Source organism: Streptomyces pimonensis (assembly GCF_041380215.1).
Lineage (GTDB): Bacteria > Actinomycetota > Actinomycetes > Streptomycetales > Streptomycetaceae > Streptomyces > Streptomyces pimonensis.
On record NZ_JAHWZY010000014.1, the window covers coordinates 57672 to 113303 of the forward strand.

The window sequence follows — 55632 nt, forward strand, 5'->3', positions numbered from 1 at the left end:
CGGCCTTCGCCCGCCGCCGCTGTTTGCGGACCAGCTTCTGGATCTGCTGTGCCGAGACCTGACCGCGCAGTGCGACCAGAGCGGCCGCACTACGGGCCGCGGCCTCGTCCTTCGCGGGACCGGCGACGGCCGCCATCTGCTCGATCCTCGGACGGGAGTACTCCGCCGCCTGCCGGGCGGCCTTGCGGGTGAGGTCGGCAGTCTGGTGAGCGGCCTGGTCGACCTTCGGCGGCACATGCGTCCGGGCCTGCTCCAGATAGGGCTGTACACGGGCGCCGTACCGGACGCGGGCATGGCCGGCGGCCTGCGTCACCATGGGCGCGAGCCGTACGCGGGCCTCCTGTGCGTAGTGTGCGGCCCTGACCTTGGCCGTGTCGGCGTAGGGCGCCACCACTTCCGCGGCGTGCAGCACGCTCTCCTTCGCCGAACCGGTCGCGGCGCGCACGCTGTCGATGCGGGTCACGGGTTCCTCCTCCTCGGTGGCGTACGGTATTTCGACTTTCCACCCTTTTACGGATCATGCCTGCCGGGTCACCGCGCGGCATGCGCGGACGGGCATCCGGGTGCCGATAAATGTGATCAATAGTGGTACAGGCTGCGATAATGGATGAAACCCGGACAACGGGAGCTTGTCGTCGACAATGACACGGATCGCTGCCCCGCGCCCCCGGCACGGGGCCGTTCACCCGCTTTTCCGCAAGCGGAACGGTCTGGCCGCCCCCCTGTGAACGGGCGCCGGGCGACTGCGCGCCCCGTCCGTGCGAGGATCGGGGGGTCACGGAAAGACGACGGAAGGCACATCGTGGCTGAGCAGCTCAACGCCACCCTGAAGACCAATCACGGCGACATCCAGGTCCGGCTCTTCCCGAACCAGGCGCCGATCACGGTCAAGAACTTCGTCGAGCTCGCCAAGGGCGAGCGGGAGTGGACCCACCCGCAGACCGGTGCGAAGTCCACGGACAAGCTCTACGACGGCACGGTTTTCCACCGGGTGATCAGCGGTTTCATGATCCAGGGCGGAGACCCGCTGGGCAACGGCACCGGTGGTCCCGGCTACCAGTTCGAGGACGAGTTCCACCCGGACCTGCGTTTCGACAAGCCCTACCTGCTGGCGATGGCCAATGCCGGCCCGGGCACCAACGGCTCGCAGTTCTTCATCACCGTCGCCCCGACGGCCTGGCTGAACCGCAAGCACACCATCTTCGGCGAGGTCACCGACGCCGCCAGCCAGAAGGTCATCGACGCCATCGCGTCCGCGCCGACCAACCCGCGCACCGACCGTCCGGTGAACGACGTGGTGATCGAGTCCGTCGAGATCCACGAGGGCTGAGCACCTCGTCCCGGAGCGCGAAGCCCTCGAAGGGAACCAATCGCCCCGCTCATCCGTAAGGATGAGCGGGGCGGGGTTTTTCCACACGACCTAGGGGATCCCATGGACGACCAGGCTGCCGGCAGCCCGCAGGACGCCCGGCGCGTCCCCGTCTGCTACCGCCACCCGGACCACGAGACAGGTGTCCGCTGCACCCGGTGCGAGCGCCCGATCTGCCCCGAGTGCATGGTCGACGCCGCGGTCGGGTTCCACTGCCCGGAGTGCGTGCGGGGGAACACCTCCCGCTCGAGTGGAGCCTGGGGCGGGGGAGGCTCGGGCACCGGACACGCGCCCACGGCATCCGTGCCCCGTACGCTCGCCGGCGGAGCCGTCGCCGCGGACCCCCGGCTGATCACCAAGATCCTGGTGGGGATCTGCCTCGCCGTCTTCCTGGTCCAGTTGTCGGTCGGCGATCGCTTCACCGACCACTTCCAGCTGATCGGGCGTGCGTACATGCCCCTCCTCGGCTCGGTCGAAGGCGTCGCGGAGGGGCAGTGGCACCGGCTGCTGACAGCGATGTTCCTGCATGGCAGCTACCTCCACATCACCTTCAACATGCTCGCTCTGTGGTGGATCGGCGGCCCTCTGGAGGAGGCGCTCGGCCGGGCCCGTTACCTCGCGCTCTACCTGGTGTCCGGGCTCGCGGGCAGCGCGCTCACGTATGTGATCGCCGCTCCGAACCAAGGCTCGCTGGGCGCGTCCGGTGCCGTCTTCGGGCTGTTCGGCGCGACCGCCGTGCTGATGCGTCGGCTCAACCACGACATGCGCCCGATCATCGCCCTGCTGGTGATCAATGTGATCATCACGTTCGGCTGGGGCAACATCGCCTGGCAGGCCCACATCGGCGGACTCGTCACCGGTGTCGTGATCGGGTACGCCATGGTGCACGCCCCGCGGGAGCGGCGGGCACCGGTGCAGTACGGCACGTGTGCGCTGGTGCTGGCCGTGGTCGTCCTGGTGACCCTGCTGAGGACGGCGCAGCTCACCTGAGCACCGAGTTTGTCCACAGTAAGTGGCGGATCTTGTGCACAGGGTGCGAGGAGAGTTTCGCGCCGGGCGATCGGGCGGTGTTTCCGCAGGTCAAGCGGAGAGTGAACGGGCTTTCGGATGTCGATACTTTTGTCACACCGGCGTCAACGATCCAAAAGTTATCCACAGAACAGGTCTGCTATCCACATGTGGACAAGGGGTGTGGATAACTTAGGTGACAGCCCTGCCCGGAGCCGCTCGACGGCTCCGGGCAGGGCTGTCACCGTGCGACGAGCGTTACTTCCACTGGGTGGAGACGCCGAACCCGGCGGCGATGAACCCGAAGCCCACCACGATGTTCCAGTTGCCCAGGGCGTCGATGGGCAGCGAGCCGTCGGTGACGTAGAAGACGACGATCCAGGCCAGCCCGACGAGGAACAGGGCCAGCATCACCGGCGCGACCCAGGCGCGGTTGGTCAGCTTGATCGCGGTCGTCTGCTTCGCCGGCGGCGGCGTGTAGTCGGCCTTCTTGCGGATACGTGACTTCGGCACGAGGGTCTCTCCTGTCGATGCGCTGCGTGGCCGCGCAGGGAACTGGGTCGGGCTCGGAGCAGCGTACAAGGGGACTCTGAGCGCTCCCCCGGGCGTCCGTTAGCGTAGTGCTTCCGCGGCGCCGAAGGAGATAAGGGTACGTTGAGCAATTCTGCCGACTTTCCCGGGAAGGAATCCAGTCCTGTCCGCCGACGCCGTCCCAGGCCCGTGCGGATCCTCACCGCGGGCGTCTTCGCCCTGGCGGGACTCATCTTCTTCACCAGCTTCGACACGGCCAAGGGCACCAACATCCGCACGGACGCCTCGCTGCTGAAGCTCTCCGACCTGATCCACGAGCGCAGCCGCAGGAACGGCGAGCTGGAGGATTCCAACGGCGCGTTGCGCGATGACGTGGAGTCCCTCGCCGAGCGTGACGACGGCAGTACCAAGGCGGAGGACGACAAGCTCGCCGACCTGGAGAAACGCGCCGGTACGCAGGAGCTCGAGGGCGAGGCGATCACGGTCACCCTCGACGACGCGCCGCCGGACGCCACCGCCAGGCTTCCCGGCTATCCCGAGCCGCAGCCCGACTACCTGGTCATCCACCAGCAGGACCTGCAGGCCGTGGTGAACGCGATGTGGGAGGGCGGCGCCGAGGGCATCAAGGTCATGGACCAGCGGCTGATCTCCACCAGCGCGGTGCGCTGTGTGGGCAACACCCTGATCCTGCAGGGCCGCGTCTACTCGCCGCCGTACAAGATCACGGCGGTCGGTGATCCGGAGAAGCTGAAGAAGGCGCTCAGCGCCTCGCCGGCGATCCAGAACTACATGGTGTACGTCAACGTCTACGGGCTCGGCTGGCAGGTCGAGGACAACGGGACCGTGACCCTGCCCGGTTACTCGGGCACGGTGGACCTGCGCTACGCGAAGCCCGTGGAGTAGCGGCCCGCCCCGGTTCCACGCGGAACGCGCCCGGACATCGGGGCGACCGGCCCCGGTCCACGTACCGGTGGGTGCACGCGGCCGGGTCCGCCCCGGTCCCCACAGCCCGCGAAGGCCGGGAAACCGGAGGGGCACGCCGTTAGTCTGTTGGCGTACGGCGTGGGTCTGGTGCCGTGGTACGACGGAAGGGACGGCATGTACAGCTGGATCTGGCGGCATCTGCCGGGCAACGGATGGGTGCGGGCACTCATTTCGCTGGTGCTGATCGTCGCCGTGGTCTACGTCCTCTTCCAGTACGTCTTCCCGTGGGCCGAGCCGCTGCTGCCCTTCAACGATGTGACGGTGGACAACCAGTGAGCGCGCGCATTCTCGTCGTCGACAACTACGACAGTTTCGTCTTCAACCTGGTCCAGTACCTGTACCAGCTGGGCGCCGAGTGCGAGGTCCTGCGCAACGACGAGGTGTCGACGGCGCACGCCCGGGACGGCTTCGACGGGGTGCTGCTGTCGCCGGGCCCCGGCACCCCCGAGGAGGCCGGCGTCTGTGTGGACATGGTGCGGCACTGCGCGTCCACCGGGGTACCGGTGTTCGGCGTCTGTCTCGGCATGCAGTCGATGCAGGTGGCGTACGGCGGTGCGGTGGTCCGGGCGCCCGAGCTGCTGCACGGCAAGACCTCGCCGGTGGAGCACGGGGGCAAGGGTGTCTTCGCGGGCCTGCCCTCCCCGTTCACGGCGACCCGCTACCACTCGCTGGCCGCCGAACCGGCCACGGTGCCGGCGGAGCTGGAGATCACGGCCAGGACGCCGGACGGCATGGTGATGGGGCTGAGGCACCGTGAGCTCCTGGTCGAGGGCGTGCAGTTCCATCCCGAGTCGGTGCTGACCGAGCACGGCCACCGGATGCTGGCCAACTGGCTGGTGGAGTGCGGTGACGACGGCGCGGTGGCGAGGTCGGCGGGGCTCGCCCCGGTGGTGGGCAGGTCCCCGGCGTGACCGCGCTGCGCCCCGAGCGCGAGCCCGGCACCGGCGGCGCCGGTGAGCAGGGCTTCCCGTACGGCGGGCAGCCCTACGGGGAGCCGGGTGCGTACGGGGGAGGCCGGTACGACGACACGGCGTCCGACCCCCATGGCGGTGCTTCCGGGAACACCGCGTATCTTCCGCCGGCCGACGAGGAGACGGTGGCGCTGCGGATCCCCGAGCCGCCGGAGCGGACGGAGCGGGAGGGGTCCGCGTCGGTTTTAGCGGCGTCGGGTGGGCGTGCGGCACGCAGGAAGGCCGCCAGAAAGCGTCACGGGCGCCGTGGAGGCTCTCGCAAGGCCGTGGCAGGCCCCCGTGCGGGCGTGGGCCGGGAAGGGACGTCAGAGGCGGCCGAGGGGACGCCGCGGGCGCCGTTGTCACGGGTGGAGGCGCGTCGGCGGGCGCGGGCGAGCAAGGCGAGCCCGGCGGTCGTCGCGAGCCGGGCGATCGGCGAGGTGTTCATCACCTGCGGGGTGCTGATGCTGCTCTTCGTGACCTACCAGCTGTGGTGGACCAACGTGCGGGCGCAGGCACAGGCCGGCCAGGAGGCCAGCGACCTCCAGGAGGACTGGGAGAGCGGCGAGCGCAAGCCGGGGGCGTTCGAGCCGGGACAGGGCTTCGCGCTGCTGCACATCCCCAAGCTGGACGTGGTGGTGCCGATCGCGGAGGGCATCAGCAGCAAGAAGGTGCTCGACCGCGGCATGGTGGGGCACTACTCGGAGGGCGCGCTGAAGACGGCGATGCCGGACGCGAGGACCGGCAACTTCGGACTGGCGGGCCACCGCAACACGCACGGGGAACCGTTCCGGTACATCAACCGGCTGGAGCCGGGCGACCCGATCGTCGTCGAGACGCAGGACGAGTACTTCGTCTACAAGATGGCGTCGATCCTCCCGGTGACGCCGCCGAGCAACGTGAGCGTCCTCGAGCCGGTACCGAAGGGCTCGGGCTTCACCGGGCCCGGCCGCTACATCACGCTGACCACGTGCACACCTGAGTTCACCAGCAAGTACCGCTTGATCGTCTGGGGCAAGATGGTCGAGGAACGGCCGCGCAGCAAGGGCAAGCCGGATGCGCTCGTCAGTTAAGGGCAGAGGGAACGTGGCACCGACCACCGACGACACCGAAGAACACGCCGACGCGCCCGCGTCCTCGCCCCCTCCGGGGCGCCGCCGCATGGGGCCGGCGGCGATGGTCGTCAGCTTCCTGGGGGAGCTCCTCATCACCGCGGGCCTGGTGCTCGGTCTGTTCGTCGCCTACTCGCTGTGGTGGACGAACGTCGTCGCCGACCGCGCGGCGGACAAGCAGGCGGACAAGGTCCGCGACGCCTGGTCCCGGGAGTCCGGCGGCGGTGGCAGCGGCGGTCCCGTCTCCTTCGACAGCAAGGACGGCATCGGCTTCCTGCACGTGCCCGCGATGAGCGGTGACGAGATCCTCGTCGAGAAGGGCACGTCGATGAAGGTCCTCAACGACGGCGTCGCCGGCTACTACACCGACCCCGTGAAGGCGACCCTGCCGACCTCCGGCAAGAAGGGCAACTTCTCCCTCGCCGCCCACCGGGACGGGCACGGCGCGAAGTTCCACGGCATCCACAGGATCGAGAAGGGCGACCCGATCGTCTTCGAGACGAAGGACACGTGGTACGTCTACAAGGTCTACGGCATCCTCCCCGAGACCTCGAAGTACAACGTCGACGTGATCGGGAGGATCCCCGAGGAGTCCGGCAGGGAGAAGGCCGGCCACTACATCACGCTGACGACCTGCACACCGGTGTACACCAGCAAGTACCGGTACGTCGTGTGGGGCGAGCTGGTCCGCACGGAGAAGGTGGACGAGGAGCGGACACCGCCGGAGGAACTGCGCTGACCGACCTCCCTCGCAGGGGGTCGGTCGCCCGGCATGGCGAAGGCCCGAAGCCGCAACTTGCTCTTGCGGCTTCGGGCCTTCTTCTCCCGTGCTCAGCTCTCGCACCGGACCGCGACGGTACGGCCGTCGGCCGTGCGGTGATGTCGATGCCCCGGTCGACGCAGGTCTGTCGTACGACGACGTCGCCGCAGCCGTCCCGGCGCAGCAGGCCGGCCACGTGACACTCGAACGCCTGCCAGGTCATGGCCGCGACGGAGTCCCTGATCCGGTCTGTCGGAATCTCTTCCTCCAGCGTGCTGATCCGGCGGTGGTGCCGGCACAGCGTGCGTTCGACGTTCTCGATGTCCTCGCGGAGCTCGATGAGTTCGCGTCGGTGTTCACCGGATGTGGCGATCAGGGCGTTGAACATCGGCACGACCGTCGTGCCGAGGATGCGCGGGTGATCCGCTGGTCGATGCGGTCGTCGAGCAGGACGGTGCCGGGCCGCGGAGGGTTTTCCACAGGCCGTGTGCGGGCCGGGTACTCCATGTCGAGCAGGTACGTGCGTACCTGGCGGGCGACGTGGCTGTCGCGGAGGAGCATGGCGATGTTGAGGACGGCTCGACGCGAGTAGAGAGTGAGGCTCGACCGGGGCTGTGGATAACTTCCGGGAAAGAGTGACAGGACGTCACGCTCAAATCGTGCGAGCTCAGGGCCATGAAGCGTCGTCATTCCGTTGCACGAGAGTTCCTCGCGGTGCCGTGCCTTGAGCTGGCGGACCGCCTCAGTGGTGACGCCGAAGTACGCCGCCGCCATCGCGGTCGTCACGTGCATTCCGTCCGGCAGCAGTGACAGGGCCTTGACCCTGTCGAGCACGTCCGTGCGGTCCAGCACGCTGTGGCGCAGTGTCTGTGACTCCAGCAGTACTGATTCCTCGATCATCGTCTGCTCCTCTGGTTCTCGTGTCCGGGGCAGAACCCAGATGCCCTACCCCACCCGATCAACGAGTGGTGACACGCGAAGGCACGAGCGAAGCGAGGACGCGTGTGCGGGGCGGGCTCTTGTCGTACGGGGTTCTACGGGTCAGTCGTCCTCGCGGTCGCCGGTAGGGCGCCGGTCATGTCGCTCGATCCAACCGGCAAGGGGCAGGTCCGCTGGACCATACGCTGAACGCCTTCGATATCACCTTCGACCGCCGACTCTCACTGGCGACAAACAGGCCAAAAAGCTTGCAGGACATAATCTACGGTTAGAGTGTAATATCGCCGATATCGGCGCTAGATCCTCGCTGAGGCTCATATGTGATTTATCCGAGGTATTTCGGTGCCGTTGACTTTGGATGTTGAAGTGGTTACCCTGGGCGAGTTCTTTCTTGCCTTAATTTGTTGGGGATTTTTGTGAGACTTTTCAAGAAGCGTCTTTCTGTTGTTGCTGCAGCTCTCTCCGTGGCAATGGGTGGCGCTCTTCTGGCTGCCTCGCCAGCGTCGGCTGCTGCTGCGTATAACGGTGCGTGCGGTTCTGGCTATAGCGTGGTGAACTCTGCGCGAATAAGTGGATCTGACCCTGCCACCGTCTTCCTGACCTACAACTCTTCCACTGGCTATAACTGCGGGGTGACCATCAGGGATAATCCCGGCAAGTCTGTCTTTATGCAGGTGAGTGTTTTCAACTCTAGCGACGCTGCGAAGTTCGGGCATGATAGTGATTATTACACCACCTATGCAGGTCCGGTGTACGCGGATGCTCGGGGTGCGTGTGTCGACTGGTACGGAGTCAGTGGAAGTGGCAGTATTGCTAAGCGCGGAACAAACTGCGGGTGAGTTGTTAATTGCGCCCCTTTGTGTCAACCGCTGGTACGTGCGCGCAGAATCGAATCGATAGGTAGTGCACCCGAAACTGGCTTGACATTAACCCTGTGGAGCAGAGGTCGGCGTTCTGCCGGGTTTGTGGGTCGCGGACGCTTTGTTTTCCCGTGTGGCTGCTGCGTCAGGCTTGGAACTCAGGAACATTGAGAGGGGCCACCTCCTCGAATACCTCGGGAAGGTGGCCCCTCGTGCTGTGTCTGAGTTGTCTCGGAACGCCTTCGCGAAGTCGTCCTGCTTGATGACCAGACGCTCTCGTACGTCCTTGGAGATCTCGGCCGCCTCCGCCTCCTCCACCGGGGTCAGCGGCCGACCAAGGGCCTGTCAGTGAGCCTTTTCAACCTGACTGTCGACGGTGCCGAACACGCCGGACGGGGCGCCCACGACGCTGCGACCAACCGAGGACTTGCTGCTCAGGAGCCCGACAAGGCGGAAGTGCTCGACCTTCAACGGGCCGCTGACCAGCACAGAAACCAGGTTGGAAAAGGCTCACTGTAGAACGGGCTGTCTGAAACACACTGCTGGCCCGGTGTGGAGCCGGCTACACAGCGCCAGATATCGACGCCTATGACCTGGGTGCTGTTGCCGTAGCCGCCTGCGGCTGTGCGGATGTTGACGACGAAGTTCTTGCCAGTGGAGGAGTGTAGTACATGTAAATGTTGCTGTAGGTAGTGCCGCCAGATGTTTTGACGGGCGTATGTATTGAGCCGGAACTGATGGGTTTCCTGCTCGTTGATTCGGTGTGATCGAGGGTGGGGACATGCGGTGGCTGCCGCCCGCTGCGCAGGAGGATCTGCGGCTGCGGGTGGTGAGCGCGCTGGAGTCGGGGCGGGTGTGGACGTACGGCCAGGCGGCGGAGATGTTCGGGGTCTCCGTGCGGTCGGTGGGTACGTGGTGGCGGGCCAGCCGCGCCGGCGAGAGGCAGGCGCTGCTTGCGGCGGCGCGTGAACCGCGTGCGGGCAGAGGTGAGTTGATCGACGAGTCCGCCCGTGGAGCGGGCCTGCGGGCGATGCGGGATTACACACCGGCCGACCTCGGGCAGAGCGGGGTGATGTGGACCCGCTCCTCGGTGCGGGCCCTGATCCGGTTGGTGTACGGGGTGTCGATGACCGAGCGGGGCGTGGGCAAGTGGCTGCGCCGGGACGGCTTCACCCCGCAGCAGCCCGCCCGCCGCTCCTACCGGCAGAAAGACGACGAGGTCGGCCGCTGGCTTCAGGAGGAGTATCCGGCGATCCGGGCCCGGGCGAGCGGGGAGAGGGCCGAGCTGGTCTGAGCTGATCAGTGCGGTCTGCGCTCGGACACCGCCCCGCCGGTCCGCTCGTGGGCCCCGGCCGGAGTGACCTCGCTGGTGCGGATGAACGGCCGCCGCTTCCGGGGCAACGTCATGTCGGCGGTCGCCTCCCGCGGGGCGCTGTGGTTCACCGTCTTCCCCAGCAGGTTTACCTCGCAGGTGTTCTGCGCGTTCCTCGCCCGGCATGCCGGCCGCAAGGTCCACGTGGTCGCCGGCCGGCACCCGGTCCACCGCAGCAAGGCCGTCCGGGCCTGACTCGCCCGAGAACGCCGAGCGCGTCGAACTGCACCTGATGCCCGGATGCAGCCCCGAAATGAATCCCGACGAGCTGCTGAACGCGGATCTGAAGCACCACGTCCACGCGGCCTGAGCCACCTCAACCGACGATCTCGCCCACGGGACCCGCCGCTTCCTGCGCCGACGCCAGAAGCAACCCCACATCGTCTGCGGCTACTTCGCCGCCCGCCACGTCCGCTACACGATCCAGTAGGAAAACCATCAGTTCCTGCTCAATACCTATCTGTGAGCCTGAACAACCGTAACCGGCCGCGCTAGCCGACGGGGCTGTGATGATACCGGCCAAAAGTGTGAAGAAAATAGTTGCAATAGTGGCGGTAACCCTGCGAATTTCTTCCCTTTCTGGTGAGTGTGAAGACCACGTAGAGTCTTCAGTCTCATTGATCAACGAGCAAAATCGCAGCTTGGGTTGAACTCCTCATATGGACCGGTAATATGTGTGATTTACGTCATGGCGTGATGGGTTTTGCGTTCCTTGAGAGGTCAAGGGGAGAGCCCCGGCCCCTCTACAGAGGGGCCGGGGCTCTTGTCGTGCGGAGGTTTTACGCGTCAGTCGTCCTCGCGGCCGCCGGTGAGGCCGCCGAAGATGCCGCCGTTGTCGCCCCCGTTGTTACCGCCCTGGTCCACGGTGACCAGGCTGACCGCCGTGCCCTTGTCGACCGGGGTGCCCTGGCCGGGATTGGACGCGACGACGCGGGATTTCTCGTCCTGGGAACCGGCGATGTCGCCGACCGTGAGACCTGCCCCCTCGATCATCTTCCGGGCGTCCTTGAGGGTCTGCTCATTGATGTTCGGGACCGCGACCTGCTGGTTCTCCTTGGCCTTGCCGATCTGGATGGTCACCGGCGAGTTCTTGGCGAGCTGGGTGCCCTGCACGGGATCGGTTCCGATGACCCTGCCGACCAGAGCCGGGTTGTCCGTCTCCACCTCGACGCAGTTGCCGACGAGCTCGTTGCCGGTCATCTGCGCCTTGGCCTCGTCGCAGGTCCTGTTGGTGACGTTGGGCACGGTGGCCTTGTCCGCCTCCTTGGCGACGGTGAGGGTGATCGTGCTGCCCTTCTCCTGCTCCGTGTCACCCTCGGGGTCCTGTCCGATGACCACACCGGGGGTCTGGTCGGACACCTCCGTCTCCTGCTCGACCGTGAAGCCCTTCTCCTCGAGCTGGGACTTCGCCTTCTCGTAGGTGAGGCCCTGCACGTCGGGAACCGTCACCTTCGGCGCGCCGGTGGAGACCGTCAGGGCGACGGTGGAGTCCTTGTCGACCTTGGTGCCCGCCGCGGGGTCCTGGGAGCAGATCCTGCCCTTGCTCTGGTCCTCGCAGGGCTCCTCCTTGAAGGTGAGCTGCAAGTCGCCGTTGACGGCCAGCTGCTCGGCGTCCGCTTTGGTCTCGCCGATGAAGTTCGGGGTCGCGACGGTGCCGCTGTCCGCGCCGCCGACGCCGCTGATGAGCAAGCGGCCGATCAGGATCGCGCCGATGAGGACCAGGACACCCGCCACGACCAGCAATATCGTCGAGGTGTTGTTCTTCTTCGGCTGGCGTCGGCGGCTCTGGCGGTCGTCGTAGCCGCCGTCGTCCGGGTTCATGGGCGGCAGCATCGAGGTGGCCGCTCCGGCGCCGGCGTCCTGGCGCAGGGCCGTCGTCGGCTGCTCGTCGGGGTAACCGCCGTAGCCGACCGCGCCCAGGGCGGCGGTCGCCGCGACGGGCTGGCCGTCGAGGCAGGCCTCGATGTCGGCGCGCATCTCGTCGGCCGACTGGTACCGGTAGTCGGGGTCCTTGACCAGCGCCTTCAGCACGATCGCGTCCATCTCGGGCGTGATCTCGGGGTCGAAGACGCTCGGCGGCTGCGGTTCCTCCCGTACGTGCTGGTAGGCGACCGCGACCGGGGAGTCGCCCACGAAGGGCGGCCGGACGGTCAGCAGCTCGTACAGCAGGCAGCCGGTGGAGTACAGGTCGGACCGCGCGTCGACCTGTTCGCCCTTGGCCTGCTCCGGCGAGAGGTACTGGGCGGTGCCGATGACGGCCGAGGTCTGGGTCATCGTCATGCCGGAGTCGCCCATCGCGCGGGCGATGCCGAAGTCCATGACCTTGACCTGGCCGTTGCGCGTCAGCATGACGTTGGCCGGCTTGATGTCGCGGTGGACGATGCCGGCCCGGTGGGAGTACTCCAGGGCCTGGAGGATGCCGATGGTCATCTCCAGCGTCCGCTCCGGCAGCAGCCTGCGGCCGCTGTGCAGGAGCTCGCGGAGCGTGGAGCCGTCGACGTACTCCATGACGATGTACGGGATCGACACGTTGTCGATGTAGTCCTCGCCCGTGTCGTAGACCGCGACGATCGCGGGGTGGTTGAGCGAGGCGGCCGACTGGGCCTCCCGGCGGAACCGGGCCTGGAAGGACGGGTCGCGTGCGAGGTCCGCGCGCAGCGTCTTCACCGCCACCTGGCGCCCGAGCCTGGTGTCATGCGCGTGATAGACCTCCGCCATGCCACCACGGCCGAGCACCGGGCCCAGCTCGTACCGGCCGCCGAGGCGACGCGGCTCTTCCATAGCTACTACCAGCCCTCTCCGTCGGTCCCGGGCGGCACACTCGTGCCGCCGGAGGCTGCCGTCCGGGCCTACCGTACCCGGCTCTTTTTGTGTGACCTGGCCAAGTGCGTCAGCCGATACGGGACCGGTACCGCAACGTGCACCGATGTGAAGCGGACGTGACCCGGGTCACTGCTTTCCCTTGAGGACCGCCTCCATGACGGCCTTGGCGATCGGTGCGGCCAGGCCACCGCCGGAGATGTCGGCGCCGGTCGCGTTGCTGTCCTCGACGACGACGGCGACGGCGACCGGGGAACCCTCGTCGGTCTTGGCGTACGAGATGAACCAGGCGTAGGGCGTGCCGCTGTTGTTGACGCCGCGCTCGGCGGTACCGGTCTTGCCGCCGACGGTGACGCCGTCGATCCTGGCGTTGCCTCCGGTGCCCTCCTCGACGACGGTCTCCATCATCTCCTGGATCTTCTGGGCGTTCTCCGAGGAGAGGGGCTGGGACAGCTCCTGCGGCTCGGTCGTCTCGATGGTGTCCAGGTTCGCGGCCTTGAGCTGGTCGACCATGTACGGCTTCATCAGCTTGCCGTCGTTGGCGATGGCCGCGGTGACCATGGCCATCTGGAGGGGGGTGGCGCGGTTGGACGCCTGGCCGATGCCGGCCATGGCGTTCTGCGGCCTGTTGTCCTCGGGGAAGACGCTCTCGGCGGCGCGGACGGGGGTGTCGAGCTCGGGGTTGTTGAAGCCGAACTTCTCCGCGTACTCGATCATCTTCTCGTTGCCGACCTGATGGCTGAGCTTGCCGAAGACGCTGTTGCAGGAGACCCGGAGGGCCTCTCGCAGGGAGGCGTTCTCACACTGGATGTTCCCGTGGTTGCGCAGGGGCGTGGTGGTGTCCGGCATGATCCACGGCTCAGGCGTGTCGGTCTTGGCGTCGATGTCGTCGACCAGGCCCTCCTCCAGCGCCGCCGCGGCGGTGACCACCTTGAAGGTGGAGCCCGGCGAGTAGGTCTCGCGCAGCGCCCGGTTCAGCATCGGGTCGTCGGGGTTGTTCTCCTTCTGGACCTCCTGCCAGGCCTTGGCGTCCTCGTTGGAGGTCCCGGCGAACTTCGACGGGTCGTACGACGGCGTGGAGGCCAGCGCCAGGATCTTGCCGGTCGTCGGGTCGATCGCGGCGACGGCGCCCTTCTTGTCGCCGAGGCCGTTGTACGCGGCCTTCTGCGCGGCGGAGCTGAGGGTGGTGACGACGCTGCCGCCCTCCTTCGGCTTGCCCGTGATCATGTCGAGGGTGTTGCGGAAGAAGAGCCGGTCGTCGTTGCCGGTGAGGATGCCGTCCTCCAGCTTCTCCAGCTGGCTGGAGTCGAAGGCCTGCGAGGAATATCCGGTGACCGGCGCCCACATGGCACCGTCGGTCCAGGTGCGCTTGAACTTGTAGTCGCCGCTCTTGGACTCGACGGACCCGGTGATGGGCTCGCCGTCGACGATGATGTTGCCGCGCGGGGTGGCGTAGCGCTCGATGTTGACGCGGCGGTTCTTGCTGTCGGAGGCCAGCTCGTCGGCCTGGACGTACTGCAGCCAGTTGCCCCGGACGAGCAGGGCGAGGATGAGCAGGCCGCAGAAGACCGCGACCCGGCGCAAGGGCTTGTTCACGGGCGGACCACCTGGGTCATTTCGGCGTCGGGATTGGTGGCGGGGGCGGGCGCCGGGCGGCGGGCGGTGTCGCTGATCCTGAGCAGGATGCCGATCAGCGCCCAGTTGGCGATGACGGAGGAACCGCCGTACGCCAGGAAGGGCATCGTCATACCGGTCAGCGGGATCAGGCCCATGACGCCGCCGGCGACGACGAAGACCTGGAGCGCGAAGGCGCCGGACAGTCCGATGGCGAGCAGCTTGCCGAACGGGTCGCGGGCGGCGAGGGAGGTGCGCACGCCGCGCTCCACGATCAGCGCGTAGAGCAGGAGCAGCGCCATGACGCCGGCCAGGCCGAGTTCCTCGCCGAAGGTGGCGAGGATGAAGTCGGAGTTGGCGGCGAAGCCGATGAGGTCGGAGTGGCCCTGGCCCCAGCCGCTGCCGAGGGTGCCGCCGGAGCCGAAGGCCCACAGGGCCTGCATGGCCTGCTCGGAGTGGACCATGCCGTCCTGGACCGCGGCGCGGCTGAGCTCGTACTCGCGCATCGGGTCGAGCCAGGCCTGCACACGCGTCTGGATGTGGGGCTCGAAGCTCGCCACGCCGACCGCGCCGACCGCGGACATCAGCAGGCCGAACACGATCCAGCTGGTCCGCTCGGTGGCGACGTACAGCATGATCACGAACATGCCGAAGAACAGCAGCGAGGTACCGAGGTCGGTCTCGAAGACCAGGATCAGGATGGAGATGATCCAGACGACGACGATCGGGCCGAGGTCGCGGCCGCGGGGCAGGTAGAGCCCCATGAAGCGGCGGCTGGCGAGGGCCAGGGCGTCGCGTTTGACCATGAGGTAGCCCGCGAAGAAGACCGCGAGGACGATCTTGGCGAACTCGCCGGGCTGGAGGGTGCCGAGACCGGGGATCTTGATCCAGATCTTGGCGCCGTAGACGTTGTGGCCGAGGCCCGGGACCAGCGGCAGCAGCAGCAGGATCAGCGCGCCGGCCATGGAGATGTAGGTGTAGCGCTGCAGGACGCGGTGGTCCTTGAGGAAGAACACCATGGCCACGAACAGGGCGACGCCGAGCGCGGAGTACATCAGCTGGCGCGGCGCCGCTTCGACGAACGTGCTGCTCGCCTGCAGTTTCTTCGACTGGTCCAGGCGCCAGATGGCGACCAGGCCGATGCCGTTGAGCAGGGTGGCCAGCGGCAGCATCAGCGGGTCCGCGTACGGGGCGAACTTCCGCACGGCGAGGTGACCGACGCCCGCCATCAGGCCGAGACCGATGCCGTAGCTCAGCAGTCCGGTGGGCATCTCACCGTCGAGGGCGAGCCCCACGTTGGCGTAGGCGAAGACCGGGATGACGACGGCGAACACCAGCAGCGCGAGCTCGGTGTTGCGGCGGCTGGGTGCGCCGATCGCGCCGATCGTGGACGTGTGCTGCGTCGACGGGTTGGTAGTACTGCTCATCGTGTGACAGGGCCTCTCACGGCTTGCCTACTGCTTACCGCACAGCGAGACGACCTTCTGCTCCTCCTCCGAGAGGCTGGGGCCGGGGCTGGGGGCGGGGGCGGCGGTCGTGGACGGGGGCGTGGACTGCTCCGGGGCCTTCGCCGAGCCCGAGGGGTCCGGCGTCGGCGAGGCCTTGGACGGGAAGGAGGCGGGTGTGGTTCCCGTGGTGCCTCCGGCCTCGCCCTCGCCGGTCTTCGCGTTCTTCTGGCTCTCGGCGGCGCGCCGCTCGGCCTGCTTCCTGCACGCGGAGGCCTGGACCGACAGTTCCTCGATCTTCGCGCGGGCACCGTAGAGGTCGCCTTCGGCGATGGTCGCCTCGACCAGCTTCCGCTGGTAGGGCGGCAGGTACTTGAGTTCGATCTCGGGGTGGTCCTTCTCGATCCTGGAGAGGGACACCCAGGCCAGGTCCTGGTTGATGCCCCGGTACAGCGCGACGTGCTCGCCCTGGGCGCCCACGTAGTACTGCGTCTGGGTCCAGCGCCAGCCGCCGTACAGGCCGCCGCCGAGGACGGCGAGCGCGAGCAGGCTGTAGACGGACCGCTTGAGCCAGCGGCGGTCCTTGCGGGGTTTGACGAAGTCGTCGTCGCCGTAGGCGAGGCCGTCGGTGGGGATGAAGCCGGTGATGTCGCCGCTGCCGGGCGGGCCGAACTCGCCCCCGCCGCCCTCCTTGCGCCGGCGGCCGAGGCCGGAGGCGCGGCCGGCGGGGGTCTGCATGATGCCGTTGTCGGAGAGCTGGTTCTGGTTCTCGGCCACGGCGCCGACCACGACCGGGGTGTCGGACAGCTGCCCGGCGAGGGTGTCGCCGGTGTCGAGGTCCAGGACGTCGGCGACGATCACGGTGATGTTGTCCGGGCCGCCGCCGCGCAAGGCCAGTTCGATCAGGTTCTGGACGGTCTCCTCGGGTCCCTGGTAACTGGCCAGGGCCTCCTCGAGGGTCTGGTGGGAGACCACGCCGGACAGGCCGTCGGAGCAGATCAGGTACCGGTCGCCGGCCCGGACCTCGCGGATGGACAGGTCGGGTTCGACGTGTTCGCCGCTGCCGAGGGCCCGCATGAGCAGGGAGCGCTGCGGGTGGGTGGTGGCCTCCTCCTCGGTGATGCGGCCCTCGTCGACCAGACGCTGCACCCAGGTGTGGTCCTGGGTGATCTGGGTGAGGACACCGTCGCGCAGGAGGTAGGCGCGGGAGTCGCCGACGTGCACCATGCCGAGGCGCTGACCGGTCCACAGCAGGGCGGTCAGGGTGGTGCCCATGCCCTCGAGCTGGGGGTCCTCCTCGACCATCATGCGCAGCTGGTCGTTGGCGCGCTGGACGGCGGTGCCGAGCGAGGTGAGCAGGTCGGAGCCGGGGACGTCGTCGTCGAGGGCGACGATGGTGGAGATCGCCTCGGAGGAGGCGACCTCGCCGGCGGCGGCGCCGCCCATGCCGTCGGCGATGGCGAGCAGCCGCGGACCGGCGTAACCGGAGTCCTCGTTGCCCTCCCGGATCATGCCTTTGTGTGATCCGGCGGCGAAGCGCAGGGAGAGACTCATGCGCACCTCGCCAGTCGGCTCCGGGTACAGCCGGTCGTGTCGAGCCACACTGCCCACCCTCCGGTCGGGAGCGCGCCGGGGCCCTGGGTGGGGACCCCCACTGCGTGCTCGCTCCGCTCGCGCTCATTCATTGGTGTAGCACTACTTCCGCAGCTCGATGACGGTCTTGCCGATGCGGATCGGTGCGCCCAGCGAAATCGGCGTGGGGGTCGTCAGCCGGGTCCGGTCCAGGTAGGTGCCGTTGGTGGAGCCCAGGTCCTCGACGATCCACTGGCCGTCGCGGTCCGGGTAGATCCTGGCATGGCGGCTGGAGGCGTAGTCGTCGTCCAGCACGATCGTGCTGTCGTGCGCCCGGCCCAGGGTGATGGTCTGGCCCTGGAGGGCGACGGTGGTGCCGGTGAGGGTGCCCTCGGTCACGACCAGTTTGGTGGGGGTGTTGCGGCCGCGGCGTCCGCCGCCGGACTGCTGGCGCTGCGGTGGTGGCGCCTGGCGGGCGGCGGCCTGCTGTGCCCGGCCGGTGTCCCGCCGTGATCCGCGCTGGGTGACGCGAGTGCCGAACAGGTCACTCCGGATGACCTGCACGGCCACGATCACGAACAGCCACAGTACGGCCAGGAAACCCAGCCGCATGACCGTGAGGGTCAGCTCTGACATTGCCCCCGCTTCACCCTTCGGCTTGCCTATAGATAACGGTGGTGCTGCCCACGACGATCCGCGAGCCGTCGCGGAGCGTAGCGCGGGTGGTGTGCTGCCCGTCCACCACGATGCCGTTGGTGGATCCGAGATCCTGGATCGTCGAGGGCGTTCCGGTCCGGATCTCGCAGTGCCGGCGGGAGACGCCGGGGTCGTCGATCCGCACGTCGGCTTCGGTGCTGCGGCCCATCACGAGGGTGGGGCGGGAGATCTGGTGGCGGGTGCCGTTGATCTCGATCCAGTAGCGGGTGCGTCCGCCGACCGCGGGGGCGGCGGGGGGCCGCTGGCCGCCCGCCGGCTGCGGGTAGCCGTAACCGCCGCCGGGCGGCGGCGCGGCCGGCATGGGCGGGGCGCCCGCGGAGCCTGCCGAAGGGTAGCCGTAGCCGCCGGGCCGGCCGGCCGGCGGTGCGCCGCCGGGAGTACCGGGGGTCTGGCCGGAGGAGGAGGCGAGCGTGCGGCTGCGGACCCGGTACAGGCCGGTGTCGAGGTCGTCCGCCTTCTCCAGGTGCACCTTGATGGGGCCCATGAAGGTGTAGCGCTGCTGCTTGGCGTAGTCGCGCACCATGCCGGCGAGCTCGTCGCCGAGCTGACCGGAGTACGGGCTGAGCCGCTCGTAGTCCGGGGTGCTCAGTTCGACGATGAAGTCGTTGGGTACGACGGTGCGGTCGCGGTTCCAGATGGTGGCGTTGTTGTCGCACTCCCGCTGGAGCGCTCCCGCGATCTCCACGGGCTGCACCTCGGACTTGAACACCTTGGCGAAGGTGCCGTTGACCAGACCTTCGAGACGCTGCTCGAACTTCTTCAGGACTCCCATGGGGCACCTCCTCCGTCGCTGCCGTCCTGTGCACTGCCAGGCGCACCGTTTCGTGCGCCGCCTACCTGGTACTGCTTACTGATCGTATCCACGCGCCGGTCGATCGGCTGGTTCCCCCTGTCGGCCCGGTCGACGGGTGTCGACGCCTGACGAAGTTCCCTCCGGAGCCCCTCCTCGAACTCCTTCGGCCGTGCTCGTGCGCGTCGTTCTGCCATGGATCGTAGAGGGGGCCGAAGACCAGTGTCCCGCACCCGGCTGTGGACTCCGTCCGGCTCCCGGACAGACGGGGACCACCGGTACGAGGTTGATACGTGAAGCGGTCGCCGTCGCGACACCGGAGGCCGCGGGGAGGCCGGACCGGGACATCCGGGCTCGTCGGGGCCGGTGGGGGGCGGTGAGGGCCGGTGGGACGGTCGCGGGGAAAGGGATGTGAATCCATCCCGACCAGCGTGCTAATGTTCTCGGTGTCGGAAGGCGCAGGGCCCCAAGGGGCAAGGCGCGGAAGACACACCCAATGCGCGGGTGGCGGAATAGGCAGACGCGCTGGATTCAGGTTCCAGTGCCCGCAAGGGCGTGGGGGTTCAACTCCCCCCTCGCGCACACCGTCGAACGGGCGGCATCCATCGGATGCCGCCCGTTTCGCGTGCTCGGGGCGGGTGCGGTGGCAGGATGCCGTGTGAGGAACATCTCATGATCCTTTTCGTTGTGGAGTGGTGCGTCGTCCGCCCGGGGGGCGTGGGGCGAGGGTCTCAGGGAGGCCCTCGGAAGGGCGCGGGGGAGGGCGCCGGCGGCCACCCGGAGCGGGCCTGGTGGCTTCACTCGCGGACGGCCGCCGGTTCCGGTGCGGTTCTCGCGGGCTCGTTCGCGGACGGCCGCCGGTTCCGGTGCGGGTCGGCGCAGGGCGAGAGCGGTGGGGACGGCCGCGGAGGCCGTGGCGAGCGCGGCGCAGGCGGCCGTGACGGCGGCCGGGGCGAACCAGGGAGGAGCGATCGTGACGGGGGCCGAGAGCAGGGACAGCGCCCCCACACGCCGGCCAGGTTGAGCACGGCCACGGTCAGGCCCGGGACCGCGCCGGCCGCGACCACCGTCAGCACTCCGTGCCCACCATGGGTGGCGCCCACCACCGCGTGGCCCCGGCCGGCTCGTCGTGGACGCGGCCGCCGACCAGGAAGACCACGCGGTCGGCGCGGGAGGCGGCCACCGGGTCGTGGGTCACCATGACGACCGTCTGCCCCCGCGGTCGGCCATGCCGCGCAGCAGCGTGAGCACCTCGCGGCCGGTGCGGGAGCCCAGCGCGCCGGTCGTTTCGTCGGCGAACAGCACATCGGGGCCGGTGACCAGGGCGCGGGCCGGCGCGGCCCGCTGCTGCTGCCCGCCGGACAGCTCGGCCGGGGCCGGGGCCGGTGCCGGGCGCGGTCGCCGAGGCCGACTTGCTCGAGCGCCTCACGGATCCGGGCCCGTGGTACGTGCCGGCCGGCCGCAGTGGAAGGGCGACGTTCTGCTCGGAGGTCAGCGCCGGCAGCAGGTTGAACGCCTGGAAGACGAAGCCGACGCGTTCGCGGCGCAGCAGGGCCGGCCGTCTCTCACCGAGCCCGGTCAGCTCGGTGCCGCCACGGCGACCGAGCCCGAGGTGGGCCGGTCGAGCACGGCGGCGCACCGCAGCAGCGTCGACTTGCCGGAGCCGGACGGGTCCATCACGGCGGTGAAGCTCCTGCGCGGGAAGGCGAGGGAGACCTCGTCCAGCGCGCTCACCGCGCCGTCGCCCGACCCGTAACGCCGGCTCACCCGACGCAAGGTGATCGCGTCGCCGTTCCTCTGGCCCATGTGCCCACTCCCTGTCCGGCCCGGCTGTTCCGGGCCGGCCGTCCGAGGGACACGAAACCGTCCGGGAGCCGGTCGGCGCAGTGCGGCAGGGGCGAGGAAAAGGGCAGGGCCGGGCATACCCCGAAACCTCCGGCCGGGCCGACGGCCCCGTACGGCACCGGCTTCTACGGTGATCCGCATGCGGCCTCGAAACCCCTGACAGGCCATGTCCCGTCCCGGCTGCGCGCTGTCGCCGTGGCGCTCGGCCGGACATCTGCTCACCGGCGCGGTGACCGGCGCGGTCGTGCTCGTGGGCATCGTGGTGTCGGTGGTGGCCGGCGGGGTGCTCGCACCGGCCCTGGTGGGGTTCTTGCTGCTGCTCGGCACCGTCCTCGCGGGCATACCGGTGGCCCGGCTGGAGCGGTGGTGGCTGGCCGACCGCGACCCGGTCCCCGACCCGCGCCTGCCGCTCGTCGCCCCCGGCCTGCGGGCCTGGCTGACCGCCCGGCTGAGGGGGCGGGCCACCTGGCGGAAGTCGGGGCACGCCCTGCTGTTCGCGGTCCTGCTGCGGCCGGTCGACGCCCTCGCGTTCACGGTCGTCCTGCTCCCCCGGCGGCCGTGATCGCCACCCCGTCGCTGATGGCCACGGTCGGGGACGGCGAGGAGGCGAAGGTCCTCGAACTGTGGACGGTCACCAGCTGGCCTGCGGCGGCACCGGCGTCGGCTGCCTGCTCAAGGACCGGGTAGGCCGGATCGGGGAGTTCGTGACCGCGCTGGGCCAGGTCGCGGACGGCGGCACGGTGGTCGACCCCGAGGTCGTACGGTAGTTGCTGCGCCACCGCCGCGACCCGCTGGAGCGGCTGTCCCCGCGGGAGCGGGAGGTACTGGCGCTGATGGCGCAGGGCGGGTCCAACGGTGCGATCGCCCGTGAGCCGGTGGTGTCGGAGGCCGCCGTCGGCAAGCACATCGGCGGCGTCTTCACGAAGCCGGACCTGCCGATGACGGACGAGACGCATCGGCGGGTCCTCGCCGTGCCGGCTCACCTGCGGGCGTGAACGAACAAACGGGCCGGACGGTTTTCCCGTTCCTCACCGGCCGGCCGTCAGATGCGACCGGTACCAGGGCGCCGACCGTGCGAACGTACGGGCGAAGCCCTCACCCGGTGAGCAGTCCAGGTCCTTCCAGAAGCCGTCGTCCGCGAACCAGTGGTCCACGGCGAGCATGTCCAGGTGATGCAGGGCGCGCGGGGACCCGGCGGCCCGGGCGCGGGCGGTGGCCACGTCCACCCGGGTGCCGTCGCCGGGCCGTTCCACCCGCTCGCACACGGCCGCGAGCAACTCCGAGGCGGGGACGGGCTCCGGATGGACCACGTAGTGGGCGCCGGGGCCGTGGTGGGGGGACAGCGCTGCGGCGACGACCGCCCGGCCCAGGGTGTCGACGTCGATCATCGACTGGAGCGCCTCGCAGCCGGACACGGTCGCGGACAACTCCCGCAGCAGCCCCACCAGCCCGGGGATCACCCAGCGGTCGCCCTCGCCGTGCACCAGGTGCGGGCGCAGCACCAGGCCGCCCGCCTCGAGGACGTGCCGTTCGGCCGCCGCGCGGGCGCGGCTGGTGGCGGAGACGGGCGCGATCGGGGCCTCGCCGGGCCGCACCCCCCGGAAGGGGCCCCGGCCGTGGACGGCGGCGGTGCTCACGTAGACGATCCGGCGCACCCCGCTGCGTACGGCCTCCTCCACCAGGGCCTTGGTGCCGAGGTCGTTGACCGCGGCGGCGGGCTCCGGGGCGCCGCCCACGTGGGAGGCGCAGTGGACGAGGACGTCGACGCCGGCGCAACCGCCGTGCAGAGTGCGCGGGTCGGCGAGATCACCGGGCACCGTCCCGGGGTCCGGCCGTCCGGCCGGCGTACGGCGGGACAGCACGCGGACGCGTACGTCGGGGCGCCCGCGGGCCACTTCCGCGACCCGGCTGCCGATGAAGCCCGTCGCACCGGTGATCAGGAGGTCGGCGGTCATGACAGGGACCGTATCGGGGGCGCGGGCGTGCAGGTGAGGGCGGCGGCGAAGACGGGCCGGCCGGCCTGTGTGCCCGACACCCGCACCGCCACCTCGTCCGCGCCCTTGTCGAGCACTTCGGTGTCGAGCCGGCAGGGGCTGTCCAGTTCGGCGTAGCGGCTGAAGGAGACGTTCAGTTCGGACGGCAGGAAGGGCAGCCGGCCCGAGGCCGCGGTCGCGGCCTGACGGGCCGCCTCGAACAGGACCATGCCGGGAACGTGGTCGTTGGGGCGCGGGAAGAGGACCGGGTGCCCGGTGTGCGCGCGCAGCAGCCAGGAGCCGGGCCGGTCCGCGGGGGCGAGGACGACGTCCTCCGCGCGGCGGCGGCCCACCAGGTCGGGCGGCACCGGTTCCGGCAGCGCCGTCCGGGCCCCCTGGGCGGCCAGTTGGCGTTCCCGCATGCGGCGGTAGGCGGCCGGGGAGGTGCAGCCGGTACTGCCCGTGCCCCGGGCGACGAGGCGTCCCGCGCGGCGGAACTCCATCGTCGTGCGCATGCCGCCCAGGCCCCGGCCCCGGCGGCGGACCTCTGAGCAGACGACGTCGACGGTGACCGGCTCGTCCGCGTCCGCGAGCAGCAGCCGGTCCGGGTCAATGGAAACGTCCAGGTCCCGCATGACGAAGTGGGTGTCGGCGGGGGCGCCGAACTCCGCGTGGGCGAGGGCCATCGAGGTCTGACGCAACGTTTCACCGACGATCATCGGATCCTGGCGGCGGTCGTCGACGGGGCCGAAGAAGGCGTGGTCGGCGGGCCAGCGGGCGGTGACACGGAAGCGGACGTCCGAGAGCCGGACCCACTCGACCGGGAAGACGTCCGCCGCACGGGGGCGGTGGGCGAGCTCCGTCGTGACACGGGTGCGGGCACCGGGTCCGCCGGCGGTGTTTGCGGGTGAGCCCCGCTGTCCGGTCTGATCCTCCATGAGTGCGCTCCAGGAATCCGGCTGCGGCGTGAGGAACCCCCGGGAACGACGATCGGACCCCGGTCGGTCCGCACTAAGGTACGGACGAGTTGGTTTTTTTCCAAGGGTGATCCACATCGCCGGAGACGAGCCCACGCGCCCGCACCAGACGGCAGGCCGCACGGCGGCTTCACGGCGGCTTCACGGCGACCGCCTGGCGCGAACCGAGAGATCCATGAGATCCACCCAGATCAGGAGGCATTCGATGGCGCGACAGGAGCGCGCGATCCGCACCCGGCGGACCATCCTGGAGGCGGCCGCGGCCGTCTTCGACGAACGTGGCTACACCTCGGCGACCATCGGGGAGATCCTGGAGCGGGCCGGGGTCACCAAGGGCGCGCTGTACTTCCACTTCGGCTCCAAGGAGGAGCTGGCGCTCGGCGTGTTCGAGGAGCAGCTGGCGATCTCCCTGCCGGCCCAGTCCAGCAAACTGCAGGAACTCGTCGACTCCGGCCTGGTGCTGGCGCTGCGGCTGCGGACCGAGCCGTTGGTGCGGGCCAGCGTCGGACTGGCCCTGGACCAGGGGGCGCTGGGACTGGACCGCACCCCGGCGTTCGGCATGTGGATCGACCAGACCACCCGGACCCTGGCCGAGGCGAAGGCGGGAGGCGAACTGCTGCCGCACGTCGACCCGACGGAGACGGCGGAACTGCTGGTCGCGAGCTTCTCCGGGGTGCAGCTGCTGTCGCAGTTGCGCTGTCAGCGGCAGGACCTGGAGCACCGGGCCGCCGCGCTGTTCCACCACATGCTGCCGGGGGTGGCCGTGTCGGCCGTACTGGCCCGGCTGGACATCTCCCACGACCGCGCCGGGCGGCTGCTCGCCGAGAAGCGGCTGCTGCCGACGGCGGGCGAGGTGGCGGAAGCAGGCTAGGACCTGGGCGTTTCCACGCCGGGTGAGTTGTCCACAGGGTCTGACGTTTTTCGGCCGCCGGCTGTACGGTCGGCACGATCGATGTCGACGCGTGTGTACGGCACGTAGGAGTACGGGGAGGCAGTCGCCGTGGCCGAAGTTGTTGCCGGGACGTCCGGGACTCATGAGCCTGCCGGTGTGGCCGGGACCGGCGGCGTGACGGGTGCGGGCGGTATGACCGGGAGCGGCGGCACGGCCCCGGTGCGGCGGCTGCCGCGGGTGCCGGGATTCGCCGAGTGGCCCGCCCGGGGAAGCTCCAGGGGCGAAGGCAAGGCCCTGCGCGGGCGGGTGCCCCGCGAGGCGCACGCCACCTTCGATCCGGACGCCTCCCGCCCCGACGCCGTGAGCGCCGTCGAGGAGTCCAGCCGGGGCCGGCTGCCCGAGCTCGCACCGCTCCGGGTGGGCAGGATGGCGGCGACACCGTTCGCCTTCCTGCGCGGATCGGCGGGCCTCATGGCGTACGACCTGGCCCGCACGCCGATCACCGGCATCGGCGCCCAGATCTGCGGCGACGCCCACGCGGCGAACTTCGGTCTCTACGGTGACGCGCGGGGCGGACTGGTCATCGACCTGAACGACTTCGACGAGACGGTGCACGGCCCCTGGGAATGGGACCTCAAGCGGCTCGCCACCTCCCTGGTGCTCGCCGGGCGCGAGGCCGGCGCGGACGAGGACACCTGCCGCGCCGCGGCCCACGACACCGTGGGCGCCTACCGCCGCACGATGCGGCTGCTGTCCAGGCTGCCGGCGCTGGACGCCTGGAACGCCATCGCGGACGAGGAGCTGGTCTCCCACACCGACGCCCACGACCTGCTGGGCACCCTGGAGCGGGTCTCCGAGAAGGCCCGCGCGAACACCAGCGGCCGGTTCGCGGCCAAGTCCACCGAGGCGGCCGAGGACGGCGGACGCCGCTTCGTCGACGCGCCGCCGGTGCTGCGCCGCATACCGGACGGTGAGGCTGCCGCGGTGGCCGCCTCGCTGGAGCAGTACCTCGGCACGCTCCCGCCGGACCGCCACCCGCTGCTGGCCCGGCACGCGGTGCACGACGTGGCGTTCCGCGTCGTCGGCACCGGCAGCGTGGGCACCCGCTCGTATGTGGTGCTGCTCCTCGACCACCGGGGCGAGCCCCTGGTCCTCCAGGTGAAGGAGGCCCGGCCCTCGGCGCTGGCGCCGCATCTGGCGGCGGTGGGGTTCGACGTCCCGGAGGCAGGCCACGAGGGCATGCGGGTGGTCCACGGCCAGAAGCGGATGCAGGTGGTGAGCGACAGCCTGCTGGGCTGGACGACGGTCGACGGCCGCCCTTACCAGGTGCGCCAGTTCCGCAACCGCAAGGGCAGCGTCGACCCGACCGCGCTGGCCGCCGACCAGGTCGACGACTACGCCCGGATGACCGGCGCTCTGCTGGCACGCGCCCACTCCCACAGCGCCGACCCCTGTCTGATCGCCGGCTACTGCGGCAAGAACGACGAACTGGACGAGGCGGTGGCGTCCTTCGCCGTCACCTACGCCGACCGCACCGAGGCGGACCACACGGACCTGGTGGCCGCGGTGCGGTCGGGACGGATCGCGGCGGAGACGGGGGTGTGAGCGGGCGTCCGGGACAGGCGCACGCCTTCGGCCGGGGAGTGCGCCGCCGTGGCGGGGTGCTCCGTCCGGCGGGTGGCCTACGCTGTCCGGGTGACGACCTCGGAAGGTGAGCAGAGTGGCGGCGCCGGCGTGGAGCAGACCCCCGGCGGTGGTGGTGGTGGTGCGGCGCGGCCCGAGGAGCGGCTGGAGCAGGCCGTGCGCGCGGCCGAGCAGGCGCTGATCGAGTTCGAGATCGCCGTGGAGACCTTCCGCGTCGAGGTCGAGAACTTCTCCCGGCTGCACGAACAGAAGCTCGGCCCGGTGTACGCCCGGCTCGAGGAACTGGAGGCCCGGATCCTGGAGGTCAGGGCCGCCCGCAGCGACGACCCCGAGGACCGGCGCCGGGCCGACGAGGCGCGTGCCCGGTTGATGCCCATCCCCGGCGTCGAGGAACTGCTGAACGGCTGGATGGACGGTGACGGCCTCTTCCCCGAGGCCACCGCGATGCTCACCGGCCAGCCGGTGCGGCCCCCGCAGCGGGTGCGGCCCAGCGAGGAGGCCCGCAAGCTCTACCGCGACCTCGCCCGCAAGGCCCATCCGGACCTGGCGCAGGAGGACAAGGAGCGCGCGCGCCGCGAGGAGTTCATCACCCGCGTCAACGCCGCCTACGCCCGAGGCAGCGAGGAGGAGCTGCGTGAACTCGCCGAGGAGTGGGCAGCGGGACCGGAGTTGAAGCGCGTCCCGAGCGCGGGCGAGGAGCTCTACGCCCGCCTCGAATGGCTCGCCCGGCGCAAGGAACTGCTCACGCTGGTCGCCAGGGAGCTGGAGGACGGCGCCATCGGATCGATGCTCCGCCTCGCCCCGGACGACCCCGACCGGCTGCTCGAGGAGATCGCCGAGCGGCTGTGGACCCAGGTGACCGAACGCGAGGCGGAGCTGGCGGCGCTGCTGGCCTGAGCCGGGGCCCGCCCGGTCGGGTAGCGTCGGGGGCATGAGTTTTGGAGCTGGTGTGCCCACGGTCCGGGTCGCGGACCTCAAGGACGGCGACTTCCTGCTGGACGTCCGCGAGGACGACGAGTGGAAGGCCGGTCACGCCGCGGGGGCGCTGCACATCCCCGTCAGCGAGTTCGTGGCCCGCTACGGCGAGCTGACCGAGGCCGCCCCGCAGGACGGCCGGGTGCACGTCATCTGCCGTTCCGGCGGACGGTCGGCGCAGGTCACCATGTACCTGGCCCAGCAGGGCGTCGACGCCGTGAACGTGGACGGCGGCATGCAGGTGTGGGAGGCCTCCGGACGTCCCGTCGTCACCGACGACGGGACGCCGGGGCACGTGCTGTAACGCCACCGGCGAACGTCCGCCGCCCGCCGTCCTGTCGGGCGAGAAGGCCCGGCAGGCCCCTGCGGTCCTGGCCGGCCGGACGCCGGCCGGGGCGGGCCGGGTGGCCGGTGCGCCTACCGGTCGAAGTCCAGCTCCACCCTCTCCGCCACCGGATGCGACTGGCAGGCCAGGACATAGCCCGCCTCCGTCTCCTCCGGCTCCAGCGCGAAGTTGCGGTCCATCCGCACTTCGCCCGAGACGAGGAAGGCACGGCAGGTGCCGCACACCCCTCCCTTGCAGGCATAGGGCGCGTCGGGCCGGTTTCGCAGCACCGTGTCCAGCAGGGACTCGCCGTCCTGGACGGGCCAGGTCCCGCCACGCCCGTCGAGCCGGGCGGTGACCGCGCTGTGCGCGGGCGCGGACGCCGGGGCGAAGGCCGCCGTACCGGCGGCCACGTGGAAGATCTCCTGGTGGATGCGGGAGCGCGCCACGCCCAGCCCGCGCAGCGCCCGCTCGGCTCCTTCGACCAGTCCGTACGGTCCGCACAGGAACCAGCCGTCCGCCTCTTCCACGGGCAGCAGGACCGGCAGCAGCCCGGTCAGCCGCTCCTGGTCCAGCCGGCCGGAGGGCAGTCCCGCCTGCTGCTCCTCCCGGGAGAGCACCGTCACCAGCTGGAGCCGTTCGGGGTAGCGGTCCTTCAGGTCGGCGACCTCCTCCAGGAACATCGTCGAGGCGGCCGTCCGGTCGCTGCGGATCAGGCAGAACCGGGCCCGCGGCTCGCGCGCGAGCAGGGTCGAGACGATCGACAGCACCGGCGTGATGCCGCTGCCGCCGACGATCGCCGCGTACCGGCCGGGCGCGGGGGGAAGGGTGAAGCGGCCGGCCGGGGTCATCACCTCCAGCTCGTCGCCGAGGCCGACCTCCTTGAGCGCGTACGTGGAGAAGGCGCCGCCCTCGACCAGCCGCACGCCGACCCGGAGGGTGCTCGGCGCCTCGCCGCCGGGCGCGGGGGAGCAGATGGAGTAGGTGCGCCGGATGTCCTCGCCGCCCGCGACGCGCCGCAGGGCCACGTGCTGGCCGGGGGTGTACCGGTACTCCTCGGCCAGGTGCGGGGGGACGGTGAGGGTGAGGGCGACGGAGTCGTCGGTGAGCCGGTCGACCGCGGCCACCCGGAGCCGGTGGAAGCGGGCCATCACAGCTCCTTGAAGTGGTCGAACGGTTCACGGCAGGCCAGGCAGCGGCGCAGCGCCTTGCACGCGGTGGACGAGAAACGGCTGAGCAGCTCGGTCTCGGCGGAGCCACAGTGCGGACAGTGGACGGGCAGCGGCTCGTCCCCCGGCCGGGTCGCGCGGGTGCGTGTCGGGCCCAGCTCCACCCCGACCGGCCCGGAGGCCGTGCGTGCGCGTGGTGGGGCGATGCCGAACTCCCGCAGTTTCCGGCGCCCTTCGTCCGTGATGTCGTCGGTCGACCAGGCGGGCGCGAGCACCCTGCGCACCGTGACCTCGCGCACCCCGTGTTCGCGCAGCACCCGCTCGATGTCCAGGCTCATAGCCTCGACGGCCGGGCAACCGGTGTACGTCGGGGTCAGCTCGACCTCGACGGTGTGCGTGCCATGTGCGTGCACGGCGCGCACGACGCCCAGCTCGCGCAGGGTCAGAACGGGCAGTTCGGGGTCGGGTACCGAACCGGCGAGCTCCAGGAGTTCGGCCTCCAGCGGGGTGGGGGTGTTCACCATGTCGCCCCCGGATGGCTGCGGTGCAGATGCTGCATCTCGGCGAGCATCCGGCCGAAGGGCTCGGTGTGCAGACCCTGACGGCCCGCGCCGGCCGCCCACGCTCCCGTGCGCGGGCCCTCGGGCACCGTGAGGGTGGCCCGGCGCAGCACTTCGCCGATCCGCTCCCGCCAGGCCGCCTCCAGGCCGGGCCAGTCGACGTCCAGGCCCTCGACGGGCTGGAACATCTCGCCGGTGTGGCGCCACAGCGCGTCCACGGCACACTGCATCCGCGTACGGCTCTCGTCCGTGCCGTCACCGAGCCGCAGCGTCCACTGTTCGGCGTGATCACGGTGGTAGGCGGTCTCCTTGACCGCCTTGCCGGCCAGCGGCGCGAACGGGCCGTCACCGGAGGCCAGTTCGCCGTAGAGGAGGTACTGGTGGGCGGAGAAGTACAGCTGGCGGGCGATGGTGTGGGCGAAGTCGCCGTTCGGCTGTTCCACCAGCTGGAGGTTGCGGAAGGCGCGTTCCTCGCGCAGATAAGCCAGCTCGTCCTCGTCGCCCACCATCGACAGCAGCACCCGGGCCTGGCCCAGCAGGTCCAGCGCGATGTTGGCGAGGGCGAGCTCCTCCTCCAGCACGGGGGCGTGGCCGGCCCACTCGCCCAATCGGTGGGAGAGCACCAGCGCGTCGTCGCCGAGGGCGAGCGCGGCGGTCGTGCGGGCGGCGGTGCCCTTGGCGGGGGGCGTCGTCACAGGTGCCGCACCCCCTCGGGGATCTCGTAGAACGTCGGGTGCCGGTAGGGCTTGTCGGCAGCCGGCTCGAAGAACGGGTCCTTCTCGTCGGGTGAGGAGGCGGTGACCGCGGACGACGGGACGACCCAGATCGAGACGCCCTCGCCGCGCCGGGTGTACAGGTCGCGGGCATTGCGCAGGGCGAGCTGCGCGTCCGGCGCGTGCAGGCTGCCGGCGTGGGTGTGGGACAGTCCGCGACGCGAGCGCACGAAGACCTCCCACAGGGGCCAGTCGGTGTGGGTCATGCTCCTACAGCTCCTGTCTCGCCGTTCGTGTGCTTGGCGGCGTGGGCCGCTGCGGCCTTTCTGACCCAGGCGCCCTCCTCGTGGGCCTGCCTGCGCCGGGTCAGCCGCTGTTCGTTGCACGGGCCGTTTCCCTTGAGGACGTCCCAGAACTCCGACCAGTCGATCGCGCCGAAGTCGTGGTGCCCGCGCTCCTCGTTCCACTTCAGGTCCGGGTCGGGAAGCGTCAGGCCGAGCGACTCGGCCTGGGGGACGCAGATGTCGACGAAGCGCTGGCGCAGTTCGTCGTTGGAGTGCCGCTTGATCTTCCAGGCCATCGACTGCGCGGAGTGCTGGGACTCGTCGTCGGGCGGGCCGAACATCATCAGGGACGGCCACCACCAGCGGTCCACCGCGTCCTGCGCCATCGCGTGCTGCTCCGGTGTGCCCTTGCTGAGGGCCAGCAGCAGCTCGTAGCCCTGGCGCTGGTGGAAGGACTCCTCCTTGCAGATGCGGACCATCGCGCGCGCGTACGGGCCGTAGGAGCAGCGGCACAGGGGCACCTGGTTGGTGATCGCCGCTCCGTCCACCAGCCAGCCGATGGCGCCGACGTCAGCCCAGGTCAACGTCGGGTAGTTGAAGATCGAGGAGTACTTCTGGCGACCGGAGTGGAGCTTGTCGAGCAGCTCGTCGCGGCTGGTGCCGAGGGTCTCGGCGGCGCTGTACAGGTACAGGCCGTGCCCGGCCTCGTCCTGCACCTTGGCCATCAGGATCGCCTTGCGGCGCAGCGAGGGCGCGCGGGCGATCCAGTTGGCCTCCGGCTGCATGCCGATGATCTCGGAGTGCGCGTGCTGGGCGATCTGCCGGACGAGCGTGGCCCGGTAGGCGTCCGGCATCCAGTCGCGCGGCTCGATCCGCTCGTCGGCGGCGACGGCCGCGTCGAAGGCGCGCGCGTGGTGGGCGGTGTCGCCGGCGCCGGCCGGTGCGTCGTACGCCTGGCTGCCGGCCGTATCGCGGGCGGCTGCTGTCGCCATGGGGTCCCCCTCGACTGGATGCGTCCGGGAGCACGCTCCCGACCGATCGTTCGGTTCGTGCGATTCCATCGTGAGACGGGCGCCGTGAGGTGTCAACCGTTGTGGATAACCTGCGGGGGCCGCCTGCGGACGACACGGGGCCCGGGCCGCGGTGCGGAGACGGGCGGGGGACGGGATCCCGGGGGGACTGTGCCCGGGAGCCGGTGCTGAGTACCGTTCCGTGCGACGCGGCGGCGCGGTGCCAGGCCCTCGCGTCGGGGGAGAGCAGTGATGACGGACCGGGATCGGTGGATCGGGGCGGGATGAACGCGTACGACGAGGGCTCGGACGCCCGGCACGGGCCGGGCGTGCCCGGCCCGTGCCCCGCCCTGCCCGGGCCCGGCGGGCCCGCCGGCCCGGCGGGCCCGCCGGGGCCCCGGACCGCTCCGCCCGGTCCCGGGCGACCCGAGGACGGCCCGCCCGTGCCGTGCTCCCTCGCCGACCCGTCTGCCGGTCCGCCCGCCGGGCCGCTCGCCGGTCCGCCCGCCGGGCCCCGCGCTGGGGTGGCCGCGCTCTCCCCGGGCTATCGGACCGGCGCCGCGGTGGCGCTCGCGGTCGTCGCGGTCGTGGTCTGTGTGCACCTCGGTATGACGTTCCTGCACGTCGCGCCGGCGAACACGGTCAGCAAGGAGCACGGCGAGACGGTCGCGGACTGGATCTACCCGGAGTTCGAGCAGAACTGGAAGCTGTTCGCGCCGAACCCGTTGCAGCAGGACATCGCCGTCCAGGTGCGTGCCGAGATCCGTACGGCGGACGGAGGGACACGGACCACCGGCTGGCACGACCTGTCCGCACAGGACGGCCGCGCCATCGACGGCAACCTCCTGCCCAGCCACACCCAGCAGAACGAGCTGCGCCGTGCCTGGGACTTCTTCGTCGCCACGCACGACGACGACAACCGGCCGGTGGGCCTGCGCGGGGCGCTGTCCGAGACGTACCTGCGCCGGATCGCGGTGCTGCGCCTCGACCGTGCGGACGCCGCCGGCCCGGGCGGCGCCGTCGAGCGCGTCCAGATCCGCTCACGGACCGCCCAGGTGCCGCCGCCCGAATGGAGCGGGGAGGAGATGTCCACCACACCCGTGTACCGCACGCTGTCCTGGTGGTCGCTGTCCGAGGACGAGACCCGGGGAGGCGTGGGGTGAACCGCTGTGCGCCGGCCCTGCTCCGCGCGGTCGCCCGCGTCACCGACGCCGCGCTCGGCCCCCATCAGACCGCCGTGATCCGCATCGGCTTCAGTCTGACCTGGCTGCTGTTCCTGTTGCGCGAATTCCCCCACCGCCAGGAGCTGTACGGCCCCGACGGACCCTGGAGCTGGGACCTCGCCGATCAGCTGGTCGCGGTGAACGACGCCTTCACGCCGCTGCTGTGGTCGGACAGCCAGGTCTGGTTCGAGGCCGTCTACGCGCTCGCCGTGCTGTGGAGTCTCCTGCTGCTGCTCGGCTGGCGCACCCGCACCATGTCGGTGCTGTTCATGGTGGGCGTGCTGGCGCTGCAGAACCGCAGCGTCTTCATGGGGGACGGCGGCGACAACGTCCTGCACCTGATGTCGATCTACCTGGTGTTCACGCGCTGCGGTCAGGTCTGGTCCCTGGACGCGCGGCGTGCGCGCCGCGCGGCCGGGGCGCGCGCACGTGGCGAGCGGCCGCGCGACCGGGTCGGCCCGCTGCTGTGGGGCGTGCTGGGCTTCCTGCTGCTCCTGGCGACGCTGGCGGGCCGGATGGACGGCGACCGGTTCATACCGGCGCTGCTGTGGGCCGTATGGCTCGCACAGGCGCTGTGGTGGCTGACCGCGCGCCGGGCGAGGACCGGGCAGCCGCGGATCCTGCTGGACGTCGTCGCGAACGTCGTGCACAACGGCGCGCTGCTGGTGATCATGGCCGAGGCGTGTCTGATCTACGCCACGGCCGGCTGGTACAAGGTCCAGGGCTCCCGCTGGCAGGACGGCACCGCCGTCTACTACCCGCTGCACCTGGAGTACTTCTCCCCCTGGCCGGCCCTCGCGGACCTGCTGTCGGCCAGCGGCACGATGGTGATGCTGGTGACCTACGGGACGGTCGCCGTGCAGGTCGCCTTCCCGTTCACGCTGTTCAACCGGCGGGTCAAGAACGTCCTGCTGGCCCTCATGATCACGGAGCACGCGGTGATCGCCGTCGTGCTCGGACTGCCCTTCTTCTCCCTGGCGATGATCACGGCGGACGCGGTCTTCCTGCCGACGGCCTTCCTGCGCCGCCTCGGGAACCTCGCGGCACGCGCGCGCGGGCGGCTGCGCCCGCGCGGGACGCCGGTTCCGCGCCCGCGGCCCCCGGCCGACCGACCGGTCGGAAAGGACCCGCTGGAGGCCGCTCCGGCGCCGGGTGGAGCACCGGGACCGCACACGTAGGCTGCACGCCATGACCGAACCCGCTCCCCAGACCCCGGCCGACCCCGTCTCCGCCTGGCGCCGTCTGGCTGGCGCCGCCGTGCTGCTCGACGGCTTCCACGCCCTCAAGCACGCCGTGCGCTTCGGGGCCGGGGTCCGGATCGCGCTCACCGCGGACCGGGCCGGCGCGCTCGCGCTCGCCGACGAGCTGGCCGGGGACGTGCGGGACACGCTGGCGGAGTTGCTGACCGAGGTGCCCCACGAGACGTACGCCGCTCTCGTGCCGCGCCCGCACCCCACCGCCGTGGCCGCCCTGGCCGTACGTCCCTCCCGCGCGGACAACCTCGGGGAGCTGGCCCGCACCCCGCGCACCGCGCCCGTGGTGGTGCTGGACAAGCCGCGCAACCTCGGCAACGCGGGCGCGGTGATCCGGCTGGCCGCCGGTTTCGGGGCGACCGGGGTCGTCACCACCGGCACGCTCGACCCCTGGCACCCCACCGTCGTGCGCGGCGGGGCGGGGCTGCACTTCGCCACCGCCGTGGAGCGGCTGACCGTGGAGGAGTTGCCGCCCGGGCCGGTCTTCGCGCTCGACCCGGAGGGCGAGGACATCCGCTCGCTGAAGCTGCCGGACGACGCGCTGCTCGCCTTCGGCTCCGAGCGCAGCGGGCTGTCGGCGGAACTCCGCGCCCGGGCCGACCACCTGGTGGCGCTGCCGATGCGCCCCCAGGTCTCCAGCTACAACCTCGCGACCAGTGTGGCCATGACGCTGTACCACTGGTGCGCCACCGGAGGCGCACCCCACGGCTCCTAGGCCTCCCGGCGCACCTCGACCACCCGGAACCGGTTGGCCACGAACGCGCCGTCGCACAGGGCCGCGTTGGCCGCCGGGTTGCCGCCGGAGCCGTGGAAGTCGGAGAAGGCGGCCGTCTGGTTGACGTACACCCCGCCGGTGAGGTTCAGGGAGAGCTGTGCGGCCTCCTCCAAGCAGACCTCCCGCACGGCTTCCTCGACCTCCGGGGAGGTCGTGTACGCGCCGACCGTCATGGCGCCCTTCTCGCGGACGGTGCGCCGCAGCAGCTCCACCGCGTCGCCGGCCGAGTCGACGGCGACGGCGAAGGAGACAGGGCCGAAGCACTCGCTCATGTAGGCGGCCTCGGCGTCCGGCTTGGCGCCGTCGAGCTTCACGATCACCGGTGTGCGCACCACCGCGCCCGGGAACTCCGGGTGGGCGATCTCCCGTGAGGCGAGAGCGACCTCGCCGAGACCGGCGGCGGCCTCCAGGCGGGCCTTGACGTCAGGGTTGACGATCGCGCCCAGCAGCGCGTTGGCGCGCGCGTCGTCGCCGAGCAGGCCGTCGACCGCCTTCGCGAGGTCGGCGGTGACCTCGTCGAAGGACTTGGGCCCCTGGTCGGTGGTGATGCCGTCGCGCGGGATCAGCAGGTTCTGCGGGGTGGTGCACATCTGGCCGCTGTACAGCGACAGGGAGAACGCCAGGTTGGCCAGCATCCCCCGGTAGTCGGCGGTCGACTCCACGATCACCGAGTTGACGCCGGCCTTCTCGGTGTACACCTGCGCCTGGCGCGCGTTGCCCTCCAGCCAGTCGCCGAACTCGGTGGAACCGGTGTAGTCGATGATCCGGATCTCGGGGCGGGTGGCGAGGGTCCTGGCGATGCCCTCGCCGGGCCGCTCGGCGGCGAGCGCCACCAGGTTGGGGTCGAAGCCGGCGTCGGTGAGCGTCTGGCGGGCGACCTGGACGGTGAGCGCGAGCGGCAGCACCGCGCGGGGATGCGGCTTGACCAGGACCGCGTTGCCGGTGGCCAGGGAGGCGAACAGGCCCGGGTAGCCGTTCCACGTCGGGAAGGTGTTGCAGCCGATGACCAGGGCGACGCCCCGGGGGGCCGGGACGAACTCCTTGGTGAGCGTGAGCGGGTCGCGCTTGCCCTGCGGTTTGGTCCACTCCGCGGTGCCGGGCGTGCGGACCTGCTCCGCGTACGCGTAGGCCACCGCCTCCATGCCGCGGTCCTGCGCGTGCGGGCCGCCGGCCTGGAACGCCATCATGAACGCCTGGCCGGAGGTGTGCATGACCGCCTGGGCGAACTCCATCGTCCGGTCGCCGATCCGCTTGAGGATCTCCAGACAGACCACCGCGCGGGTCTCCGGGCCGGCGTCGCGCCAGGCCCGCATCCCGGCCCGCATGGCGGGCAGCAGCGCGTCCGGGTCCGCGTGCGGGTAGCTCACGCCCAGCTCGATGCCGTACGGGGAGGTCTCGCCGTCCACCCAGCCGTCCGTGCCGGGCTGGCCGAGGTCGAGGCGGGTGCCGAGCAGGGCGTCGAAGGCGGCCCTGCCCGCCGCCGTGTCCAGGCTGCCGTGCTCCCCGTACGCCTTGGGGTGCTCGGGATGCGGGGACCAGTACGCGCGCGTGCGGATCGTTTCCAGCGCCTGGTCCAGGGTGGGACGGTGCCGGGCGATCAGCTCGTGCGCCGTGAGTGCGGCGGCCATGCGGGACCAACTCCTCGTCTCGGGAACTCTTCGTCGAGCTCGTGGACCTGTGCGGAAACGTAGTCAGAACGGGCGGTCGGAGTTAGAGTAACCGAACGATCGGTCGGGACAAGGGGGTCCGCCGCATCTGTGGAGAACCCGTGCGGGAGGATCGCGCACATGACAGCACTCGACCTCAGCAGTCCCGTGGCCGTGGTCGGCGCCGGCACCATGGGGCAGGGAATCGCCCAGGTCGCGCTGGTCGCGGGCCACCCCGTGCGGCTGTACGACGCCGTCGACGGCCGGGCCCGCCGGGCGGCCGACGCGATCGGCGCCCGGCTCGACCGACTGGTGGAGAAGGAGCGCCTCACCGCCGCCGAGCGGGACGCGGCCCGTGCCCGTCTACGGCCCGTCGGCGAGTTCACCGGGCTCGCCGGCTGCGCCCTGGTCGTCGAGGCCGTCCTGGAGCGCCTGGACGTCAAGCAGGAGTTGCTGCGCGCGCTGGAGGACGTCGTCTCCGACGACTGTCTGCTCGCCACCAACACCTCCTCCCTGTCGGTCACCGCGATCGGCGGCGCCCTGCGCGTGCCCGGCCGCTTCGTTGGCCTGCACTTCTTCAACCCCGCGCCGCTGCTGCCGCTGGTCGAGGTCGTCTCCGGCTTCGCCACCGACGTCTCGTACGCCACGCGCGCGTACGAGACGGCCCGCGCCTGGGGCAAGACGCCCGTCGCCTGCGCCGACACCCCCGGCTTCATCGTCAACCGCGTCGCCCGGCCCTTCTACGCCGAGGCCTTCGCGGTGTACGAGTCCCAGGGCGCCGACCCGGCCACCATCGACGCGGTGCTGCGCGAGTCCGGCGGCTTCCGGATGGGGGCCTTCGAACTGACCGACCTCATCGGGCAGGACGTCAACGAGTCCGTCACCCACTCGGTCTGGCAGTCCTTCTTCCAGGACGTCCGCTTCGCCCCCTCGCTCGCCCAGCGCCGCCTGGTCGAGTCCGGCCGCCTGGGACGCAAGACCGGCCACGGCTGGTACGACCACCGGGAGGGCGCCGAGCGCCCCGAGCCGCACACCGCGGGGCCCGCCGAGGCACCCGCATACGTGGTCGCCGAGGGCGGTCTGGGGCCCGCCTCGGAGCTGATCGCCCTGATCCGCGAGGCGGGCATCGAGGTGCGCGAGGAGGACGAGGACAACGGCACCCGCCTGGTGCTGCCCGGCGGCGGCCAGCTGGTGCTCGCCGACGGCCGGACCTCCGTGGAGTTCCGCGACGTCGTCCACTTCGACCTCGCCCTCGACTACCGCACGGCCACGCGGATCGCCCTGTCCCACGCCCGTGACACCTCCCCGGAGACCGTCGCCGGGGCCACCGGGCTCTTCCAGGCGCTCGGCAAGAAGGTCAGCGTCATCGGGGACGTCCCCGGAATGATCGTCGCGCGGACGGTGGCGCGGATCATCGACCTCGCGGTCGACGCCGTCGCCAAGGGCGTCGCCACCGAGGAGGACGTCGACACCGCGATGCGGCTGGGCGTGAGCTACCCCCTGGGGCCCTTCGAGTGGAGCCGCCGCCTCGGCCGCGGCTGGGCCGGCGCCCTGCTGGACGAACTGCACGAGACCGACCCGTCCGGCCGCTACGCGCCGTCCCTCGCGCTCCACCGGTACGCGTGCGCCACCCACAGGCTGGAGGACACCCCATGACCACCGCCAGGCGCGACGCGTACACCCCGGAGACGCTGCTGTCCGTCGCCGTCCAGGTGTTCAACGAGCGCGGCTACGACGGCACCTCCATGGAGCACCTCTCCAGAGCCGCCGGCATCTCCAAGTCGTCCATCTACCACCACGTGGCCGGCAAGGAGGAACTGCTGCGCCGCGCGGTGAGCCGTGCCCTGGACGGGCTCTTCGGCATCCTGGACGAGGAGCGCGCGCGTGTGGGACGCGCCGCCGAGCGGCTGGAGTACGTCGTACGGCGGATGGTCGAGGTCCTGATCGCCGAGCTGCCGTACGTGACGCTGCTGCTGCGGGTGCGCGGCAACACGGACACCGAGCGGTGGGCGCTGGAGCGACGGCGCGAGTTCGACCACCGGGTGGCGGCGCTGCTGAAGGCGGCGGCGGACGACGGGGACGTGCGCGAGGACATAGAGGTACGCCTGGTGACCCGGCTGGTCTTCGGCATGATCAACTCGATCGTGGAGTGGTACCGGCCGGACGGACGCGGCATGGGCGAGCGCGAGGTGGCCGACGCGGTGGCCCAGCTGGCCTTCGGGGGACTGCGCAAGGAGTCCTGAGGCTCCTCACCCCTGCGGCTCCAGGTCCTCCTCCTCGAACACCAGCAGGGTGCGCGTGCTCAGCACCTCGGGGATCGCCTGGAGCCGGGTGAGCACCAGTTCGCGCAGCGCCCGGTTGTCGGGGGTGTGCACCAGCAGCAGCACGTCGAAGTCGCCTCCCACCAGCGCGATGTGCGAGGCGCCCGGAAGCTGCCGGAGCTGCTCGCGGACCGTGCGCCAGCTGTTCTGGACGATCTTCAGGGTGATGTACGCGGACGTCCCGTGACCGGCCCGCTCATGGTTGACGCGGGCCCCGAAACCGCGGATGACACCGTCCTCGACCAGTCGGCCGATCCGCGCGTACGCGTTCGCGCGGGAGACGTGGACCCGCTCGGCGACCGAGCGTATGGACGCGCGGCCGTCCGCCTGGAGCATCCGCAGGATGTCCTGGTCGATGGCGTCCAGGGGGCGCGCGGGAGCGAGCGGACCGCTCTCCTCCTGGCCCTCGGCCATTTGTTCAGATGCCACCCGCCCCCACCTCTCCGCCGTGGACGTCCTGCACCCATCCCAGGATGTGGAGAACCGTTTGTCCACAGCCTGGTGCCACCCGTAGCCAAAATGCGTCGGCGACCGAACAATCGGTTGGTGAGGCGCGTCACAGACGCCGCGCCTCCGACATCCCACGAGGAGGTGCCGTCATGACGGTCATGGAGCAGCGGGGGGCCTACCGGCCGGCCCCGCCGCCCGCCTGGCAGCCCCGTACCGACCCCGCGCCGCTGCTGCCCGACGCGGAGCCGTACCGCGTGCTCGGCACCGAGACGGCCGCCGGGGCCGACCCGGAGCTGCTGCGCCGGCTGTATGCGGAGCTGGTGAGGGGCCGCCGCTACAACGCGCAGGCCACCGCCCTCACCAAGCAGGGCCGTCTCGCGGTCTACCCCTCCAGCACCGGCCAGGAGGCCTGCGAGGTCGCCGCCGCGCTCGTCCTCGAGGAGCGCGACTGGCTCTTCCCGAGCTACCGCGACACTCTCGCCGTCGTCGCGCGCGGGGTGGACCCCGTCGAGGCCCTCACCCTGCTGCGCGGCGACTGGCACACCGGCTACGACCCCCATGAGCACCGCGTGGCCCCGCTGAGCACCCCGCTCGCCACCCAGCTGCCGCACGCCGTCGGGCTGGCGCACGCGGCCCGTCTCAAGGGCGACGACGTGGTCGCGCTCGCCATGGTCGGCGACGGCGGCACCAGCGAGGGCGACTTCCACGAGGCGCTGAACTTCGCGGCCGTGTGGCAGGCCCCGGTGGTCTTCCTCGTCCAGAACAACGGCTTCGCGATCTCCGTACCGCTCGCCAAGCAGACCGCGGCCCCGTCGCTGGCCCACAAGGCCGTCGGCTACGGCATGCCCGGCCGCCTGGTGGACGGCAACGACGCCGCCGCCGTGCACGAGGTCCTCGCCGACGCCGTACGCCGCGCCCGCGCGGCCGGCGGCCCGACCCTGGTCGAGGCGGTCACGTACCGAGTGGAGGCCCACACCAACGCCGACGACGCCACCCGCTACCGCGGCGACGCCGAGGTCGAGACCTGGAAGCAGCACGACCCGATCGCCCTGCTGGAGCGCGAGCTGACCGGGCGCGGCCTGCTCGACGAGGCCGGCGTCGAGGCCGCCCGCCAGGACGCCGAGACCCTGGCCGCCTCCCTGCGCGCCCGCATGAACGAGAACCCGGCACTGGACCCCATGGACCTCTTCGCCCACGTCTACGCCGAACCCACTCCCCAGCTCATCGAGCAGCGGGAGCAGCTGCGGGCCGAGCTGGCGGCCGAGGCCGAGTCGGAAGGGGCACAGCGATGACCACCGTCGCCGTCAAGCCGGCCACCATGGCGCAGGCCCTCACGCGCGCCATGCGCGACGCCATGGCAGCCGACCCGTCCGTGCACGTCATGGGCGAGGACGTCGGCACCCTCGGCGGTGTCTTCCGGGTCACCGACGGGCTCGCCGAGGAGTTCGGCGCGGACCGCTGCACGGACACCCCGCTGGCCGAGGCGGGCATTCTCGGCACGGCCGTCGGCATGGCCATGTACGGACTGCGCCCGGTCGTGGAGATGCAGTTCGACGCGTTCGCCTACCCGGCGTTCGAGCAGCTCGTCTCGCACGTCGCGAAGGCGCGCAACCGCACGCGCGGGAGGATGCCCCTGCCGCTCACCGTCCGCGTCCCCTACGGCGGCGGCATCGGCGGTGTCGAGCACCACAGCGACTCCTCCGAGGCGTACTACATGGCGACTCCGGGGCTCCACGTCGTCACGCCCGCCACCGTCGCCGACGCCTACGGGCTGCTGCGCGCCGCCATCGCCTCCGACGACCCGGTCGTCTTCCTGGAGCCCAAGCGGCTCTACTGGTCGAAGGACGCCTGGAACCCCGAGGAGCCGACGGCCGTTGAACCGATAGGCCGTGCGGTGGTGCGGCGCTCGGGGCGGAGCGCCACGCTCGTCACGTACGGGCCGTCGCTGCCCGTCTGCACGGAGGCGGCCGAGGCGGCCCGGGCCGAGGGCTGGGACCTCGAAGTGGTCGATCTGCGCTCCCTGGTGCCGTTCGACGACGAGACGGTGTGCGCCTCGGTACGGCGGACGGGACGCGCGGTCGTCGTCCACGAGTCGGGTGGCTTCGGCGGCCCGGGCGGGGAGATCGCGGCCCGGGTCACGGAGCGCTGCTTCCACCACCTGGAGGCGCCGGTGCTGCGGGTGGCCGGGTTCGACCTGCCGTACCCGCCGCCGATGCTGGAGCGCCACCACCTGCCCGGCGTGGACCGGATCCTGGACGCCGTGGGGCGTCTGCAGTGGGAGGCCGAGAGCTGATGGCACAGGTGCTGGAGTTCAAGCTGCCCGACCTCGGGGAGGGGCTCACCGGGGCGGAGATCGTGCGCTGGCTGGTCGAGGTCGGTGACGTCGTCGCCGTGGACCAGCCGGTCGTCGAGGTCGAGACGGCCAAGGCGATGGTGGACGTGCCCTGTCCGTACAGCGGTGTCGTCACGGCCCGTTTCGGTGCGGAGGGCACCGAACTGCCGGTCGGCGCCCCGCTGCTGACGGTGGCGGTGGGCGGGCCGGCCGACGACGGCCCGGCCGGGGACACGGGTCCCGCCGAATCCGGGGACGCGCGCGGCCGGGCCCCGGCCACCGAGGGCTCCGGCAACGTCCTGGTCGGCTACGGCACCGCGGCGGCACCGGCCCGGCGCCGCCGCGTCCGTCCGCCACAGGCGCCCCCCGAGACCTCTGCCACACCCACCGCTTCCGCCACACCCACCGCTCCAGCCGCTCCAGTCGCACCCGCCGCTTCCGCAGTGAACGGGCAGGTCAGGGCAGCGAGGTCCGCCGCCGCACGGACCCGGGCCCCGGGCGCGGCGGACGGCCCCGTCCCCGTGATCTCGCCCCTGGTGCGCAGGCTGGCCCGGCAGAACGGCCTGGACCTGCGGGAGATGACCGGCTCCGGACCCGAGGGGCTGATCCTCCGCGCCGATGTGGAGTACGCCCTGCGCGCCGCGGCCGCCCGGGGCCGTACGGGCACGGCGGCCGGCGAGCCGGGTCCGCGGACCGACCGGGCGAGCGTGCCGGCACCGGGCGCGGACTTCCCGGGCGTCACCCGCGTCCCCCTCAAGGGCATCCGCGGAACCGTCGCCGACAAGCTCTCCCGCAGCCGCACCGAGATTCCCGACGCGACCTGCTGGGTGGACGCCGACGCGACCGAACTGATGCGCGCGCGGGCCGCGATGAACGCGGCCGGCAGGTCGAAAATATCCGTCATTGCCCTGTTGGCCCGGATCTGCACCGCCGCACTCGCCCGCTTCCCCGAGCTCAACTCCTCGGTGGACACCGGGGCCAGGGAGATCGTCCGGTACACGGACGTGCACCTCGGCTTCGCCGCGCAGACCGACCGGGGGCTGGTCGTCCCCGTCGTCCGGGACGCGCACACGCGAGACGCCGAGTCGCTCACGGCCGAGTTCGCCCGGTTGACCGGGGCGGCCCGGTCCGGCACGCTGACGCCCGCGGAACTCACGGGCGGCACCTTCACGTTGAACAACTACGGCGTGTTCGGGGTCGACGGTTCCACACCGATCATCAACCACCCCGAGGCCGCCATGCTCGGCGTCGGCCGCATCGTCCCCAGGCCCTGGGTGCACCAGGGCGAGCTGGCGGTGCGGCAGGTCGTGCAGCTCTCGCTCACCTTCGACCACCGGGTCTGCGACGGTGGCACCGCGGGGGGCTTCCTGCGGTACGTGGCGGACTGCGTCGAACAACCGGCGGTGCTGCTGCGGACACTGTGAGTCCGTTTCGAGTCGCCGGTCCCCCCGACCGCGTCTCGGTGCCCCCGCGTTCCCTGTGCTCGCGGGGGGCACGCATACTCGGAGGGTGACCGAGCATCAGCCACCCGGCGGTCCCTCCTGCGATCCTCCCGAAGGTCCCTCCGGAGGCCCCGCCGAGGACCCCGACCCCGCGTACGACGCCGTCGTGCTCGCCGGTGGCGCCGCACGGCGGCTCGGCGGCGTGGACAAGCCCGGGGTGCGGGTGGGCGGACGGGCGCTGCTCGACCGGGTGCTCACGGCCTGCGCCGACGCCCGGACCACGGTGGTCGTCGCCGACCCCCGCCCTACCGAGCGGCCCGTGGTCTGGGCCCGTGAGGAACCTCCCGGCGGCGGCCCCCTGGCCGCGCTCGCCGCCGGGCTCCGGCACACCACGGCCGATCAGGTCCTCGTGGTCTCCGCCGACCTGCCGTTCCTCGGGTACCGCACGGTGCGGGGGCTGCTGACGTCCCTGCGCCACGGCGCCGCCGACGGCGTGCTGCTGACCGACTCCGACGGCCGGGACCAGCCGCTCGTCGCCGCGTACCGGGCCGGACCCCTGCGCCGCGGACTGGCCGCACTCACCGGCCGGCACGGCGAGCTGACCGGACTGCCCCTGCGCCGGCTGACCGGTTCGCTCGGCCTCACCCGTACCTCCGACCCGGTGGCGTCCTTCGACTGCGACACCTGGGACGACATCGCCACTGCCAGGGCACGCATCAGGGAGCATGGACACGTGTTGGACGAATGGATCTCCGCAGTCAAGGACGAGCTGGGCATCGACCTGGACGTCGACACCGGCGTACTGCTCGACCTCGCCCGTGACGCCGCCCACGGGGTGGCCCGACCCGCCGCGCCGCTGACCACCTTCCTCGTCGGTTACGCGGCCGCACGGGCGGGCGGCGACCGGGAGGCCGTCGCCGAGGCGGCCCACAAGGCCGCGGCACTCGCCCTGCGCTGGGCCGACGAGGAGACCCTCGACGCCACCCCCGAAACCCCCGACACCCGACCGGACGCCTGATGATCCCGCGCGCCGCCCGGACCGACAAGAACGCCGACGACCTCGACGTCGAGGAGGCGCTCGCCCTCGTGAGGAAGCACCCCGGCGGCACCACGGACGCCCCCCGCCACCCGCACCCGGATCCGCACCCGCACCCCGGCGCCACCACCTGGCCCGACGCCCGCGCCATCGCCGAACGCGCCCCGCGCCACGGCAGTCGCACCGGCTGCCTGACCCCGGTCGCCGTCCCTCTGGCCTCGGCCCTGGGCCTCACCCTCGCCGCCCCCCTCACCGCCCTCACCGACCTGCCACCCTTCGACACCTCCGCGATGGACGGCTGGGCGGTGTCCGGCCCCGGCCCCTGGTCCGTACGGGACGAGGGCGTTCTCGCCGGGCACGCCGCGCACACGCCGCTCACCGACGGCGAGGCCGTCCGCATCGCCACCGGCGCCCGTATCCCCCCGGACACCACCGCCGTACTCCGCAGCGAACACGGCCGCACCGACGACAAGGGCCGGCTGCACGTCACCGCCGCCGCCCGGCCACCGCACACGGTCACCCACGGCCAGGACATCCGCCCCCGCGGCCAGGAGTGCCGCAGCGGCGACCAGCTGCTGCCCGTGGGCACCCCGGTGACCCCGCCCGTCCTGGGCATGGCGGCCGCCGCCGGATACGACACGCTCACCGCCGTCCCCCGCCCCCGCGCCGACGTGTTCGTCCTCGGCGACGAACTGCTCGGCGAGGGCCTGCCGCACGACGGGCTGATCCGGGACGCGCTCGGCCCGCTGCTGCCGCCCTGGCTGCGCGCACTCGGCGCGGAGGTGGCCTCCGTACGCCGGATCGGCGACACCGAACAGGCGTTGTACGAGGCCATCACGGCGTCCGACGCCGATGTCGTCGTCACCACCGGCGGTACCGCCGCGGGCCCGGTCGACCATGTGCACCCCACGCTGCGCCGCATCGGCGCCGAACTCCTCGTGGACGGCGTCAAGGTGCGCCCCGGCCACCCCATGCTCCTGGCCCGCACCCAGGACGGCCGGTACCTCGTCGGCCTGCCCGGCAACCCCCTCGCCGCCGTGTCCGGCCTGCTCACCCTCGCCGAACCCCTGCTGCGCACCCTCGCGGCCCGTCCCGCCCCCGAGCCGTACACGCTGCCGCTGCGGGACGGGGTGCAGGGGCACCCGTACGACACCCGGCTGGTTCCCGTCGCCCTGCGCGGCAATCGGGCGCTGCCGCTGCTCTACAACGGCCCGGCCATGCTGCGCGGCATCGCGGCGGCCGACGCGCTCGCCGTCGTGCCTCCCGGCGGGGCACGGTCCGGCCAGGAGACGGAACTGTTCGACCTGCCCTGGGCGTCCGGGGGAATCGGGGTGTGTTTCACGTGAAACTTCCGGGCCAGGACGTCATCGCTCGCCAGGCGGACGAGCACCTGGTGACCCACCGGGTGAAACTCCCGAGGAAACTGGTGGAGCACCCGGTCCGCCAGGTCGCCAAACGGCTGTCGTGGGCCCTGGTGGTGCTGGTGGCGACGGCGTTCATCGTGTACGCCGACCGCGACGGCTACAGCGACAACTCCGACGGAGCCATCGATCTCCTCGACGCGTTCTACTACGCGACCGTCACCCTCTCCACCACCGGGTACGGCGACATCACGCCGGTCAGCGACGGCGCCCGGCTCACCAACATTTTCGTTATCACGCCGCTGCGCGTGCTGTTCCTGATCATCCTGGTCGGCACCACCCTCGAGGCCCTCACCGAGCGCACGCGGGAGGAGTGGCGACTGAACCGCTGGAGGTCCGCGTTGCGCGATCACACCGTCGTCGTCGGGTTCGGCACCAAGGGCAGGTCCGCGATCAAGACCGTCTGCGCGACCGGGCTCAGGAAGGAACAGGTCGTGGTCGTCGACCCCAGCGAGAAGGCGATCGACGCGGCCACAGCGGACGGCTACGCGGGTGTCATAGGGGACGCCACGCGCAGCGAGGTGCTGAAGCGGGCCGAGGTGCAGCGGGCCCGGCAGATCATCATCGCGACGCAGCGTGACGACACGGCGGTCCTCGTGGCGCTGACGGCACGGCAGCTCAACCGGGGCGCGAAGATCGTGGCCGCGGTGCGCGAGGAGGAGAACGCCCCGCTGCTGAAGCAGTCGGGCGCCGACGCGGTCATTACCAGCGCCAGCGCGGCCGGACGGCTGCTCGGCCTGTCCGTGCTCAGCCCTTCGGCCGGCATGGTCATGGAGGACCTCATCCAGCAGGGCTCCGGACTCGACATCGTCGAGCGGCCGGTCATAAAGGCGGAGGTGGGCAAGGTGCCCCGCGAGGTCGGCGACCTGGTGGTGAGCGTCGTACGCGGACACCGGGTGCTCGGCTACGACGATCAGGACGTCGGGACGCTGGAGCTGACGGACCGGTTGATCACGATCGTGCGGGCGACGCCGGGCACGCAGATCGCGCCCGACGTCCGGCCGTTCCGCGGCTGAGCCCGCCGTCTCCTTCCCGGGGCCGCCTTCTTCCCGGGGTCGCCTTCTTCCCGGGGTCGCCTTCTTCCCGGGGTCGCCTTCTTCCCGGGGCCGTCTCCTTCCCGGGGCCGTCTCCTTCCCGGGGTCGCTTTCTTCCCGGGGTCGCCTTCTTCCCGGGGCCGTCTCCTTCCCGGGGCCGTCTCCTTCCCGGGGTCGCTTTCTTCCCGGGGTCGCCTTCTTCCCGGGGCCGTCTCCTCCCTGAGGCCGCCTCCTCCCTGAGGCCGCCTTCTTCCCGAAGTCGCCCCTTCCCGAGGCCGCTGCCCTTCCGGTGTCGTCTATTTCCTGTTGTAGAGCCGCATCGTGACCGGACCGAAGACCACCACGAACAGACCGGACCAGCCCAGCGTCCAGGCGATCTCGTCGGCCGGCCAGTCACCCGCCATCAGTCCGCGCACGGCGGACGCCAAGTGGGTGACGGGGCTGTTGTTGACGAACGCCTGGAGCCAGCCCGGCATGGTGCGCGGGTCGACGAAGACGTTGGACAGGAAGGTGAGCGGGAAGATCACCATCATGCTGACGCCCATCACCGACTTCTCGGTGCGCAGCATCAGCCCGAACATGGTCCAGATCCACGAGAAGGCGAACGAGAACAGCACCAGCAGCGCGATCCCGGCGAGCACTCCGACCACTCCGCCGTCGGCGCGGTAGCCGAGGACCAAGCCGACGGTCAGCATCACGACGGACGCGATGGTGTAGCGCAGGGCGTCGCCGAGCAGGTAGCCGACCATCGTCGACGGCCGCCAGATCGGCAGGCTGCGGAACCGGTCGAAGACGCCCTTCTCGATGTCCGTGTTGACCGAGACGCCGGTGTACATGGTGATCATCACGACCGACATCACCAGGATCCCCGGCAGCAGGAACTGGATGTACTCCTTCGGCGAGCCGGCCAGCGCCCCGCCGAACAGGTACGTGTACATCAGCACCATCATGATCGGGAAAGCCGTCACGTCGAACAGCTGCTCCGGCACATGCTTGATCTTCAGAATCGCCCGCCAGCCGAAGGTCAGCGAGGCCGACCACGCACTGGGCCGCGGCGGACGCTCCTTCGTCACGAGCAGTTCGGTGAGGGAGTCGGTGTGCACCGGGGCGAGTTCGGCGCTCTCGGTGGTCGTCGTGGTGCTCATGCCGCCACCTCGTCCTTCGGGCCGTGGGAGTGGTCCTGGTCGGATGCGTGCGTGTCGTGGCCGGTGAGGGCGAGGAACACCTCGTCCAGGCTGGGCTGGCCGAGCGAGAAGTCGTCGACGGTGACGCCGGAGCGGGTCAGTTCGCTCAGCGCGCGGGCGGCCTGCTCGGCGGCCGTGTCGTGGCTCGTGGCAGTGGTGAGGCGGGCGGTCAGCGCCACCGGGTCGGGTTCGGGCTGCACCCGCGCGTCGAGGGCGCGGTGCAGCAGGTCGGCGGCGAGCGGACGCTGCTGCGGGTCCCGCAGCCGCAGGTGGACGGTTCCGGCGCCGACGGACGCCTTCAGTTCGCCCTTGGTGCCCTCGGCGATCACCTTGCCGCGGTCGATGACGGCGATCCGGGACGCCAGTTGGTCGGCCTCGTCCAGGTACTGCGTGGTCAGCAGCACCGTCGTGCCCTGGGCGACGACCGCGCGCACGATGTCCCACACCTGGTTGCGGCTGCGGGGGTCCAGGCCGGTCGTCGGTTCGTCGAGGAAGAGCAGGTCGGGGGTGTTGAGGATGGACGCGGCGATGTCGATGCGGCGCCGCATGCCGCCCGAGTAGTGCTTGACCTGCTTCCCGGCCGCGTCCGTGAGGCCGAAGGCCTCGAGCAGCTGGGCGGCGCGGGTACGGGCGGCGGGCTTGCGGTGGCCGAGGAGCCGGCCCAGCAGGACCAGGTTCTCGGTGCCGGTGAGGTCCTCGTCCACGGACGCGTACTGGCCGGTGAGGCTCACCCGGCCACGCACCTCGTCGGCCTCGCGCACGATGTCGTGGCCGAAGACATGGGCCTCGCCGCCGTCGGGCCGTAGGAGGGTGGCGAGCATCTTCACGGTGGTGGTCTTGCCGGCGCCGTTCGGTCCGAGGACCCCGTACACCGTGCCGGCCGGTACGACGAGATCGACGCCGTCGACGGCCCGTGTCTCACCGAATGTCTTGACCAGGCCGACGGTCTCGATCGCCGGGCCGGACGTCTGCGCGCTCATGCTTCGGGTCCTTCCGCATGCTTGGGCTACGCATGGACAGACCTTCACGGTCGCGCAGACTCATCGCTCCCGCACACGGATTTCCGAACGGCTCGGTCCGGCACGCACTCCCGCTCCGGAGTACCGTCCCCCTCATGTATGCGATCACGATTCCCGAACCCGGTGGGCCCGAGGCGCTGGTGTGGGACGAGGTCCCCGACCCCGTGGCCGGCCCCGGCGAGGTCCTGGTCGAGGTGGTGGCCGGTGCCGTCAACCGGGCCGACATCCTCCAGCGGCAGGGCTTCTACGACCCCCCGCCCGGCGCCTCCCCCCACCCCGGTCTCGAATGCTCCGGACGGATCGCCGCGCTCGGTGACGGGGTCAGCGGATGGGCCGTCGGCGACGAGGTCTGCGCGCTGCTCGCCGGCGGCGGCTACGCGGAGAAGGTCGCCGTCCCGGCCGGGCAGCTGCTGCCCGTCCCCCAGGGGCTCACCGTCGACCAGGCGGCCGCGCTGCCGGAGGTCGTCTGCACGGTCTGGTCCAACGTCTTCATGGTCGCCCACCTCCGCCCCGGCGAGACCCTCCTCGTGCACGGGGGTTCCAGCGGCATCGGCACCATGGCGATCCAGCTCGCCAAGGCCGTCGGCGCGCGGGTAGCCGTCACCGCCGGCACCACGGAGAAGCTGGAGCGCTGCGCCGAACTCGGCGCCGACATCCTGGTCAACTACCGCGAGCAGGACTTCGTCGCCGAGCTGAGGAAGGCCACCGACGGCGCCGGCGCGGACGTCATCCTCGACAACATGGGCGCCAAGTACCTGGACCGCAACGTCCAGGCCCTCGCCGTCAACGGCCGGCTCGCCGTCATCGGCATGCAGGGCGGTACGAAGGGGGAGCTGGACATCGGCGCCCTCCTCGCCAAGCGCGCCGCCATCAGCGCGACCTCGCTGCGGGCCCGCCCCCTGGAGGAGAAGGCGGCGATCGTGGCGGCCGTACGCGAACACGTCTGGCCGCTCGTCGCCGGCGGCCGGGTCCGTCCCGTCATCGACCGTGAGATTCCGATGCCGGACGCGTCCACCGCCCACCGGGTGGTGGAGGAGAGCGGCCACATCGGCAAGGTCCTGCTGGTCACGCCGGCCTGAGTCCGGCGGGCCGGGGTGGGGCCCGTCCCCGCTTCCGGCCCGCCGGGGACGCGCCGCCGTGCGCGTGTCCCGGTGGCCCCTCAGGAGGCTCCCGGCAGGGTTCCGTCCGGCTCAGGACGTGCCGCGCCCCTGGCGCATGCGCAGGGCCACGACAGCGAGGCCGAAGCCGAGTCCGATGAGCATCAGCCCGCTGCCGAGCGGCAGGATGCGCAGGGCGGGCCCGGTGGAGGCGGTCGTGTCCGGTTCCGCCGCCCGCGAGGTCGCGGAGGGCGCCGGGACCGCCGCCGGTGACGTCGGCGTCCGCGGGACGGTGTCGTCCCCGCCGGGCGCCCGGGACCCGGCGTCGGCGTCCCCTGGGCGCGGCACGCCGACCGCGTCGGGCCGGTCGTTCACGTCCCCGGCGTGCCCGTGCCTCCGCGATACGGCGTCTTCGTCCCCGCCGTCCGCCCCGTCCCGGTCGCCGTGCTTCCGCTCCCGTGACTCCCGCTCGGCCGCCTCGTGCCGCTTCGGCCGGTCGTGGTCCTCGTCCGGCCGGTCCCCGGCTCGCGACGGCTTCCCGGAGTGCGGCGAGGAGTGCGGAGGGGGCGACGCCGAGGGCGTCGACGAGGGTGAGGAGGACGGGGGTGGGGACGCGGGGACGGTGCCGCCGATCCCGTACGCCGCCCCCGCGCCGAGGGGCGCGGCGACAGGGCCGAGGGGCGCGGCGACAGGGCCGAGGGGCGCGGCGACAGGGCCGTACGGCATCACCGCCGCCCCCGCGACCAGAACGACCGTCGCCCCCGCTGCACGCAGCCATGGAGTCACGACCGTGACCTCCCGCGCCGACCGGTGCTCGGTCGCACCGTCGGCAAGATGGGCCGGATGGACACCCAACAGCCTGTCATTCCCGGATGCTCCCGGCATTCCGGATGCGGCCGTCGGGTGGACCCCCCGGAAGATCCCCGCTTCCGGGGGCACCGCCCGAGCGGGGGACGGGCGTGCGCGACAATGGCGGCATGGAGATGCCGAGGAACGAACGATCACCGGAGAATCCGCAGATCCTGGTCGTCGGCCAGGACGGCATGGCGCTCGGCGGCGGCACCGGGGACGAGGACTCCCGTGAGACCCCGCTCACGGAGCAGGTGGAGCAGCCGGCGAAGGTCATGCGGATCGGCAGCATGATCAAGCAGCTGCTGGAGGAGGTGCGCGCGGCTCCCCTGGACGAGGCCAGCCGGGTCCGTCTCAAGGAGATCCACGCCAGTTCGGTGAAGGAGCTGGAGGACGGCCTGGCCCCGGAACTGGTCGAGGAGCTGGAGCGGCTCTCCCTGCCCTTCACGGACGAGACCACCCCGAGCGACGCCGAACTGCGGATCGCGCAGGCCCAGCTGGTGGGCTGGCTGGAGGGCCTGTTCCATGGCATCCAGACCACCTTGTTCGCCCAGCAGATGGCCGCGCGCGCCCAGTTGGAGCAGATGCGCCGTGCCCTCCCGCCGGGTGTCGGCGACGGCCCGGACGACCCGCACCCGGGCGGCCGCTCGGGCGGCCCGTACCTGTAACCGCCCACCGCCCCCGCCCGAACGAGAAGAGCGACACGAAGGGGCCCGGCAGCCGATGCCGGGCCCCTTCGCCGTGTCGTGTGCGGCCGGGATCAGGACGGAGGGTTGCCCGTGGAGACCTTGAGTGTGATCTCAGGCATGTTCTCGGGGTCGACGTCCGTGCCCGCCGGCGGGTACTGCTCCCGGACGGAGCCCTCGCCGTAGGTGTTCTCGTCCACCTTGAGGATCTTGATGTCGCTCCAGCCTGCGGCCTGGAAGCACTCCTTCACGGACCCGATGTACTTGTACTGGAAGTTCGGCATCCGGACCATGTCGGGGTCGTTGTACGACTCCTCCGGCTCCTCGCACTTCTCCTTGTCGATCTTCTTCGACATGTCCGGCCCGCGGTAGCCCTCCGCCTTGGTCGCCGACGTCGACGCCGAAGCGCCGCCGGCCTGCGGATCCCCCTCGCCGCCGTTCATCAGCAGCGTCGCGACCAGGCCGCCGACGGCGACGAGCGAGACGACGACCGATCCGATGACCACCGGCTTGTTCCGGCCGCCGCCGGAGCCGACCGGAGCGGACGCCTGGGGCGTGATGTCGTACGGCGGCGGGGTCTGCGGCCCCGGCTGCGGCGCGTACGGCGACGGGGCGGGCGCCTGGTAGCCGCCCTGCTGCGGATAGCCGTACGCCGGGGAGGGCGCGGGCGGTGCCGGGGTGCCGTAGGGGTGGGGCGCCGGCTGGTACGGCGTCCGCACGCCGCCGGTGGGCGCCGGGGCCGCCTGGTCGACCGGCGGGAACACCGCGGAACCGACGCCCGCGCCGCTCTGCGCCTGCGCACCGGGGACGATGCTCGGCGGGGCCGCGTGGAAGGACTGTGCCACCCGCAGGCACTCCCCGCGCATGGACTCCGCGCTGGGGAAACGCTCGTTCGGATTCTTCCTCAGTGCGCGGGCGATCAGCGCGTCCACGGCCGGCGGCAGCGAACGGTTGACCGAGGACGCGACCGGCGGCTCCTCCTGCACGTGCGCGTACGCGATGGCCAGCGGCGAGTCCGCGTCGAACGGCAGCCGCCCGGTGACCAGCTGGAACAGCATGATGCCGACCGAGTACAGGTCGGAGCGGGCGTCCACGCCCCGGCCGAGCGCCTGCTCCGGGGAGAGGTACTGCGGGGTGCCGACGACCATGCCGGTCTGCGTCATCGACGTCACGCCGGACTGCATGGCGCGGGCGATGCCGAAGTCCATGACCTTGACCACGCCGCGCTTGGTCATCATCACGTTGCCCGGCTTGATGTCGCGGTGGACCAGCCCCATCTCATGGCTGATCTCCAGGGCCGCCAGGACGTCCGCGGTGATCCTCAGTGCCTTGTCGGCGGGCATCGCGCCCTGCTGCCGCACGTCCTCGTCGAGCACGGACCCCAGCGGGCGGCCCTCGACGTACTCCATGACGATGTACGGCGTCGTCATGCCGTCCACGTCGTCCTCGCCGGTGTCGAAGACCGAGACGATGTTGGTGTGCGTGAGCTTCGCCACGGACTGGGCCTCGCGGCGGAAGCGCTCACGGAAGGCCTGTTCCCGGCCGAGTTCCGTGTGCAACGTCTTGATGGCGACCTGGCGGTCGAGCACGCTGTCGTAGGCGAGGTGGACCGAGGCCATGCCGCCCTGGCCGAGCAGGTCCCGCAGTTGGTAACGTCCGCCGGCGAGCGCCCGCCCCGCACCTCGGCCCTGTGCGCCGTGCTGGCTCATGTTCCGCTTCCCCCGTAGCCTCTTCGGCTCCGCCGTCGGTGACCGGCCCGTCGTGGATCCGGTGCACCATTCCCGGCCAAGTCTGCCCCAGGCCACTGACACGTCAAGCGCGGTGCCCGTTCCGTGACCGTACGCGAATGAAGCGTCGCGGAAGCGTTACAGGGGACGTACTGCCGGTACACGGAATTTGCACGACAGTACGGAGTGAGGGTTTCATGACCGGTCCGTCTCGTACCGGTCCTGACAGCCCGTCCCGGACCGGGGGCACACGCTGAGGCTGTAGCGTGGCCGACGAAGACCGTGACAACACCGCGCGCACCGCGGGCAGAAACGACGGCGAGGACTGATGGCACAGCAGCAGCGCGCTCAGGGCCCGTCCGACCCCGAGGCGACTGGCGGCGGCATCTCGGACGCGCCGGACAACTGGGGCAACGGCGGGCTCGTCGGCGACGGCCGGTACCGGCTGACCCACCGGCTCGGCCGGGGCGGCATGGCCGAGGTGTTCGCCGCCGAGGACGTACGCCTCGGGCGCACGGTCGCCGTCAAGCTGCTGCGCGCCGACCTCGCCGAGGACCCCGTCTCCAAGGCGCGCTTCACGCGCGAGGCGCAGTCGGTGGCCGGTCTCAACCACCACGCGATCGTCGCCGTGTACGACTCCGGCGAGGACGTCGTCGGCGGCCAGTCGGTGCCGTACATCGTGATGGAGCTGGTCGAGGGCCGCACCATCCGCGACCTGCTGATGAACGCCGAGGCCCCGGGCCCCGAGCAGGCGCTGATCATCGTCTCCGGAGTCCTGGAGGCGCTCGCCTACTCGCACCAGCACGGCATCGTGCACCGGGACATCAAGCCCGCCAACGTCATCATCACCAACAACGGCGCCGTGAAGGTGATGGACTTCGGCATCGCCCGCGCCCTGCACGGCGCGTCCACGACGATGACGCAGACCGGCATGGTCATGGGCACCCCGCAGTACCTCTCCCCGGAGCAGGCCCTCGGCAAGGCCGTCGACCACCGGTCCGACCTGTACGCCACCGGCTGCCTGATGTACGAACTGCTGGCGCTGCGGCCCCCCTTCACCGGTGAGACGCCGCTGTCGGTGGTCTACCAGCACGTCCAGGACATCCCCACGCCCCCGTCGGAGGCCTCGGACGCCTGCCCGCCGGAGCTGGACGGGCTGGTCATGCGCTCCCTCGCCAAGGAGCCCGACGACCGTTTCCAGACGGCCGAGGAGATGCGCGGGCTGATCCAGTACGCCCTGCAGATGCTCTACGAGCAGGGCGGCCACACCGGCACCTGGAACACCGGCCCGGTGGAGATGCACGAGGGCCCGCGCACCCCGGCGGCCGGCTTCGCGGGCACGGCCGCGATGCCGCACCCGGACGCCTCCGGTACGGCGGCGATCCCGCAGCCGATCCTGCCCACCGGGTACGGCGGCAGGGACGACGGCGGCTTCGAGGGCCACGGCAACCAGGGCAGCGGTCGCGGCAAGCTGTGGATCCTCGCGGTGCTCGCGGTGATCGCCGTCGCGGCGGGCGTGGCGCTGGCGATGAACAGCAGCGGCGGTGAGGGCGGTGGCAAGACCGGCCCGTCCCCGTCCGTGACGCAGAGCACCAAGGACGAGAAGGCCAGCGAGAGCCCGAGCGACGAGGCGACCGAGGAGACCACCGACCCGGGCACGGAGACCGAGACCGACCCGGGCACGGGATCCGGCGGGAGCTGGAACCAGCCGTACACACCGCCCGTGATGCCGTCGGCGCCGCAGACGGAGACGGAGACCGAGGCGCCGGCCGACCCGCCGCCGTCCACGCAGCCGACCCAGACGGGCGGCACCGGGGACGACGGCACCGGGGACGACGGCACCGGGGACGGCAGCACCGGGGACGGCAGCACCGGAGACGACGGCACCGGGGACGGCAGCACGGACGCGGGCAGCGAGAACGCCGGCACGGGCAGCATCGAGGGCGTGACCACCGGCTGACCCCGGCCGGCTCCGGCCGCACCCCCGCTCACCCCGCGCGGCGCACCACCTCCGGTCACGGAACTCGGCCCTTCCCGTGCCCGGGGTGGCCGGGATAACGTGCCGTTGCTCCGGCCTCTTGCGGGGCTGTGACCAGCGCACCTTCGGGACCCTCCCCGATTTACTTGGAAATCCAAGCAAAATCGCAGGTCAGGGGGGTTTCACAGAGATGTGGTGCACTGGGTAACGTGCCTCTTGCAGGGCGCTCGCCGGGGCACCTGTCACGCCTGTTCCCGGCCGAGTGGCACCCACCCCGTGCCCGGTGGTCGAGAACAGGTGAGCCGCACTGGCCCACCGGCAACCCCGGGGGCCGGACCGACGGAGGAGCACACGTGACCGTGGAGAGTACTGCCGCGCGCACACCGCGACGCAGCGCCGGAAACAAGGCCGGCACCACCGGCACCAAGCGCACCACCCGCACCGCCAAGAAGGCTGCCGGAGCCGGGAAGGGCGCCGAGCCCGCCCTCGTCCAGCTGCTGACGCCCGAGGGCGAGCGCGTCAAGAACGCCGAGTTCGACCGGTACGTCGCCGACATCACCGCCGACGACCTGCGCGGTCTGTACCGCGACATGGTGCTCACCCGCCGCTTCGACGCCGAGGCCACCTCCCTGCAGCGCCAGGGCGAGCTGGGCCTGTGGGCCTCGCTGCTCGGACAGGAGGCGGCGCAGATCGGTTCCGGCCGGGCGCTGCGCGACGACGACTACGTCTTCCCCACCTACCGCGAGCACGGCGTCGCGTGGTGCCGCGGGGTGGACCCGACCAACCTGCTCGGCATGTTCCGCGGCGTGAACAACGGCGGCTGGGACCCGAACGGCAACAACTTCCACCTGTACACGATCGTCATCGGCTCGCAGGCCCTGCACGCCACGGGCTATGCGATGGGCGTCACCAAGGACGGCGCGGACAGCGCGGTCATCGCCTACTTCGG

General features: G+C 71.3%; 55 protein-coding genes, 1 tRNA gene and 2 pseudogenes (2 of these 58 running past the window's edge). 32 read left to right on the forward strand and 26 right to left on the reverse strand.

From position 1 onward, the window contains the following. A protein-coding gene (locus KYY02_RS16095) for a DUF5324 family protein (protein WP_371238638.1) crosses the window boundary here: on the reverse strand, nt 1-463 show its 5' portion. The gene continues 239 nt to the left of window position 1, outside the view; 463 of the gene's 702 nt are visible here — the first part of the coding sequence; its start codon is at nt 461-463; its stop codon lies off the left edge, out of view. Nucleotides 464-802: 339 nt separating this feature from the next. Here KYY02_RS16095 and KYY02_RS16100 point away from each other — a divergent pair, with 339 nt between their 5' ends. Next, nucleotides 803-1330, forward strand: coding sequence for a peptidylprolyl isomerase (locus KYY02_RS16100; protein WP_030820063.1), 528 nt, complete (start codon nt 803-805; stop codon nt 1328-1330). A 102-nt stretch (nt 1331-1432) separates the two neighbouring features. Beyond that, nucleotides 1433-2359, forward strand: coding sequence for a rhomboid family intramembrane serine protease (locus KYY02_RS16105; RefSeq protein ID WP_371238639.1), 927 nt, complete (start codon nt 1433-1435; stop codon nt 2357-2359). 276 nt (nt 2360-2635) lie between these two features. On the opposite strand, the gene crgA is transcribed toward KYY02_RS16105, so the two are convergent. After that, complete coding sequence (gene crgA / locus KYY02_RS16110; RefSeq protein ID WP_030820059.1) at nt 2636-2890, reverse strand: cell division protein CrgA; 255 nt, start codon at nt 2888-2890, stop codon at nt 2636-2638. Nucleotides 2891-3031: 141 nt separating this feature from the next. Here crgA and KYY02_RS16115 point away from each other — a divergent pair, with 141 nt between their 5' ends. The 5 genes from KYY02_RS16115 (at nt 3032) to KYY02_RS16135 (ending at nt 6693) form a co-directional block, all read left to right on the forward strand. Further along, nucleotides 3032-3811: a DUF881 domain-containing protein gene (locus KYY02_RS16115; RefSeq protein ID WP_371238640.1), complete on the forward strand. Its 780-nt coding sequence runs from the start codon at nt 3032-3034 to the stop codon at nt 3809-3811. 195 nt (nt 3812-4006) lie between these two features. Beyond that, nucleotides 4007-4168, forward strand: coding sequence for a hypothetical protein (locus KYY02_RS16120; protein WP_185931086.1), 162 nt, complete (start codon nt 4007-4009; stop codon nt 4166-4168). Next, the gene (locus tag KYY02_RS16125; RefSeq protein ID WP_371238641.1) at nt 4165-4803 is read left to right on the forward strand and encodes an aminodeoxychorismate/anthranilate synthase component II; all 639 of its coding nucleotides are present in this window, start codon (nt 4165-4167) and stop codon (nt 4801-4803) included. The genes KYY02_RS16120 and KYY02_RS16125 overlap by 4 nt, the downstream gene beginning before the upstream one ends. Continuing rightward, nucleotides 4800-5915: a class E sortase gene (locus KYY02_RS16130; protein ID WP_371238642.1), complete on the forward strand. Its 1116-nt coding sequence runs from the start codon at nt 4800-4802 to the stop codon at nt 5913-5915. The genes KYY02_RS16125 and KYY02_RS16130 overlap by 4 nt, the downstream gene beginning before the upstream one ends. Before the next feature lie 13 nt (nt 5916-5928). Beyond that, complete coding sequence (locus KYY02_RS16135; RefSeq protein WP_371238643.1) at nt 5929-6693, forward strand: class E sortase; 765 nt, start codon at nt 5929-5931, stop codon at nt 6691-6693. Here KYY02_RS16135 and KYY02_RS34065 read toward each other — a convergent pair. Together KYY02_RS34065 and KYY02_RS16140 are read right to left on the reverse strand one after the other, a co-directional pair. Continuing rightward, nucleotides 6575-7102 carry a restriction endonuclease gene (locus tag KYY02_RS34065; RefSeq protein ID WP_503167866.1) on the reverse strand — a complete coding sequence of 176 codons (528 nt, stop codon included), beginning with the start codon at nt 7100-7102 and terminating at the stop codon, nt 6575-6577. The two genes, KYY02_RS16135 and KYY02_RS34065, sit on opposite strands and share 119 nt — an antisense overlap. Next, nucleotides 7087-7566 (reverse strand): hypothetical protein, encoded by a 480-nt coding sequence (locus tag KYY02_RS16140; RefSeq protein WP_371238644.1) that lies wholly within the window; start codon nt 7564-7566, stop codon nt 7087-7089. The genes KYY02_RS34065 and KYY02_RS16140 overlap by 16 nt, the downstream gene beginning before the upstream one ends. Before the next feature lie 503 nt (nt 7567-8069). Here KYY02_RS16140 and KYY02_RS16145 point away from each other — a divergent pair. Then, nucleotides 8070-8492: a spore-associated protein A gene (locus tag KYY02_RS16145; protein WP_371238646.1), complete on the forward strand. Its 423-nt coding sequence runs from the start codon at nt 8070-8072 to the stop codon at nt 8490-8492. Nucleotides 8493-8858: 366 nt separating this feature from the next. On the opposite strand, the gene KYY02_RS16150 is transcribed toward KYY02_RS16145, so the two are convergent. Continuing rightward, complete coding sequence (locus KYY02_RS16150) at nt 8859-9002, reverse strand: hypothetical protein (RefSeq protein ID WP_371238647.1); 144 nt, start codon at nt 9000-9002, stop codon at nt 8859-8861. Between the two features lie 292 nt (nt 9003-9294). On the opposite strand from KYY02_RS16150, the gene KYY02_RS16155 reads away from it, so the two are divergent. Beyond that, on the forward strand, nt 9295-9807 hold the full coding sequence (locus KYY02_RS16155; RefSeq protein WP_371238649.1) for a winged helix-turn-helix domain-containing protein: 513 nt from the start codon (nt 9295-9297) through the stop codon (nt 9805-9807). Between the two features lie 15 nt (nt 9808-9822). Further along, nucleotides 9823-10080 carry a transposase gene (locus tag KYY02_RS16160; RefSeq protein WP_371238746.1) on the forward strand — a complete coding sequence of 86 codons (258 nt, stop codon included), beginning with the start codon at nt 9823-9825 and terminating at the stop codon, nt 10078-10080. Nucleotides 10081-10201: 121 nt separating this feature from the next. Here the strand turns inward: KYY02_RS16160 and KYY02_RS16165 are convergent, their stop codons facing one another. From KYY02_RS16165 to KYY02_RS16195, 7 genes are all read right to left on the reverse strand, one after another. Then, the gene (locus KYY02_RS16165) at nt 10202-10510 is read right to left on the reverse strand and encodes a hypothetical protein (protein ID WP_371238650.1); all 309 of its coding nucleotides are present in this window, start codon (nt 10508-10510) and stop codon (nt 10202-10204) included. Nucleotides 10511-10671: 161 nt separating this feature from the next. Continuing rightward, nucleotides 10672-12666 (reverse strand): Stk1 family PASTA domain-containing Ser/Thr kinase, encoded by a 1995-nt coding sequence (gene pknB, locus KYY02_RS16170; protein ID WP_371238651.1) that lies wholly within the window; start codon nt 12664-12666, stop codon nt 10672-10674. 168 nt (nt 12667-12834) lie between these two features. Further along, nucleotides 12835-14301 (reverse strand): peptidoglycan D,D-transpeptidase FtsI family protein, encoded by a 1467-nt coding sequence (locus KYY02_RS16175; RefSeq protein WP_371238652.1) that lies wholly within the window; start codon nt 14299-14301, stop codon nt 12835-12837. Beyond that, the gene (locus KYY02_RS16180) at nt 14298-15746 is read right to left on the reverse strand and encodes an FtsW/RodA/SpoVE family cell cycle protein (protein ID WP_371238653.1); all 1449 of its coding nucleotides are present in this window, start codon (nt 15744-15746) and stop codon (nt 14298-14300) included. Before KYY02_RS16180 ends, KYY02_RS16175 begins: the two co-directional genes overlap by 4 nt. A gap of 27 nt (nt 15747-15773) precedes the next feature. Further along, nucleotides 15774-17318, reverse strand: a complete 1545-nt coding sequence (locus tag KYY02_RS16185) for a Stp1/IreP family PP2C-type Ser/Thr phosphatase (RefSeq protein ID WP_371238654.1) — start codon at nt 17316-17318, stop codon at nt 15774-15776. Between the two features lie 141 nt (nt 17319-17459). Continuing rightward, nucleotides 17460-17972: an FHA domain-containing protein FhaB/FipA gene (locus KYY02_RS16190; RefSeq protein WP_371238655.1), complete on the reverse strand. Its 513-nt coding sequence runs from the start codon at nt 17970-17972 to the stop codon at nt 17460-17462. A 10-nt stretch (nt 17973-17982) separates the two neighbouring features. Continuing rightward, a complete protein-coding gene (locus tag KYY02_RS16195; protein ID WP_371238656.1) occupies nt 17983-18825 on the reverse strand; it encodes an FHA domain-containing protein in 843 nt (280 codons plus the stop codon). Nucleotides 18826-19341: 516 nt separating this feature from the next. Between KYY02_RS16195 and KYY02_RS16200 the strand changes: the two genes are divergently transcribed. Beyond that, nucleotides 19342-19425 (forward strand) — tRNA-Leu (locus tag KYY02_RS16200). A gap of 487 nt (nt 19426-19912) precedes the next feature. Here KYY02_RS16200 and KYY02_RS16205 read toward each other — a convergent pair. Then, a pseudogene (locus KYY02_RS16205) lies at nt 19913-20649 on the reverse strand (ABC transporter ATP-binding protein). Nucleotides 20650-20854: 205 nt separating this feature from the next. Here KYY02_RS16205 and KYY02_RS16210 point away from each other — a divergent pair. Then, complete coding sequence (locus tag KYY02_RS16210; RefSeq protein WP_371238657.1) at nt 20855-21250, forward strand: sensor domain-containing protein; 396 nt, start codon at nt 20855-20857, stop codon at nt 21248-21250. 88 nt (nt 21251-21338) lie between these two features. Beyond that, nucleotides 21339-21683, forward strand: a pseudogene (locus KYY02_RS16215) (response regulator transcription factor); the annotation flags it as partial. Between the two features lie 33 nt (nt 21684-21716). Here KYY02_RS16215 and KYY02_RS16220 read toward each other — a convergent pair. After that, a complete protein-coding gene (locus tag KYY02_RS16220; RefSeq protein ID WP_371238658.1) occupies nt 21717-22643 on the reverse strand; it encodes an NAD-dependent epimerase/dehydratase family protein in 927 nt (308 codons plus the stop codon). Continuing rightward, nucleotides 22640-23599, reverse strand: coding sequence for a ScbA/BarX family gamma-butyrolactone biosynthesis protein (locus KYY02_RS16225; protein ID WP_371238659.1), 960 nt, complete (start codon nt 23597-23599; stop codon nt 22640-22642). The genes KYY02_RS16220 and KYY02_RS16225 overlap by 4 nt, the downstream gene beginning before the upstream one ends. A gap of 244 nt (nt 23600-23843) precedes the next feature. On the opposite strand from KYY02_RS16225, the gene KYY02_RS16230 reads away from it, so the two are divergent. The 4 genes from KYY02_RS16230 to KYY02_RS16245 all read left to right on the forward strand — a co-directional run bounded on the left by KYY02_RS16230 (nt 23844) and on the right by KYY02_RS16245 (nt 27453). Beyond that, a complete protein-coding gene (locus KYY02_RS16230; protein ID WP_371238660.1) occupies nt 23844-24509 on the forward strand; it encodes a ScbR family autoregulator-binding transcription factor in 666 nt (221 codons plus the stop codon). A 213-nt stretch (nt 24510-24722) separates the two neighbouring features. Further along, a complete protein-coding gene (locus tag KYY02_RS16235) occupies nt 24723-26135 on the forward strand; it encodes a DUF2252 domain-containing protein (protein ID WP_371238747.1) in 1413 nt (470 codons plus the stop codon). A 90-nt stretch (nt 26136-26225) separates the two neighbouring features. Next, the gene (locus KYY02_RS16240; protein WP_371238661.1) at nt 26226-27071 is read left to right on the forward strand and encodes a J domain-containing protein; all 846 of its coding nucleotides are present in this window, start codon (nt 26226-26228) and stop codon (nt 27069-27071) included. Nucleotides 27072-27123: 52 nt separating this feature from the next. Continuing rightward, complete coding sequence (locus KYY02_RS16245) at nt 27124-27453, forward strand: rhodanese-like domain-containing protein (protein WP_371238748.1); 330 nt, start codon at nt 27124-27126, stop codon at nt 27451-27453. A gap of 113 nt (nt 27454-27566) precedes the next feature. On the opposite strand, the gene KYY02_RS16250 is transcribed toward KYY02_RS16245, so the two are convergent. Genes KYY02_RS16250 through paaA form a run of 5 tightly spaced genes read right to left on the reverse strand, consistent with a single transcriptional unit; the run spans nt 27567 to nt 31192 of the window. Then, nucleotides 27567-28625, reverse strand: a complete 1059-nt coding sequence (locus tag KYY02_RS16250) for a 2Fe-2S iron-sulfur cluster-binding protein (RefSeq protein WP_371238662.1) — start codon at nt 28623-28625, stop codon at nt 27567-27569. After that, on the reverse strand, nt 28625-29164 hold the full coding sequence (paaD, locus tag KYY02_RS16255) for a 1,2-phenylacetyl-CoA epoxidase subunit PaaD (protein WP_371238749.1): 540 nt from the start codon (nt 29162-29164) through the stop codon (nt 28625-28627). The genes KYY02_RS16250 and paaD overlap by 1 nt, the downstream gene beginning before the upstream one ends. Then, nucleotides 29161-29898: a 1,2-phenylacetyl-CoA epoxidase subunit PaaC gene (gene paaC, locus KYY02_RS16260; RefSeq protein WP_371238663.1), complete on the reverse strand. Its 738-nt coding sequence runs from the start codon at nt 29896-29898 to the stop codon at nt 29161-29163. The genes paaD and paaC overlap by 4 nt, the downstream gene beginning before the upstream one ends. Then, entirely contained in the window at nt 29895-30182 is a 288-nt protein-coding gene (gene paaB / locus KYY02_RS16265; RefSeq protein WP_371238664.1) for a 1,2-phenylacetyl-CoA epoxidase subunit PaaB, read from the reverse strand. The genes paaC and paaB overlap by 4 nt, the downstream gene beginning before the upstream one ends. Continuing rightward, nucleotides 30179-31192 (reverse strand): 1,2-phenylacetyl-CoA epoxidase subunit PaaA, encoded by a 1014-nt coding sequence (paaA, locus tag KYY02_RS16270; protein ID WP_371238665.1) that lies wholly within the window; start codon nt 31190-31192, stop codon nt 30179-30181. The genes paaB and paaA overlap by 4 nt, the downstream gene beginning before the upstream one ends. A 302-nt stretch (nt 31193-31494) precedes the next feature. On the opposite strand from paaA, the gene KYY02_RS16275 reads away from it, so the two are divergent. The 3 genes from KYY02_RS16275 to KYY02_RS16285 are packed head-to-tail and all read left to right on the forward strand — an operon-like array spanning nt 31495 to nt 34401. Continuing rightward, on the forward strand, nt 31495-32373 hold the full coding sequence (locus KYY02_RS16275; protein WP_371238666.1) for a DUF5819 family protein: 879 nt from the start codon (nt 31495-31497) through the stop codon (nt 32371-32373). Beyond that, nucleotides 32370-33611, forward strand: a complete 1242-nt coding sequence (locus KYY02_RS16280) for an HTTM domain-containing protein (RefSeq protein ID WP_371238667.1) — start codon at nt 32370-32372, stop codon at nt 33609-33611. The genes KYY02_RS16275 and KYY02_RS16280 overlap by 4 nt, the downstream gene beginning before the upstream one ends. 10 nt (nt 33612-33621) lie before the next feature. Beyond that, complete coding sequence (locus KYY02_RS16285) at nt 33622-34401, forward strand: TrmH family RNA methyltransferase (protein ID WP_371238668.1); 780 nt, start codon at nt 33622-33624, stop codon at nt 34399-34401. Here KYY02_RS16285 and paaN read toward each other — a convergent pair. Further along, a complete protein-coding gene (gene paaN, locus KYY02_RS16290) occupies nt 34398-36089 on the reverse strand; it encodes a phenylacetic acid degradation protein PaaN (protein WP_371238669.1) in 1692 nt (563 codons plus the stop codon). The two genes, KYY02_RS16285 and paaN, sit on opposite strands and share 4 nt — an antisense overlap. A gap of 159 nt (nt 36090-36248) precedes the next feature. Between paaN and KYY02_RS16295 the strand changes: the two genes are divergently transcribed. Together KYY02_RS16295 and KYY02_RS16300 are read left to right on the forward strand one after the other, a co-directional pair. Beyond that, the gene (locus KYY02_RS16295) at nt 36249-37763 is read left to right on the forward strand and encodes a 3-hydroxyacyl-CoA dehydrogenase (protein ID WP_371238670.1); all 1515 of its coding nucleotides are present in this window, start codon (nt 36249-36251) and stop codon (nt 37761-37763) included. Beyond that, nucleotides 37760-38350 carry a TetR/AcrR family transcriptional regulator gene (locus tag KYY02_RS16300; RefSeq protein WP_371238671.1) on the forward strand — a complete coding sequence of 197 codons (591 nt, stop codon included), beginning with the start codon at nt 37760-37762 and terminating at the stop codon, nt 38348-38350. The genes KYY02_RS16295 and KYY02_RS16300 overlap by 4 nt, the downstream gene beginning before the upstream one ends. 6 nt (nt 38351-38356) lie before the next feature. On the opposite strand, the gene KYY02_RS16305 is transcribed toward KYY02_RS16300, so the two are convergent. Continuing rightward, complete coding sequence (locus KYY02_RS16305) at nt 38357-38842, reverse strand: Lrp/AsnC family transcriptional regulator (protein ID WP_371238750.1); 486 nt, start codon at nt 38840-38842, stop codon at nt 38357-38359. Between the two features lie 185 nt (nt 38843-39027). Between KYY02_RS16305 and pdhA (KYY02_RS16310) the strand changes: the two genes are divergently transcribed. The 6 genes from pdhA (KYY02_RS16310) to KYY02_RS16335 all read left to right on the forward strand — a co-directional run bounded on the left by pdhA (KYY02_RS16310) (nt 39028) and on the right by KYY02_RS16335 (nt 46125). Continuing rightward, nucleotides 39028-40170 (forward strand): pyruvate dehydrogenase (acetyl-transferring) E1 component subunit alpha, encoded by a 1143-nt coding sequence (gene pdhA, locus KYY02_RS16310; RefSeq protein ID WP_371238673.1) that lies wholly within the window; start codon nt 39028-39030, stop codon nt 40168-40170. Continuing rightward, nucleotides 40167-41171, forward strand: coding sequence for an alpha-ketoacid dehydrogenase subunit beta (locus KYY02_RS16315; protein WP_371238674.1), 1005 nt, complete (start codon nt 40167-40169; stop codon nt 41169-41171). The genes pdhA (KYY02_RS16310) and KYY02_RS16315 overlap by 4 nt, the downstream gene beginning before the upstream one ends. Then, nucleotides 41171-42634 (forward strand): dihydrolipoamide acetyltransferase family protein, encoded by a 1464-nt coding sequence (locus KYY02_RS16320; RefSeq protein ID WP_371238675.1) that lies wholly within the window; start codon nt 41171-41173, stop codon nt 42632-42634. Before KYY02_RS16315 ends, KYY02_RS16320 begins: the two co-directional genes overlap by 1 nt. Nucleotides 42635-42719: 85 nt before the next feature. Further along, a complete protein-coding gene (locus KYY02_RS16325; RefSeq protein ID WP_371238676.1) occupies nt 42720-43670 on the forward strand; it encodes an NTP transferase domain-containing protein in 951 nt (316 codons plus the stop codon). Next, entirely contained in the window at nt 43670-45034 is a 1365-nt protein-coding gene (locus tag KYY02_RS16330; RefSeq protein ID WP_371238677.1) for a molybdopterin molybdotransferase MoeA, read from the forward strand. The genes KYY02_RS16325 and KYY02_RS16330 overlap by 1 nt, the downstream gene beginning before the upstream one ends. Next, complete coding sequence (locus KYY02_RS16335) at nt 45031-46125, forward strand: potassium channel family protein (RefSeq protein ID WP_371238678.1); 1095 nt, start codon at nt 45031-45033, stop codon at nt 46123-46125. The genes KYY02_RS16330 and KYY02_RS16335 overlap by 4 nt, the downstream gene beginning before the upstream one ends. Before the next feature lie 314 nt (nt 46126-46439). On the opposite strand, the gene KYY02_RS16340 is transcribed toward KYY02_RS16335, so the two are convergent. Together KYY02_RS16340 and KYY02_RS16345 are read right to left on the reverse strand one after the other, a co-directional pair. Further along, a complete protein-coding gene (locus KYY02_RS16340; protein WP_371238679.1) occupies nt 46440-47288 on the reverse strand; it encodes an ABC transporter permease in 849 nt (282 codons plus the stop codon). Next, nucleotides 47285-48307 carry an ATP-binding cassette domain-containing protein gene (locus tag KYY02_RS16345; RefSeq protein WP_371238680.1) on the reverse strand — a complete coding sequence of 341 codons (1023 nt, stop codon included), beginning with the start codon at nt 48305-48307 and terminating at the stop codon, nt 47285-47287. The genes KYY02_RS16340 and KYY02_RS16345 overlap by 4 nt, the downstream gene beginning before the upstream one ends. Nucleotides 48308-48441: 134 nt before the next feature. Between KYY02_RS16345 and KYY02_RS16350 the strand changes: the two genes are divergently transcribed. Beyond that, nucleotides 48442-49425: an NAD(P)H-quinone oxidoreductase gene (locus KYY02_RS16350; RefSeq protein ID WP_371238681.1), complete on the forward strand. Its 984-nt coding sequence runs from the start codon at nt 48442-48444 to the stop codon at nt 49423-49425. Nucleotides 49426-49536: 111 nt separating this feature from the next. On the opposite strand, the gene KYY02_RS16355 is transcribed toward KYY02_RS16350, so the two are convergent. Next, the gene (locus tag KYY02_RS16355; RefSeq protein WP_371238682.1) at nt 49537-50229 is read right to left on the reverse strand and encodes a hypothetical protein; all 693 of its coding nucleotides are present in this window, start codon (nt 50227-50229) and stop codon (nt 49537-49539) included. A 191-nt stretch (nt 50230-50420) separates the two neighbouring features. Here KYY02_RS16355 and KYY02_RS16360 point away from each other — a divergent pair, with 191 nt between their 5' ends. Continuing rightward, nucleotides 50421-50960 (forward strand): bacterial proteasome activator family protein, encoded by a 540-nt coding sequence (locus KYY02_RS16360; RefSeq protein ID WP_371238683.1) that lies wholly within the window; start codon nt 50421-50423, stop codon nt 50958-50960. Nucleotides 50961-51052: 92 nt separating this feature from the next. Here the strand turns inward: KYY02_RS16360 and KYY02_RS16365 are convergent, their stop codons facing one another. After that, nucleotides 51053-52687, reverse strand: a complete 1635-nt coding sequence (locus tag KYY02_RS16365) for a protein kinase domain-containing protein (RefSeq protein WP_371238684.1) — start codon at nt 52685-52687, stop codon at nt 51053-51055. Between the two features lie 346 nt (nt 52688-53033). On the opposite strand from KYY02_RS16365, the gene KYY02_RS16370 reads away from it, so the two are divergent. Next, complete coding sequence (locus tag KYY02_RS16370) at nt 53034-54665, forward strand: protein kinase domain-containing protein (protein WP_371238685.1); 1632 nt, start codon at nt 53034-53036, stop codon at nt 54663-54665. A 371-nt stretch (nt 54666-55036) separates the two neighbouring features. After that, a protein-coding gene (pdhA, locus tag KYY02_RS16375) for a pyruvate dehydrogenase (acetyl-transferring) E1 component subunit alpha (RefSeq protein ID WP_371238686.1) crosses the window boundary here: on the forward strand, nt 55037-55632 show its 5' end (the start). The gene runs 610 nt beyond the window's last position; only the first 596 of its 1206 coding nucleotides appear in the window; its start codon is at nt 55037-55039; its stop codon lies off the right edge, out of view.

Excerpts from the sequence above, each read along its gene's own strand:
- KYY02_RS16105 (WP_371238639.1), top strand. The coding sequence starts at position 1,433 with ATGGACGACCAGGCTGCCGGCAGCCCGCAGGACGCCCGGCGCGTCCCC.
- KYY02_RS16120 (WP_185931086.1), top strand. The coding sequence starts at position 4,007 with ATGTACAGCTGGATCTGGCGGCATCTGCCGGGCAACGGATGGGTGCGG.
- KYY02_RS34065 (WP_503167866.1), bottom strand. The coding sequence starts at position 7,102 with ATGTTCAACGCCCTGATCGCCACATCCGGTGAACACCGACGCGAACTC.
- KYY02_RS16155 (WP_371238649.1), top strand. The coding sequence starts at position 9,295 with ATGCGGTGGCTGCCGCCCGCTGCGCAGGAGGATCTGCGGCTGCGGGTG.
- pknB (WP_371238651.1), bottom strand. The coding sequence starts at position 12,666 with ATGGAAGAGCCGCGTCGCCTCGGCGGCCGGTACGAGCTGGGCCCGGTG.
- KYY02_RS16180 (WP_371238653.1), bottom strand. The coding sequence starts at position 15,746 with ATGAGCAGTACTACCAACCCGTCGACGCAGCACACGTCCACGATCGGC.
- KYY02_RS16185 (WP_371238654.1), bottom strand. The coding sequence starts at position 17,318 with ATGAGTCTCTCCCTGCGCTTCGCCGCCGGATCACACAAAGGCATGATC.
- KYY02_RS16190 (WP_371238655.1), bottom strand. The coding sequence starts at position 17,972 with ATGTCAGAGCTGACCCTCACGGTCATGCGGCTGGGTTTCCTGGCCGTA.
- KYY02_RS16195 (WP_371238656.1), bottom strand. The coding sequence starts at position 18,825 with ATGGGAGTCCTGAAGAAGTTCGAGCAGCGTCTCGAAGGTCTGGTCAAC.
- KYY02_RS16210 (WP_371238657.1), top strand. The coding sequence starts at position 20,855 with ATGTCCCGTCCCGGCTGCGCGCTGTCGCCGTGGCGCTCGGCCGGACAT.
- KYY02_RS16220 (WP_371238658.1), bottom strand. The coding sequence starts at position 22,643 with ATGACCGCCGACCTCCTGATCACCGGTGCGACGGGCTTCATCGGCAGC.
- KYY02_RS16225 (WP_371238659.1), bottom strand. The coding sequence starts at position 23,599 with ATGGAGGATCAGACCGGACAGCGGGGCTCACCCGCAAACACCGCCGGC.
- KYY02_RS16230 (WP_371238660.1), top strand. The coding sequence starts at position 23,844 with ATGGCGCGACAGGAGCGCGCGATCCGCACCCGGCGGACCATCCTGGAG.
- KYY02_RS16235 (WP_371238747.1), top strand. The coding sequence starts at position 24,723 with ATGACCGGGAGCGGCGGCACGGCCCCGGTGCGGCGGCTGCCGCGGGTG.
- KYY02_RS16250 (WP_371238662.1), bottom strand. The coding sequence starts at position 28,625 with ATGGCCCGCTTCCACCGGCTCCGGGTGGCCGCGGTCGACCGGCTCACC.
- paaB (WP_371238664.1), bottom strand. The coding sequence starts at position 30,182 with ATGACCCACACCGACTGGCCCCTGTGGGAGGTCTTCGTGCGCTCGCGT.
- paaA (WP_371238665.1), bottom strand. The coding sequence starts at position 31,192 with ATGGCGACAGCAGCCGCCCGCGATACGGCCGGCAGCCAGGCGTACGAC.
- KYY02_RS16275 (WP_371238666.1), top strand. The coding sequence starts at position 31,495 with ATGAACGCGTACGACGAGGGCTCGGACGCCCGGCACGGGCCGGGCGTG.
- KYY02_RS16285 (WP_371238668.1), top strand. The coding sequence starts at position 33,622 with ATGACCGAACCCGCTCCCCAGACCCCGGCCGACCCCGTCTCCGCCTGG.
- paaN (WP_371238669.1), bottom strand. The coding sequence starts at position 36,089 with ATGGCCGCCGCACTCACGGCGCACGAGCTGATCGCCCGGCACCGTCCC.
- KYY02_RS16295 (WP_371238670.1), top strand. The coding sequence starts at position 36,249 with ATGACAGCACTCGACCTCAGCAGTCCCGTGGCCGTGGTCGGCGCCGGC.
- KYY02_RS16300 (WP_371238671.1), top strand. The coding sequence starts at position 37,760 with ATGACCACCGCCAGGCGCGACGCGTACACCCCGGAGACGCTGCTGTCC.
- KYY02_RS16305 (WP_371238750.1), bottom strand. The coding sequence starts at position 38,842 with ATGGCCGAGGGCCAGGAGGAGAGCGGTCCGCTCGCTCCCGCGCGCCCC.
- pdhA (WP_371238673.1), top strand. The coding sequence starts at position 39,028 with ATGACGGTCATGGAGCAGCGGGGGGCCTACCGGCCGGCCCCGCCGCCC.
- KYY02_RS16315 (WP_371238674.1), top strand. The coding sequence starts at position 40,167 with ATGACCACCGTCGCCGTCAAGCCGGCCACCATGGCGCAGGCCCTCACG.
- KYY02_RS16320 (WP_371238675.1), top strand. The coding sequence starts at position 41,171 with ATGGCACAGGTGCTGGAGTTCAAGCTGCCCGACCTCGGGGAGGGGCTC.
- KYY02_RS16330 (WP_371238677.1), top strand. The coding sequence starts at position 43,670 with ATGATCCCGCGCGCCGCCCGGACCGACAAGAACGCCGACGACCTCGAC.
- KYY02_RS16340 (WP_371238679.1), bottom strand. The coding sequence starts at position 47,288 with ATGAGCACCACGACGACCACCGAGAGCGCCGAACTCGCCCCGGTGCAC.
- KYY02_RS16345 (WP_371238680.1), bottom strand. The coding sequence starts at position 48,307 with ATGAGCGCGCAGACGTCCGGCCCGGCGATCGAGACCGTCGGCCTGGTC.
- KYY02_RS16350 (WP_371238681.1), top strand. The coding sequence starts at position 48,442 with ATGTATGCGATCACGATTCCCGAACCCGGTGGGCCCGAGGCGCTGGTG.
- KYY02_RS16360 (WP_371238683.1), top strand. The coding sequence starts at position 50,421 with ATGGAGATGCCGAGGAACGAACGATCACCGGAGAATCCGCAGATCCTG.
- KYY02_RS16365 (WP_371238684.1), bottom strand. The coding sequence starts at position 52,687 with ATGAGCCAGCACGGCGCACAGGGCCGAGGTGCGGGGCGGGCGCTCGCC.
- KYY02_RS16370 (WP_371238685.1), top strand. The coding sequence starts at position 53,034 with ATGGCACAGCAGCAGCGCGCTCAGGGCCCGTCCGACCCCGAGGCGACT.